This is a genomic window from Mesorhizobium sp. CA4 (assembly GCF_020165075.1).
Lineage (GTDB): Bacteria > Pseudomonadota > Alphaproteobacteria > Rhizobiales > Rhizobiaceae > Mesorhizobium.
The window spans coordinates 113358-169035 of the sequence record NZ_JAIUHK010000006.1 but is presented as its reverse complement, the minus strand read 5'-3'; the positions used below and the strand labels follow the sequence as shown (position 1 = coordinate 169035).

The window sequence follows — 55678 nt, the reverse complement described above, 5'->3', positions numbered from 1 at the left end:
TCGATCTCGCCATCCGGCGCGGCGAATTCGTCGCCATCATGGGTCCCTCGGGGTCGGGCAAATCGACGGCGATGAACATCATCGGCTGCCTCGATACGCCGACGGCCGGAACCTACTGTTTCATGGGCATCGATGCGGGCCGCCTCGACCGCAACCGCCGCGCGCTTTTGCGCAACCTCTATATCGGCTTCGTCTTCCAAGGCTATAATCTGCTGCCGCGCACCACCGCCGCGGAAAATGTCGAGCTGCCGCTGATCTATCGCGGCGTCGCCGCGCGCGAGCGCCGTGATCTCGCCATGCAAGCGCTGGCCGAGGTCGGGCTTGTCGGGCGCGAGCACCACACGCCGGCCCAGCTTTCGGGCGGCCAGCAGCAGCGCGTCGCGATCGCCCGCGCCATCGTCACCAGGCCGACGCTGCTCGTCGCCGACGAACCCACCGGCAACCTCGACACCGCGCGCACGCACGAGATCATGGAGCTGTTGACAAGGCTCAATGCCGAGCTCGGTCTCTCCATCGTCATGGTCACCCACGAGGCCGATGTCGCCGGCTATGCCGGCCGCACCATCCGCTTCCTCGACGGCCATGTCGCCTCCGATACTTTGAAAGCTGAGGAAGCGGCATGATCTGGGAAACCGTCCGCCTCTCGCTGCGCTCGATCCGCCGCAATGTGTTGCGCTCCTTCCTGACATTGCTTGGCATCGTCATCGGCGTCGCCGCCGTCATCGCCATGCTCACCATCGGCTCCGGCACGACGGAGAAGGTCAAGGCCGATATTTCCAAGCTCGGCAGCAACTTGCTCGTCGTCCGCGCCGGCCGGCCGGCGGGACCCGGCGGACCGGGAGGGCTCGACCAGGCGGTGCGGCCGCTGGCCGAAAAGGATGTCACGGCACTCGTCGCGCATCTGAGCGGCGCCCGCGCGATTTCGCCTGCCTCGCAAAAACAGGTCCGCGTTATCTTCGGCACCGAAAGCCTGACCTCTGGCGTCACCGGCACCGACAGCGCCTATCTCGACGCCCGCGACTGGAAGCTGGTGTCAGGCCGCCCGTTCAGCGATTCCGAAACGCGCGCCGGCGCGGGTGTGTGCCTGATCGGCGAAACGGTGCGCCAGCAATTCTTCGGCGCCGGCGATCCGGAAGGCGAGATCATCCGTGTCAACCGCACTTCCTGCAAGATCATCGGCCTGCTCGAGCCCAAGGGCTATACCGGCTTCGGCCAGGACCAGGACAATGTCGTGCTGATGCCGCTGCACGCCTATCAGCGGCGCATCGCCGGCAACCTCGACATCGAGAACATCTATATCGCCGCCGACGACCGCACCCCGACCAGCGAGCTGCAGCCGCGCGTGGAGGACATTTTGCGCGACACGCGCCGCATCACGCCCGACCGCGATCCCGATTTCGCCATCCGCGACATGACCCAGATCGCCGACGCGATGACCAGCGCCACCACCACCATGACCGGCATGCTGGGCGCCGTTGCCGGCGTCAGCCTGCTGGTCGGCGGCATCGGCATCATGAACATCATGCTGGTCTCGGTCACCGAGCGCACGCGCGAGATCGGCATCAGGCTGGCGATCGGCGCACATGAAAAACACATCCTCATCCAGTTCCTGGTCGAGGCGACGGTGCTGTCGCTCTTTGGCGGCATCATCGGCATCCTGATCGGTCTTTCGCTGGCCGGCATGGCCTCGATGGCGCTGACGATACCGTTCGCGCCAAGCCCTGCCGTCGTCCTGCTCGCCGTCGGCTTTTCGGCGCTGATCGGCATGGTGTTCGGCTTCTTCCCGGCGCTGCGCGGCGCAAGGCTCGATCCGATCGACGCGCTGCGGCACGAATAGTCAGAGACTGGGTTCTGCGGCTGTGCCCGATCTTGCGGTGATGCAGCGCTGAAAGAGCGGATGGGCGCTGCTAACGATCGCCGCCGAAATGCCACTCGATCAGCGGCTTCATGTGCGGCATCAGGCCGGCGGGCAGATCGCCGGCGTGGCGGATGATCACCGGCCCTTCGATCTCCGGCTCGGCTTCGGCCGCGACGAAGGCGGTGATGCGCCGCGCGAGCTCGTCGGCCGTTTCGGCCACCCGGTAGCGGCGGAAGATGACCGTACCGTTTGCCGTCGATAGCGCGTGATAGCGCCGTCCGCGTTCAGCCGTCGAAAGGTCCAGCCCGGTCTCCTCCCTCACCTCGCGGATCATGTTGAAGTCGACATCGACCAGCCCGTCGCGGAAATCGATCGGCTCGAAGGAGCCGGCAGCGAAATAGACGCGGCCGGCATTGACCGTATGCGGCCCCATGCGGATCGCTACCAGCGCATTGTCGCCGGCGACCAGCACGGCATGCGCGTAGGCGTGCTCGGCGCCCGAATTCTCGCGCCGCTTGCGCCACAGCATGAAGGTCGAATAGTTCACCGCATGGCAGCGGCCGACGAGGCGGCCGTCGCGGTAGGCAAGCTCGGAAAGCAGCACCACGGCGCCGTCGAACAATGCCGGATTGGCCGCGATCTCCTGCCGCCAATTCTCGGCGATGGCTGCCGCATTGCTGCGCGCAAAGGGATGCGGGCCAGGATCGAGGCGGACGTCGACCGCATCGAGCGGCAGGATGACGTTGCGTGGCAGATCGAAACTCAAGAGGGTCACGCCACGCCCAGGGTGATCGCAACCGGGCAATGGTCCGACGCTTTCGGCCTGTCCCAACCGACGCGCGGGAAACGCTCGACCTCTTGTCCGGGCGGGAAGATGGTGCGCCAGGGCTGGCCGTTGCGGATGATGTCGGGAACGGCGGTGGCATTCTTCGCGGCCAGCGCCTTCGACAGCAGAATATAATCGAGCTGGCAAAGATGCCGCTCCTCCGGGCCGCGCGTGTGGTAGAAGCTCCAGCGATCCATCTCCGGCCGCCGCTCGACGACATTCTCGCAAAAGCCGCCGGCGGTAAGCACATCGATCGAGGACCGGGTTTCGTCGACAACCTTGAAACGGTAGCCGTCGATGGCGTCGCCTCCGATCTTCACGCGCTGCCGGTAGTCGTTGAGGTCGCCGCAGATCGCCCAGCGCTTGTCGGCGGCGTGGTCCTTGCCGAAACGCTCCTCGATGATGCGGCGCACCGCCTGCGCCTCGGCGACGCGCAGCGGCATCGACGCCTCGCGGCCATCCAGCCCGTTGCGCGGCGGGCCCATGGATTTGAAATGCACGAGATAGAGCGTCAGCGGCGCGCCGCCGACCCTCAGGTCGATCTCCAGGCAATCGCGGCGAAAGATGCGTTCATTGGCAAGATAGCCGAACGTGGCGAGCTCCGGCGTGAACAGCCCGAACTCCTCGAAGGTGACATAGGCGTGGCTGGTCATGCGCACGAACTCGATCGGCTGCCCTTGCGCGGTCTCGTTGCGCATCATCACGGCGACATCGATGCCGCGCGTGTCGTTGCCGGCGGTGGTGTATTTCTGCCGGTAGCCCTGCCCGACCATCTTGAACAGATAGCCATATTCGAAGGCCTTCAGCGCCTCGATGTTGTCGACCTCCTGCATGCAGATGATGTCGGCGCGGGTGGCCGCGATGGCGAGTGCCGTCAGCTGGCGGGTGTCGTCGGATTGGGCGATCGTGCGGGCCTGTTCGAGGATGCGGTATTCGGCCTCGCTCTGGATGTCGAACAGGGCCAGCGTGCGGTCTTCATTGAGCTGGTTGCGATAGCCCGAGAAATCGAACCTGCTCATCAGGTTCTCGACATTGAAGGTGGCGAGGCGCAGCGACATGGCCGAGACCTTTGCCCGCAAGCAATGGCGAACACAAGAGCAGACGCATGCCCGTTATGGTTGACGGAACCTTTCTGTTCATCTTCCGTTCAGATGGAAAGTCCCATCAATAGGCCTATTCCCAAGTGTTTGGGCGTGGGGTCGTACTCGTGGAGAGTGAAATGAAACCGCTCTTGTCTTCCCTCGGATCCGGGCTTGTGGCCTTGGGTCTCTTTGCTGGGCTGACGGTGCCGTCGACTGCCGGCCCGGTCCTGCAGCCCGATATGTCGACCGTGACCAGCACGGCCGCATCCAAGATCATCCCTGTTCGCGACAGCTGGGCCGGCGGCAACAACCGGCAGCAGATGTTTGATTGGCGCTGGCGGCGCGGTGGCGACTGGCGGGGCCGGGATTTCAGATGGCGGGGCGACGACTTCCGCGCCCGTCATTTCTCCCGCAACTGGGATGGCGGCGATTGGCGCTGGCGGCATCATCGTCATCATCATCGGGGTTTCGATAGTGGCGACGCCGCCCTTCTGGGGCTGGGGCTAGGCCTGGGCCTGGGTAGCCTCGCCTACAACAATTACTACGATCCATACTATTACGACCCTTACCCGCGCTATGTTCAGCCCCGGCGCATCTACCGGACCCAGCGGCTTTCCAGGGCCCATGTCCAATGGTGCTACGACCGCTACCGGTCCTATCGGGCCTGGGACAACACGTTCCAGCCCAACTACGGCCCGCGCCGGCAGTGCATCTCGCCCTATATCTGAGCCCGTCGGCAGGACGGATGAGACGGCGCCCATCGCGGGCGCCGTTTTATTTGCCGCAACCTGTGCCCGCCATCGGCCGATAACCCTAAATTCATTGGCGGCGGCTATTCATCGACGCCGATGCCCCTCAATATGAAGATTCGCGCGAACGGGGTGCGAGACGTGCTCGCCATGGCCGAAAACGAACACAGAAACCAACACAGGCAACGCGTGCTGAAGGGCGCGGCGATCCTGACTGGCATCAACAATTCCGAGGTCAGATGCACGGTGCGCAACATGCATGCGAACGGCGCAGAGCTGAAAGTGCCGATCGATGCGCGCGTGCCCGACGAATTCCTGCTCTATGTGCCGGTCGACGGCATCGGCTACAAGGCGGTGGTGCGCTGGCGCCGCGAGGATCGCATCGGCGTCGAGTTCACCGGCACCGAGCCCAAGCCGCATTGGCACTACGGTTGAGCAGCGGCAACGCTGCGCACCCCGCAACGAAAAAGCCGGCGGATCGATCCGCCGGCTTTGATATTTGACACGAAACTTCGCCTTAGTTCTTAGCCTTGTCGACCAGCTTGTTCTTGGCGATCACCCGCGCGACCGCAGGGCGAAGCCCGAGGACGCGCAAGGCAAAAGATGTGGATCGCCTTAGTTTTTCGCCTTGTCGACCAGCTTGTTCTTGGCGATCCACGGCATCATCGCGCGGAGCTTAGAGCCCACCTCTTCGATCCGGTGGCTGTCGTTGTTGCGGCGGATGCCCTTGAAGCGCGACAGGCCGGCCCGATATTCCTGCATCCATTCCGAGGTGAACTTGCCGGTCTGGATGTCCTTCAGGATGCGCTTCATCTCGGCCTTGGTTTCCGCGGTGATGATGCGCGGACCCGAGACATATTCGCCCCATTCGGCGGTGTTCGAGATCGAGTAGTTCATGTTGGCGATGCCGCCTTCATAGATCAGGTCGACGATCAGCTTGACCTCGTGCAGGCACTCGAAATAGGCCATCTCCGGCGCATAGCCGGCTTCCACCAGCGTCTCGAAGCCGGCACGGATCAGTTCGACCAGGCCGCCGCACAGCACAACCTGCTCGCCGAACAGGTCGGTCTCGCACTCCTCGCGGAAGTTGGTCTCGATGATGCCCGAACGGCCGCCGCCGACACCGCAGGCGTAGGAGAGCGCGAGGTCGAGCGCATTGCCCGAAGCGTCCTGGTTGACCGCGACCAGGCACGGCACGCCGCCGCCCTTCTGGTATTCGCCGCGCACTGTGTGGCCCGGGCCCTTCGGCGCGATCATGACGACGTCGACCGAGGCCTTCGGCTCGATCAGGCCGAAATGCACGTTGAGGCCGTGCGCGAAGGCGATCGCCGCACCGTCGCGGATGTTCGGCGCGATCTCGTTTTTGTAGATGTCGGCCTGCAATTCGTCGGGCGTCGCCATCATCATCAGGTCGGCCCATTTGGCGGCGTCCGCCACGCTCATCACCTTTAGCCCGTCGGCCTCGACCTTCTTGGCGGTCGCCGAGCCGGCCTTGAGGCCGATGGCGATCTCCTTGACGCCGGAATCCTTCAGGTTGAGCGCATGGGCCCGGCCCTGACTGCCATAGCCGATGATGGCGACCTTCTTGCCCTTGATCAGATTGAGATCGGCGTCACGATCGTAATAGACACGCATTTTTCGTCTTCCTTCCCTTTTGAAGATCAGAGGCTTTGCAGCCGGTTGTTTGCTCCGAAGAGAGCGAGAAACTGGTGCGTTGCGCGGCGGGCATCGCCGCCGATCGTCGCCTCAGTCAATTCCACGCGGTCACCCAGCAGCAGACGGATCTGCACGTCGCGTCCGACCAGGCCGAAAAAGGTCCGGAACGCCGTCTCGGCGTCCTCGAAATCGAGCAGTCCTGCCTGCCGGCCGGCTTCCAGCACCGGCTTCAGCCGCCTGGCAAGCGCGAAGCGGCCATTCTGCAGCACGATCGCGCCGAGGTCATCTTTCCCGGAGCCGGCATGGCCGACCGCCACACGGTTGAGCGCGATCGACGTATCGCTGGAGATCACCTTGAGCCAGTCGGAGGCGAAGCGTTCGAGGCTTGCCGTCAGCGACGCCAGATCGAGGCCCTTGCGATCGACCGGGGTCACACGCACCTTGGAGGCCTGCCACTGCACCGTCGCCGTCAGCAGCCCGTCGCGGTCGCCGAACCATTTGTAGAGCGTTTCCTTGGAACAGCTGGCCCGCCGCGCCACTGCGGTCATGGTGAGGTTGTCGCCCTCCTCGACCAGCAGGCGAAGCGCCGCATCCAGAACCGCCTGCTGGCGCTCCGTCAGCGTCTCGCTGTTGTCGATATCGGCGCCTGCCTGCAGCACGTTCTGTCCTGTTCTTCCGGTCGCGCACGCCCGTACCGTACGTTACGGTTCGGCTTATTGCGCATTCCGGTTTCCGACGCAAGGGACATGGTGCGAAAAATGAACGGCGGAAACAGCGAAAGGCTCGCCAGCTACTCGCTGGCCGGCGGATCGCGCAGCCGTCCGAGCAGGCTGGCCAATGTCTTCAGGTCCTGGGCTGAAAGCCGGTCGCCCATTTGGTCGGCAATGGAAGCGCCATAGACTGCCCAGATGCGGCGGCGCATCTCCCGGCCGCTTGCCGTGATGCGGACGGTCTGCCCGCGGCCGTCATCCGAGACGGGCAGTTTCTCGATCAGGCCGTCCATTTCCAACCGGGCCAGCAGCCGGGAGACGCTATACTGCGCCAGCAAGACGCGATCGATCAGCTCGAACGGCCTGAGTCCTCCCCCGCCCGCCTCTGCAAGCTCATGCAGCACGTCATACCAGGCGAGCGGTGGCAGGCCGCTGGCTTTCAGCGCGTCCTCGGTCCTTTCAACCAGTTGGCGCGAGACGCGCACGAGGCGCGCCCAGGCGGCAATGGCTTCGGGTGATGGCGATTTCTTCGTCATCGGCGCAGCCTAGAGGATAGATGCAACTGCATCAAGCTTGACGATCAATGCAAATGCATTTATATAGATGCAGTTGCATCGATAAGGAGTTCTCCGATGAAACATGAAATCTGCAAGATCGCCGATATCCCACAGACCGGCAGCCTGATCGCGCCCTTCTTCGGCCGCGAGGTCCATGTCTGGCGCAGCGGCGAGCGCATCCGCGCCGCGGCCAATATCTGCCTGCATTTCGGCGGACCGCTGGACTGCAAGGACGGCTCACTTGTCTGCCAATGCATGGCGCGAAGTTCGACATGGATAGCGGCGAGCGTCTCGAAGGGCCGGCGCCGAAGGGTTCCCGCCTGATGTTCCTGTCGACCCGTGTCGAAGATGGCGCGCTCAACTATGTCTGGGGCGAGTGAGATGACCGTCAGACTTACCCTCGTCAGCCATCATTTGTGCCCGTACGTCCAGCGCGCGGCCATCTCGCTCGCCGAAAAAGGCGTGCGGTTCGAGCGGGTCGATGTCGATCTTTCCGACAAGCCGGATTGGTTCAGGGCCATTTCGCCGCTGGGCAAGGTGCCGCTGCTCCGCGTCCGGCACGACCATTCGGAGGAAGTGATTTTCGAATCCGCCGTCATCCTCGAATTCCTCGAGGAGACCGAGGCCAATCCCTTGCACCCGGTCGACCCGCTGGCGCGAGCCAGGCATCGCGCCTGGATCGAATTCGGCTCGGCCATCCTCAATGCCATCGGCCGCTTCTATTCCGCTGCCGACCAAGCCGCTTTCCTCCATGAAAGCAGCGGCTTGTCCGAGATGTTCGCACGTGTGGAGGCGGAACTCGCGGTAAGGCAAAGCGGCCCGTGGTTCGCCGGCGAGCGCTTCTCGCTGGTCGACGCCGTCTACGGACCGATCTTCCGCTACTTCGACACGTTCGACCGCATCGGCGACTTCGGCATTCTCGACGGCAAGCCGCTCGTCCAGGCCTGGCGCGAGGCCTTGAACAAACGGAAATCGGTGAAGCAAGCCGTCGGCGCGGATTACCCGCAGCGGCTGCATGCCTTCCTGCGGGCAAAGGGATCTTACCTGTCCGAGATCATCCGGCTGCAGGCCCTTGCAACTCCGCAAGCCCGATCCGCCTGAACGGATCGATTACCGTACCAGCGACCATGGCGGCAAGGAATTGCGGTCCCGGCGGGATTCTCGCCAGTGCCACCATCATGCGGTCGCGGACAAAGGGCAAGGCTGCGGAGTCCGATTGGTAGAACGGCGTCAGCGACAACGACAGCGCCTGGAAGACGCGCACATGCCAACGGCGCGCGCTTGCATAGGCCGCCAGCGCTTCGTCTATGCCGTCCGCCTGCGCCAACGCATGGCTGAGCGCGGCGGCGTCGAGCAGCGCCATATTCGCGCCTTTGCCCGAGTTGCGGGCTGGTCGAATGCGCGGCGTCGCCGATGATTGCGAGCCGCCGGCCGGCCGGCAGCCTCATCGTGTGTTGGCCGTAGCGGGCGAGCGAGAGCTGCTCGAAACTGTCGATCTGGCCGGTGAAGGCCTCGCACTCCGGCCAGACCGAAACCACGCTCGCCTTCCATGCTTCGAGCCCCTTGGCCTTTACCTGTTCGGCATCGGCCGGCTTGAGGCTCCAGAAGAAAGCCGCCATGTCTTGCGCGCCAGGCTCGGGCCGGCCGAGGGGGAGCACGCCGACCATTATGCTTGCCTTGTCGTAGCGCTGCAGCAGCGCGCTTCTATCAAAGCCGTCCCGCCAGCCGAGCGACGCCCAGAATGCACCGTAGGCGAGCGGTCGCGGCATGGCGTTATCGCCGAGATATGACCGCAGTTTCGAGCGCGCGCCGCTGGCATCGACAATGAGGTCGAACGGCCCGAGCCGTCTGCCGTTGCCGCAGACCAGCGTCGCGCGCTCGGCCGTCTCCGGGGTCTCCACCTCGACATTGGTTTCGATGGCGACCGCTTCGCGCAAGGCAGCGCGGAAGAGCACGCCGAACAGCGCCGCCCGGTGGATCGCGAGGCCGAAGCGGCGGCCGCGCCGCGCGTCGTAGCGGACCTCAAGCACGGTGCGCCCGCTCCTGGCGTCGGTGCCGTGCAGCCGTTCGATGCGGCTGCCAAGCGAAAGGATCTCGTCGAGCAGGCCGAGATCGGCGAGCACGGTCAGCCCGGTCGGCTGCAGGATGAGGCCGGAGCCGACCGGCTTCGGCGCGTCGAAGCGCTCGAAAATAGTGACCTTGTGCCCGGCTCGCTTGAGGTAAAGCGCTGCCGCCAGCCCGGCCGGCCCCGCCCCGGCAATCGCGATCTCGTAAGACTTGCCCATCGGCCCCCCAACCCGACCCCTGCGGGGACAATCCCGCTTGGAACGCACCGGATCAATCGGGCGCTTTGACGCTTGTATCGAGAGATCAGCCTTGGGCGGCGTCGAAGGCGGCGCGCGCACCGCGCACCGCGTCATGATTGAGTTCGGCCCATTGAACGAGCTGTTGCAGAGGCAGGAACATCGAGCGCCCAAGATCGGTCAAGCTGTATTCGACGCTTGGCGGCTTGGTCGGGAACACTTCGCGATGCACATAGCCGTCGCGCTGCAGGTCATAGAGCGTCTGCGTCAGCATGCGCTGGGAGATGTCGGGAACCAGCCGCCGCAACTCGCCGAATCGGTAGGGTTTTTCTGCCAGTGCCATGACCAGCAACGAACTCCATTTACCGCTGATGCCCTGGATGACGTCACGGACCGGGCAGTCTGCGAAATTGCCGCCGTTCGTCATGGCCTTATAGAGCTCGAGCTTGGCTTTCAGGTTGAAGATCTTGCTTTCCATGGCGACATCCGCTGATCGAATTCGGCCGGCCAGAGTGGTTCCCTGGCTGTGCCTACCTCCCGAAAAACTGCCTTCTTTACGGCTTGAGGTCAATTCCTATTTTAGTGCTGGTCTCTTTTTGAGACTACCAATCGATCCGCCCTCCGACGCAATTTTCAGGAACCTCCCATGACCGAAACCCTTCTCGTCACCGGCGCCTCCGGCCAGCTTGGCCACGCCGTCATCAATCACTTGCTCGAAGCGCAGAAAATTGCGCCAGCCAACATCATCGCCACCACGCGTAACCCCGAAAACCTCGCCGATCTGGCTGCGCGGGGCATCGCTGTTAGAGCCGCCGACTTCGACGATATGGCTTCACTGGAAGAAGCGTTCAGGGGCGCCGACCGGGTGCTTATCATCTCGACCGGCGAGCTTGACCTGAAAAGCGACCGGCGTTTGAAACAACATCAGGCAGCGGTGGCGGCGGCCAAGACAGCAGGCGTCTCGCACCTGCTGTACACCTCGATGCCAAATCCCGAGCCGGGCTCGCCGGTGCTGTTTGCCGGCGACCACTACGGCACCGAGCAGGCGATCAAGGCAAGCGGCATCCCCTACACCATCTTCCGCAACGGCTGGTATCAGGAGAACCTGTTCATGTCGCTGCCGCATGCCATTTCCTCGGGCAAGTGGTACACGTCGGCCGCCGACGGGCGCGTCGCCCACGGCGCGCGCGACGATATGGCGGCCGCCATCGCCGCCGGCCTCGCATCCGGCTCCAAGGAAAGCCACATCTACACGCTGACCGGCCCGCAGGCCTACACCACCAACGAAATTGCAGCGCTGGTAAGCGAGGTGACCGGCAAGCCGCTGGAGGTCATCCAACTGCCGGACGAGGCGCTGACCGAAGGCGTCAAGGCGGCAGGCATTCCCGAGGATTTCGCCCGCATCATCGTCTCCTTCGACGTCAACACCCGCGCCGGCCGCATAGGCGAGGTGACCGATGCCGTCGAAAGACTCTCGGGCCGCAAGCCGCGGACGCTGAAGCAGTTCCTCGAAGCGAACAAGACTGCCCTGCTCGGCTGAAGTCTGGCGCGCCTGGGAGGTCGCCCCCCGGCGCGCTTCACTTCGATTTCTTGAGCATTCATCGGTCGCGACAAGCGCGTCTTCCCGCGATCGCCGCGCCAGCCGCGGCCGGTGCGGCCCAGTCTCTCAGATCGCGACCTGGGTGCCAATCTCTACCACGCGTCCGGTGGGGATCTGGAAATATTCCGTCGCGTCCGCCGCGGTTCGCGCCAGGCCGATGAACAGCCGGTCCTGCCAGACCGGCATGCCGGAATTGGGCGAGGCCTTCAATGAGCGCCGCGACAGGAAGAAGGACGTCGTCATGATGTCGAACTTCCATCCCTGCTTGCGACAGATGGCCAAGGCGCGCGGAATGTTGGGCTGCTCCATATAGCCGAAAGTCAGCGTCACGCGCATGAACAGCTCGTTGACCGTCTCCAGCTTCACGCGCTCGCTGTCGGGCACAACCGGCTGCGGCGCCGTCACCACCGACAGGATGACGTTCTTTTCATGCAACACCTTGTAATGCTTCAGGCTGTGCATCAGCGCCGTCGGCGCACTCAGCGGATCGCTGGTCAGGAACACGGCGGTGCCCGAGACGAGCTGCGGCTTCTTCTTCAAGAGGTTCGCCGCCAGGAAATCGAGCGGGATCTCGTTGCGGCGGGTCTTGTCGAACAAATAGCGGCTGCCGCGCACCCAGGTCCACATGCCGAGGATGATGGCGAAGGCGACCGCGAGCGAGGCCCAACCGCCCTCGAACACCTTGACGATGTTGGAGGCGAAGAAGCCGATGTCGATGAAAGCAAACAGCACGGTCAGCACCACGGCTCGCCACAGCGGCCATTTCCAGATGCGGGCCATGACCACGAAAAGCAGCACGGTCGTCACCAGCATGTTGCCGGTGACCGAAATGCCATAGGCTGAGGCGAGCTTGCTGGACTCGCCGAAGCCAACCACCAGCAGCATCACCACTAGCGCCAGCAGCATGTTGACACGCGGCATATAAACCTGGCCGGACTGCTTTTCCGACGTATGCAGGATTTCGAGCCGCGGCAGCATGTTGAGCTGCACCGCCTGCCGCGTCAGCGAATAGGCGCCGGAGATGACCGCCTGGCTGGCGATGACGGTCGCCGCCGTCGCCAGCACCACCATCGGGACGAGCGCCCAGCCCTCGTTCATTTCGAAGAACGGATGGCCGACCATGCCGCCCTTGGCGAGCACATAGGCGCCCTGCCCGGCATAGTTCAGGAGCAGGCAGGGAAAGACGATCGCCAGCCACGCCAGCACGATCGGCTTGCGGCCGAAATGGCCAAGGTCGGCATAAAGCGCCTCGGCCCCGGTGACCGCTAGGAAGATCGCGCCGATGGTGACGAAGGCGACGTCGGGCGAGTGGATCAGGAAGGCAACAATGTAATGCGGGCTGATCGCCCACAGTATCTCCGGATCGGCAATGATGTGGTTCAGCCCGGAAAGACCTATTGCCAGGAACCAGACGGCCGTGATCGGACCGAAGATCATGGCGACGCCGCCCGTGCCGAACCGTTGCACGGCAAACAGGATGGCAAGGATAAGCAGGGTCAGTGGAACGACATAGGGCTGGAAGGCCGGCGTGACGACATTCATGCCTTCGACCGCCGACAGCACCGAGATGGCCGGCGTGATGACGGCGTCGCCGAAAAACAGCGACGCTCCGGCAATGCCGACCGCAAGGATGATTGCCGAGCGGCTCGAAAAACTGCTGCGCGCAAGCGCCATCAGCGACAGCACGCCGCCCTCGCCGCGGTTGTCGGCACGCAGGACGAACATGATGTATTTGATCGTGACGATGATCGTCAGCGACCAGATGATCAAGGACAGCACGCCCAGAATGTCGCCGCGGTCGGCGGCCGCACCGCGTGAGGACGCCACCAACGCTTCGCGAAACGCGTAGATCGGGCTGGTACCGATATCGCCATAGACGATGCCCAGTGCGCCAAGCATGAGAACCTTGGTGCTGTGCTGCTCGATTTCCGCGTGGCTCGATTGGTCGACGGGCTCTGCGTCTGCACTACCATTGGCAAGGGCCATGGACGACACTCCGATAAAACGCGCGGTGCTCTACGCTTGCTGCAGTGCAATATCAAGTGCCCTGACGTAAGGGCTCCCATGCCGCCGACGCACGGCTTCAAGTTTTACGGAACGGCCGGACCTCTTCGTCCGGCGAAAATCGGTCTCGTCAGATTGCGACCTGAGTACCGATTTCGACCACGCGTCCGGTAGGGATCTGGAAATATTCCGTCGCGTCCGCCGCGGTTCGCGCCAGGCCGATGAACAGCCGGTCCTGCCAGACCGGCATGCCGGAATTGGGCGAGGCCTTCAATGAGCGCCGCGACAGGAAGAACGATGTCGTCATGATGTCGAACTTCCAACCCTGCTTGCGGCAGATGGCCAAGGCGCGCGGAATGTTGGGCTGCTCCATATAGCCGAAAGTCAGCGTCACGCGCATGAACAGTTCGTTGACGGTTTCCAGCTTGACGCGCTCGCTGTCGGGCACAACCGGCTGCGGCGCCGTCACCACCGACAGGATGACGTTCTTTTCATGCAGCACCTTGTAATGCTTCAGGCTGTGCATCAGCGCCGTCGGCGCGCTCAGCGGATCGCTGGTCAGGAACACAGCGGTGCCCGAGACCAGCTGCGGCTTCTTCTTCAACAGGTTCGCCGCCAGGAAATCGAGCGGGATTTCGTTGCGGCGGGTCTTGTCGAACAAATAGCGGCTGCCGCGGATCCAGGTCCACATGATCAGCCCCATGATCGAGGCAACCGTGATCGACACCCAGCCGCCCTCGACGATCTTGACCACATTGGCCGAGAAGAAGCCGAGATCGATGACGCCGAACAGCAATGCCAACGCCAGTGCGGCCGCAACCTGCCATTTCCAGAGCCAGCGCATCACCACGAACAGCAGGATCGTCGTCATCAGCATCTCTCCGGTCACCGAAATGCCGTAAGCGGAGGCAAGCGCGCTCGAGCTGCCGAAGCCCACGACCAGAAGCATCACGCCGAGCGCGACCAGAAGGTTGACCCTCGGCATGTAGATCTGGCCGCTCTGCATCTCGGAGGTGTGCTGCACCTCGATACGGGGCAGAAGGTTGAGCTGCACCGCCTGCCTTGTCAGCGAGAAGGCGCCGGAAATGACAGCCTGGCTGGCGATGACCGTGGCCGCCGTCGCCAGCCCGACCATCGGCATCAGCGCCCATCCGGGCAGCATCTGGAAGAACGGGTTGGTGGGCTTGCCGCCATGCGAGAGCACGAAGGCGCCCTGCCCGAAATAATTCAAGAGCAGGCAAGGAAAGACGATTGCGAACCAGGCCATCACGATGGGCTTGCGGCCGAAATGACCAAGGTCGACATAGAGCGCCTCGGCGCCGGTGACCGCCAGGAACACGGCGCCCACGGTGACGAACGCGCCTGTCGGCGTGGTGGCCAGGTAGTAGATCGCGTAATAGGGATTGATCGCCAGGAAAACGGACGGGTCGTCGACGATATGATAGACGCCGGCCGCGCCGATCGCCACGAACCACGTCGCAGTCACGGGCCCGAACACCGCCGCCACCTTGCCGGTGCCGAAGCGCTGCACCGCGAAAAGCACGGCCAGGATGACCAGGGTGATCGGCACCACATAGGCATCCAACGCCGGCGTGACGACTTCCAGGCCTTCTACCGCCGACAGCACCGAGATCGCCGGCGTGATGATCGAATCACCGAAGAACAGCGCTGCCCCGCAAAGGCCGATCACCAGGATAAGGCGTGAACCAGGCGGGTAGGCGCTGCGCGCCAGCGACATCAGCGACAGCGTGCCGCCCTCGCCCTTGTTGTCGGCCCTTAGCACGAAGGCGACATATTTGATCGTGACGATGATGGTGAGTGCCCAGACGATCAGCGACAGCACGCCGAGCACATCGTGGCGGGCGACCGAGCTCGACGAGGCATGCAGCGCCTCGCGGAAGGCGTAGATCGGGCTCGTGCCGATGTCGCCATAGACGACGCCCAGCGCGCCAAGCATGAGCACCTTGGTGCTGTGCTGCCGTTCGGTTTCGGCATGGCCCGAGCGTTCGAGAGATTCCGTTTCGCCGGCGTTGGCTAGCACTATGAACCCCACTTCACCGGATTCGTCACGCTCCGAGCTCGCCGCAACGCGCGGGACGCACCAAGACTGCCGAAACTACGCAAGCCCTACCATCCGCAGGCCTTCAAGAACCGCCCGACCGTGCCGGCCATGCCATACTCGAGCGCATCCGCTGTCAACCCATGTCCGATCGATACTTCGGCCAATGCCGGGATGCGTTTGGCTAATGCCGGCAGGTTTTTCACGGTCAGATCGTGGCCGGCATTGACGCCGAGCCCGGCCTTGAATGCGGCATCGGCGGTTTTTCCCAGTCTTTCGAGTTCTTTCGCCGCCTTTTCGGAATCGGAATGGAAACCTCCATATGGCCCGGTATAGAGCTCGATGCGGTCGGCGCCGGTGTCGCGAGCCGCGTTGACCCCGCCCGGATCCGCGTCGGAGAACAGCGACACGCGGAAGCCGCCTTTCTTCAACCGCTTGACGATTGGAGTGAGGAACGCCGCCTGGGCGACGAAGTTCCAGCCATGGTCAGAAGTCGCCTGCGCCGGGTCGTCCGGCACCAGCGTCACTTGCTCGGGCTGGTTCTTTTCGACAAGCGCCAGGAAATCCTCGGTCGGGTAGCCCTCGATGTTGAACTCCGCGCCCGGAAACTCGTCGTCGATCAGAGCCCTGATCTCCGGCAGGTCGGAATGCCTGGTGTGCCGCTCGTCGGGCCTCGGATGCACCGTCAGCCCATGCGCGCCGGCGGCAAGCGCAATGCGGCCAAGCCCGGTGACGCTCGGCCATGGCAGGTCACGACGATTGCGCAGCATGGCGACAGCGTTGAGATTGACCGAAAGCTTGGCAGGCATGAGTTGGGGTCCAGTGGATCGGCGGGCATCTATACCGCCTTTAACGGGAACAGATAGAGGTTTCGCGTGTTCCAGGGGATAGTTGGAGGCTAAACCTCTCTGTTTCAACGCAATTCCGGACGGAAAACCGCGTCGTACTTTTCCTGGAATTGCTCGAGCGCAAGGATTTGCCCGTGAATTTCCTCGAAGCCGTGCCGGCGATCCGCCGCATCGAGACCAACCGCGACGCGCTTTTCGCCATCGACGTCGTCGGCGATGTCTCGCCGGCCGATGCGGAAAACCTGTTCGGCCTGCTGGAGGCCGCCTATGCGCTGCATCCGAGGATCGACGTGCTGGTGCGGCTGACCGACGAGGAAAGCGTCGACTGGGCCAATATCAAGCAAGACACGCTCCGGCAGGGCGTTGCCGACGCGATGCAACATGTCGTGCGCTGCGCCGTGATCGGCGAGCCGAGTTGGGCCTCCCTCGTCGCCGGCGTCTTCCCGAAGACGCTGCCTTTCGAATTCAGACGCTTCGACGTCGACGACGAGGAGGCCGCCTGGCAGTGGCTTGGCGCAAGGCCGATATGACATTCGCAAGCGTCAGCGCACCACTGTCAGCCGCTCGGCGGCACGGGTAATTGCCGTATAGAGCCAGCGCTGGCGGGTTTCCTTGAACGCCCAGCTCTCGTCGAACAGCACGACCTCGTTCCACTGCGAGCCCTGCGCTTTGTGCACGGTCAAAGCGTAGCCATAATCGAAATCGTCGAAGCGCTTCTTCTGCTGCCAGGGGATTTCGGCATCCGGGTCCTCGAACGCCGCCTTGAGCAGCTTGATCTTGGCGACGCCGCGGTCGGGGTCGTCCTCTTCCGGCGAGACCAGAAGGTTGATGCCGGGCTTCACCGTCTCGCGCGAGGAGGTCATCACCTTCCACAGCGAACCGTTGAGCAGCCCTTTGGCCGGATCGTTGCGCAGGCAGACCAGCTTGTCGCCGGCTTGCGGGAAATCGGCGTTGAACCCCTTCAGCTCGCGCAGCCTTTGATTGTAGCGCCGGCGCGTGCGGTTGGTGCCTACCAGCACCTGGTCGGCCTTGAGCACCAGTTCCTGGTTGACTGCTTCCCTGCCGATCACCTGCGCCGTACCGTAGTCGCCATGCATGAATTCGCGGCCCTCGCGCACGTCGAGCGCCAGCCGGATGATCGGATTGTCGCGCGCCTGGCGGTGGATTTCCGTCAACAGCACATCGGGTTCGTGCTCGGTGAAGAAGCCGCCGCCCGAAATCGGTGGCAGCTGCGCCGGATCGCCGAGCACCAGGATCGGCGTGCCGAAACTCTGCAGGTCGCGACCGAGCTGCTCGTCGACCATCGAGCATTCGTCGATGACGACGAGCTTGGCGCGCGAAATCGGGCTTTGCCGGTTGAGCGAGAAGGTCGGCGACATCGATGTCTTGCCGGTCACCTCGTCCTCGACCGACTCCTCACCTTTCGGCCTGTAGATCAGCGAATGGATGGTGCGGGCGTTGGTCGCCCCCTTCGAGCGCAGCACCTGCGCCGCCTTGCCGGTGAAGGCGGCGAACTGCACCTGGCCGTCGACATGCTCGGCGAAATAGCGCGCCAGCGTCGTCTTGCCGGTGCCGGCATAGCCGAACAGCCGAAACACCTGCGGCCGGCCCTCTTTGAGCCAACGCCCGACCGCCTTCAGAGCCTCATCCTGCTGGGGAGAAAATTCCATCAGTGCGACAGACCGGATTCGCTGACGAAAGACAAGATTGGCCGCCATATCGGCCGTTGCCGGCTGCGAGCGCCAGCCTCGACAACTCAGGCTATCAGCCACAAACCGGAACGTAAAGAGAACAAAGACGATCTATCGCCCTGCGCCCGGATCGTTCTCCAGCAGGATCGGCTTGCCATGCGGTGTGGCGTGCGCGGCGCGTTCCCAGGCGGCGGCCAGTTCATCCACCTCGCCCTTGCGGGCGATACCCTTCCTGGACAAAAGCTCCTCCAGCGCCGCCAGCCAATGCTCGTAGTAGTCGTGCCCGTCGCTTGCCGCGCCTGGCTGCTTCACCTCGGCCGAAAGCGCCTCCGCCCATTCGCTCCAGGAAAACAGGCCTTTGCCGTGCAGCGCAACCGTCAGGGCGAAGGCTTCGGCCTGCCACGGCTCGGCAAAGACCGGCTCATCGAAACCGGCCGGCAACGCGCCTTCATGCCGGCTCAAGATAGCTCTCCCAGGCATCGATCGAGACGCTGAGCGTCGGATCGGCGCCCTCGCCCCAGATCTCGCTCCCGTCGAACACCACGGTATAGACCCATTGCGGGTTCTCGCCTTTGCCATGCGCGTTGCTGTCGGGGAAGACAAAGCCGTCGCGCACCGCCTCGATCCTCCCGTTCTTGCCCCGGGCATAGCGCGGCAGGCGCGTATGGCCGGTCGGGTGAGAATTCTTCGTGCGCACCCGATCGCCCGCCCGAAAACGCGCCGGCTTGGCGACCGGCCGGTCGCACGGCCCGCCCTTGGCGAGCACCGCCGGTACATCCGCCGCCTTCAGCACTCTCTTCGGCGTCGCGGCGGGATCGACGGCCTTGCCGGCGGCAAGGTCGCGCTCGGTAACGAAGCCGTGGCGTTTCAGGAGCACTTCCAGCGCCTTGATCCATATTTGGTAGTAGCTCGAGGAATAATAGTAGGCGGGGTGCAGCGATTCCCGCGCATGCCGGCTCTCGTCGATGTTCCAGGCGCCCATGGACCCGGCGGTGAGTGTCACGCCGAGCGCCCGTCTTTCCCATGCGGCGTGGAAATAAGGCTCGTCCTTTTCCGGCGCGATCGGCCCAAAACCCATCTGCCCGCCGAGGTCCTGCGGCCCGTTCATGCCGGTTCCCCTTCCGGCTCTCTGGCAAGCGCGGTGCCGATCATCGCGTCGCGGCTGACCAGTTCGGCGAGCTGCTCTTCGCTCCAGCCCTCGGTCCCCTTGGGACGCATCGGCACCACCAGGTAGCGAAGCTCGGCCGTCGAATCCCAGACGCGGATTTTCTTTTCCGCCGGCAGTGTCAGCCCGAACTCCTCCAGCACGCCGCGCGGATCGATCACCGCCCGCGAGCGGTAAGGCGGCGCCTTGTACCAGACCGGCGGCAGGCCGAGCACCGACCACGGATAACAGGAGCAGAGCGTGCAGACGACGAGGTTGTGCGTCTCCTCGGTGTTGAACACGGCCTGCATGTGCTCGCCCTGGCGGCCGGTGTAGCCCAGCGAGGCGATCGCGGCCGTCGCGTCGCGCTTGAGCCATTCGGCATAGTCAGGATCGTTCCAGGCCTTCGCCACCACCCGCGCGCCGTTGCGCGGGCCGATCTTCGTCTCATAGGTGTCGACGATGACGTCGATCGCCGCAGGGTCGATCAGGCCCTTTTGGGTCAGGATCGTCTCCAGCGCGCGCACGCGCGCCGCGAACGGATCGAACTCGTTGTCGTGGTCATGATCATGGGACATGGCCATAGACTAGGATCGGCTACGGCCGACCGCAAGCGCCACGGCTTGGGCCAGCCGGAGCGATCTACTCGGCCGCCGTCTTCTGCGGCTCGGGTTCGCGATCGAACAGCGAGCGTTGCTCGCCGCTTTCCACCACATGCAGCGCCGGCCGGCTCCTCTTCGACGAGAAGCTGAGCAGCCAGCCGGAGAAGTTCTCGAAATAGACGTAGATCACCGGCGTCACGAACAGCGTCAGCGCCTGTGAAGCGAGCAAGCCGCCAACCACCGCGACACCGAGCGGCTGGCGCAATTCGGCGCTGGCGCCAGTGCCGAGCGCGATTGGGAACGTGCCCATCAATGCGGCCAGCGTCGTCATCATGATCGGCCGGAAGCGCATCAGGCAGGCTTTGTGAATGGAGTCCGTCGCCGACATGCCTTGTCGCCTGAGCTCCAGCGCGACATCGACCATCATGATGCCGTTCTTCTTGACGATGCCGATCAGCATCAGGATGCCGATCACCGCGATCACCGAGAGATCCATGCCGGCGAAGCGTAGCGCCACCACCGCGCCAAGCACCGCCGACGGCAGGCCGGTGAGAATGGTGAGCGGGTGGATGAAGCTCTCATAGAGCATGCCGAGCACGATATAGATCGTCAGGATCGCGCCGCCGATCAGCAGGCCCTGGTTGGCCAGCGAATCCTGGAAGGTCTTGGCCGTGCCGGCAAAGCTCGTCGAGATCTCTTTCGGCATGCCGATCTGGTCTTTGAGCTGGTCGATGCGGGTCACCGTGTCGCCGAGCGACACGCCCTGCGGCAGGTTGTAGGAGATCGTCACCGCCGGAAGCTGGCCGAGCTGATTGACCGTCAGCGCGCCGGCCGTGCGATCGACATGCGCGAAGGCGCCAAGAGGCACGAGGCTGCCGCTCGCCGTCCGCATCTGGATGGCGAGCATCCGCTCGGGCGACCATTCGATCTTGGGATCGAGCTCGGTGATGACCTCATAGCTGTCGGCCGAACCGAAGATCGTCGAAACCTGGTCGGTGCCGAAGCCGCCATAGAGGGCGGAACGCAGCGTGTCGGTGTCGATGCCGAGCTGGGCGGCCTTGTCGCGGTCGATCACCAGCGAGGCCTGCAATGCGTTGTCCTGCAAGTCGCTGGTGACATCGGTGAATCTCGTGTGGTCCGCGGCCATCGCGTCGTTCAGCTTCTGCGCCCAGATGTCGGTCTGGCGGGTATCCAGGCCCTGCACCACGAGCTGATAGGCGCTGGCCGACGACCGCGAGCCGAGCCGCAGGTTCTGCACCGGCTGCATATAGGTCTCGATGCCCGCCACGCCGGCCAGCTGGCGTCTGAGATCCGAAAGCACCTTCTCGATATTAGGCCGCTGATCCTTGCCCTTGAGCTGGACGAAGAGCTGGCCCTGGTTGAGCGCGTTGTTGCCGCTGCCCGCCGACCAGGCCACATGGTCGACATAGGGCGACTTCGAAAACACGCTTGCCACCTGCCCTTGCAGCTTCGCCATGGCATCGAACGAGATGTCCTGGCGCGCGATCGTGGTCACCGATATCTGGCCGATATCCTCCTGGGGAAAGAAGCCCTTCGGCGAGACCTGGATCACCCACACCGACGCCGCGGCGGTCGCGATGAAGACGAGGAACACCAGGAAAGTGTTTCGCAGGCAGAAGCCCAGGATCCGGTCGTAGCCGCGCGTGATGAGGTCCGGCTTATGACCGGGGGCGTGCTTTTCGCGATCGGCCTTGGTCACCGACAACAGGCGCGAGCAGAGCATCGGCGTCAGAGTCAGCGACACGAACATCGAGGCCAGGATGGCGACGGTCACCACGACCGCGAATTCGTTGAAGATGCGGCCGATGACGCCGCCCATCAGAAGCACCGGTATGAACACCGCCACCAGCGAGATCGAGATCGAGATGATGGTGAAGCCGATTTCGCGCGCGCCCTTCAGCGCCGCGTCGAAAGCCGGCAGCCCATCTTCTTCCATATGACGGAAGATGTTTTCCAGCATGACGATGGCGTCGTCGACGACAAGGCCGACGGCCAAAGTCAATCCCATCAGCGAGATGTTGTCGATCGAAAAGCCGAACAGGAACATCGCGCCAAGCGTGGCGATCAGCGAGATCGGCACCGCCACCGCCGGGATGATCGTCGCCGTCACCCGGCGCAGGAACACGAAGATCACCAGCACCACCAGCGCGATGGTCAAGAGCAGCGTGAACTGAACGTCGTCGACCGCCTGGCGGATCGATGTCGAGCGGTCGTTGAGCAGCTTGATCTGGGCGGCGGCCGGCATCTGCTCCTGGAAGGACGGCAGCATCGCCTTGACCTTGTCGACGACGTCGACGGTATTGGCGTCGGGCTGGCGCTGCACGGCCATGATGATCGCGCGCGTGCCGTCATACCAGCTCGCCGTCGTCGTGGTCTGCACGGAATCGACGACGCGCGTCACGTCGCCCAGCCGCACCGGACGGCCGTTCTTGGTGGCGATGATGAGGTTGGAGAAGCCGGCGGCGTCGGTGAGCTGCGTGTTGGCGGTAATCGTCAGCTGCTGCTTGTTGTTCTGCAGCACGCCGAGCGGGGTGTTGCTGTTGGCCGAGGTGATCGCAGCCTGCAGCTGATCGATCGAGATGCCGCGCGCGGCGAGCGCGGTCGGATCGATCTGGATGCGCACGGCATATTTCTGCTGCCCGAAGATCGAGACCTGCGCAACGCCGTCGATGGTCGACAGCGAAGGCGAGATGACGTTTTCCGCGAAGGCGTCGAGATCCGTCAGTGGGACCGTGTCGCTCACCAACGACATCAGGAGGATCGGCGCATCGGCGGGATTGACCTTGCGATAGCTTGGCGGCGAGGTCATTTCCGGGGGCAGCGATTTTTGCGTTCGCGCGATCGCTGCCTGCACGTCCGCGGCGGCGGCATCGATGTCGCGGTTGAGCACGAACTGGATGGCGATCGAGGTCTGGCCGAGCGAATTGGTGGTCGAGATCGAATCGATGCCGGCGATGGTCGCGAATTGCTTGATCAGCGGCGTCGCCACCGACGTCGCCATCGTCTCGGGCGAAGCGCCGGGCAGGCTGGCCGAAACGTTGACCACCGGAAATTCGGCGCTGGGCAGCGCCGCAACCGGCAAGAACTTGTAGGCAAAAATACCGCCCAGAATGAGGGCGAATGACATCAGAAGGGTGGCGACAGGCTTGCGGATGCAGAATTCGGAGATCATTGGCTCGCCCCGCTGGCCTTGTCGGCCTCCGCGACCTTGGGTGATGCCTGACCGCCGGATCCGGCCGCGGCTTTGCCTTCATGCACCGCCGCGCCGTTTTTCAACCGCGTCTGGCCTTCGATGACGACCTTCTCGCCGCTCTTGAGGCCATCGCTGATGGCGCTGTTTTGGCCCTCCGTCAGCGCCACCTGCACCGGCCGCATCTCGACGGTGTTGTCGGGCTTGACCACATAAACGAAGGGTCCTTTCTGGCTGGGCTGCACCGCGACCGTCGGAACCGAGGTCATCTGCGGCATCATGCCGGCCTCGAGCACCACGTTCACATATTGCCCGGGCCACAGCGAAAGATCCGGATTCGGTATGCTCGCCCGCGTGGCGATGGTGCCGGAGGCCGTGTCGACGCTGGAATCGACGAAATCGAGCGTGCCCTTGCCGATCGGCGTGGGATCGCCGTTCTTGGTCAGCGTCACGTCGCCTTGCTGTGGGTCGGCGAGCGCCTTGTGCAACAAGGCAAGGTTGCTCTCGGGCAGCGTGAAGTTCACCTGCAGCGGATCCATCTGCGTGATGGTGACCAGCGGCGTCGAGCTGCTCGAGTTGCCGTTGCTGGTGGTGACGAGATCGCCGACCGAGACGTTGATGGCGCCGAGCCGGCCCGAGATCGGCGCCGTAATCGTTGCATAGCTCAATTGCACGGTGTCGGCATCGATGGTCGCCTTGTCGGCATCGATCGTGGCGGCCGCGGCCTTCTGCGCCGCCAGCGCCTGATCGTAGGTCTGCTGCGTGCCGGCCTGCTTGGCGACGAGATCCTTGGCGCGCTGCAGATCGGCCTGGGCGCTCACCAGCATCGCCTGGTCTTTGGTGAGCTGCGCCTGATCCTTGGCGAGCTGCGCCTTCAGCGCACGGTCATCGAGCGAAATGAGCAGATCGCCGGCCTTGACCATCTGCCCGTCCTTGACCGCGATCGACACGATCTGGCTGGAGACACGGGCATTGATATTGACCACCTCCGGTGACGAGACGAAGCCGATGGCATAGCGGCGGATCGGAAAATCGGCGGTCGTCGCGGTGGCGGAGACGATCGAGGCCGAACGCGGACCTTTCGCATTGTCCGGGGCACCGGCCGCTTTGTCGCCGCTCGACGTCTTGTCCGAGGTGGCCACGCTGGCCTGCTTGCCCGAAATCAGCTGCTGGACCTTGGCCAACGTCGTGGGCGAAAGATAGAGCCCGGCGCCCGCCAGGCAGGCGACCGCAACAACTGCAAAGGCGATTTTTCCGCGCATCGACAAATAACCTTCTACCCGACACGCCGATACCGGTGGTCCATTGTAGCTCGCTTCACGACCTCGTGCCGCGATTTTCGTGGAGTAGATAGGACAAGGCTTTGGCGGAAAAGGGCCAAAACGGGGCATTACGAAGATTTAATGTGCACTGCACAATGGCCAGGCAGCCGGCTAAGGAGGCCCGCGACGCCTCTGCGACCGATCCAAAAGACTATCAGATGTGTTGATATTCAGGTCAGGCCGCGCCGAAAATGGTGGATTCCGAGAACCGGAGCGGAGCGTACTTTTCGTACGTGAGCACCGGAAGCGCAGGAAGCCGCCATTTGCAGGCCGGCCTCACCTGAATATCGGCATATCTAACGGAGCATCGGCCACAGCGTCGCGGCCAGCAGCACGCCCATGGCGATGTTGAACCATTTCAGCCGCACCGGATCCGACAGGAAGCCACGCAGCGCCGTGCCGAAGCCGGCCCACACCGAAACGCTGGGCAGGTTAACGATGGTGAAGGCGATCGAGATGAGCGCCACCGAGACGAATGGGTGATCAGCATTGGTGTAAACGGCCATCGCGGTGATTGCCATCACCCATGCCTTGGGGTTGACCCACTGGAATGCGGCGGCGTCGATGAAGCGCATCGGCCGCCCCTCCGCCCCTTTTCCGTCGCTCATCGAGCGCGACATGGCGATCTTCCAGGCGAGGTAGAGCAGGTAGGCGGCGCCGGCGATCTTCAGCGCCGTATGCAGCGCAGGGAAAGCCGTCAGCACCGCGCCGAGCCCGAAGCCGACGGCCAGCAACAGGACCAGGAAGCCGATGCTGATGCCCAGCATATGCGGAACCGTCCTGGCGATGCCGAAATTGACGCCTGAAGCGAGAAGCATGAGGTTGTTCGGCCCCGGCGTGATCGAAGTCACGAAGGCATAGACCAACAGGGCAAGGAATGTGTCGAGCGACATGTTATCCTCCCGGATATGTCAGCCTTGCTGTCCTTTTAGCAAATGCGCAAAGCCAGAAACGGGCAACCGCCGGGCCAAGCTTGAAACAGGACGATCGTCCTGTTCACATTCCCTGCGGACCGCGGTTCATCGCGGCGACGCCGGTGCGACAGATCTCGACCAGGCCGAGCGGCTTCATGATGGCGATGAACTGGTCCAGCTTCGAGCCCTTGCCGGTGATCTCGAAGATGAAATGCTCGGTGTTGGCGTCGATGACCGAGGCGCGGAAAGCATCCGCGAGACGAAGCGCCTCGACCCGGGCGTCGCCGGTGCCGGCGACCTTGACCAGAGCGAGTTCGCGTTCCAGCGGCCGCTCCTGCCCAAGCTGATGCGAGCGCACTGTCAGGTCCACCACCCGGTGCACCGGCACGATGCGCTCGAGCTGATGCTTGATCTGCTCCATCACATGCGGCGTGCCGCGCGTCACGATGGTGATGCGCGACAGATGCTTCTCATGCTCGGTTTCCGAAACGGTAAGGCTCTCGATGTTGTAGCCGCGACCCGAAAACAGGCCGATGACGCGGGCAAGCACACCCGGCTCGTTGTCGACCAACACTGAAAGCGTATGCGTTTCCGGCTTCTCGGTCTCCTTGGCGATGAAATAGGCGGAGCCGGTCGGTTGAAGGTGCTGTGCGTTCATAAGGTGAATCTCGATTTCAGACGTTTGAGCTAATTCTCTGTTTGCGCACGGCTTTCTCTCGATAGCCCCGCCTTGATGGCTGGTGTTATGGGGGAGCATGATGTTGCCCGAAAACCGCTTCTCACTTTTCGGCATCATGCTCTACACCAGTTCCCTGCCCTTGGCGTCGATGGCGTTGGCCACCGCCTCGTCGGTCGCCTCGTCCGGCAGGAGCATCTCGTTATGCGCCTTGCCCGACGGGATCATCGGGAAGCAGTTGGCCAAGGTCGCCACGCGGCAGTCGAACAGCACCGGCTTCTTGACCGAGATCATCTCCTTGATCGCGTCGTCGAGCTCGTCCGGCTTGTCGCAGCGTATGCCGTGGCCGCCATAGGCTTCCGCCAGCTTGACGAAGTCGGGCATCGCTTCGGTGTAGGAATGCGACAGCCGGTTGCCGTGCAGCAGCTGCTGCCATTGCCGCACCATGCCCATATACTGGTTGTTGAGGATGAAGATCTTGATCGGCGCCTCATACTGCACCGCCGAGCTCATCTCCTGCATGGTCATCTGCACGGAGGCGTCGCCGGCGATGTCGATGACCAGCGCATCCGGGTGCGCGATCTGCACGCCGAGCGCCGCCGGCAGGCCGTAGCCCATCGTGCCCAACCCGCCCGATGTCATCCAGCGGTTCGGCTTGTCGAAATGATAGTGCTGCGCCGCCCACATCTGGTGCTGGCCGACCTCGGTGGTGATGTAGGTGTCCTTATCTTTGGTCAGTTCGTAGAGCCGCTGGATCGCGTATTGCGGCATGATCACGTCGTTGTTCATCTTGTAGGCGAGCGAGTCCCGCGCGCGCCATTTCGCGATCTGCTCCCACCACGGATAGAGCGCCTTCTTGTCGACCTTGGCGGTCGCTCGCCACAGCCGCACCAGATCCTCCAGCACGCGGCCGACATCACCGAGGATCCCGACATCGGCATGGACGTTCTTGTTGATCGAGGACGGATCGATGTCGATGTGGATCTTCTTCGAGTTCGGCGAGAACGCACTGAGCCGGCCGGTGATGCGGTCGTCGAAGCGCGCGCCGATGCAGATCATCACGTCGCAATCATGCATCGCCATATTGGCTTCGTAGGTACCGTGCATGCCAAGCATGCCGACCCAGTTCTTGCCCGAGGCCGGATAGGCGCCGAGCCCCATCAGCGTCGAGGTGATCGGGAAACCGGTGAGGTCGACCAGCTCGCGCAGCAGATGGCTGGCTTCCGGGCCGGAATTGATGACGCCGCCGCCCGAATAGATGATCGGCCTCTTCGCGCCGGCCATCAGCTCCACGGCAGCCTTCACCTTCTCCAGGTCGCCCTGGACCTTCGGCTGGTAGCTGGTGCGCGGCGCCGTCTGCGGCGGCACGTAGATGCCCTTGGCGAACTGCACGTCCTTCGGGATGTCGACCACGACCGGGCCGGGACGCCCCGTCGTCGCGACATGGAAGGCCTCATGGATGGTGGCGGCGAGCTGGTTGACGTCCTTCACCAGCCAGTTGTGCTTGGTGCAGGGCCGCGTGATGCCCACCGTGTCGCATTCCTGGAAGGCGTCGGAGCCGATCAGCGAGGTCGGCACCTGGCCGGTCAGGCAGACCAGCGGGATGGAATCCATCAACGCGTCCTGCAGCGGCGTCACCGCATTGGTGGCGCCGGGGCCGGACGTCACCAAAAGCACGCCGGCCTTGCCGGTCGAGCGCGCATAGCCTTCGGCCGCGTGGCCGGCGCCCTGTTCGTGCCGGACCAGAATGTGCTCGACCTCGTCCTGCTGGAAAATCTCGTCATAGATCGGAAGCACCGCGCCGCCCGGATAGCCGAAGACATGCTTGACGCCGTTGTCCTTCAGCGCCTGCACCACCATCTCCGCGCCTGTCATCTCGCGCCGCTCGTTCTGTCCGTTGCTCATCGGTCTGGTCCCGTACTGTCCGCCGTCTGGCGATTTGCTGCTCGTTAAGTTGGTTGAAGGCAATAAAAAAGGCCCCCGAGGGAGCCTGTGGGATGCGCATGGGAGGTTTTCGCCCGGCGGTTACACCGCCTTGCCCACGCGCCAGCCTACGAGAATGAGTGCCGTTTTCATGGGCGCGGACAATAAGGGCCAAAACGCGGGCTCGTCAATGGGGTCCCGTGCGAATTCACCCGTCTGTGAGAACGGCGCCGACGCACTCCCATCGTACAGCTACCATAGTACAGTTGAGCGTGCCTCTCCGACACACCACTATGCGCGGGCAAAAGACGTGCGAGGAGGACGCATGGCTGGCGAGCGGGAGCATATACGCGAGATCGAAGAGGTGCTGTCCGGCGTGCGATCGTCTCGCGACGATATCGTGGTCCAATCCTGGCTGCGCTGCATCGACACTCATCGGCTCGACCCGGCACGGCCGACCGAAGCCTATATCGTCTTAACAGGTTGATTTCATTGTAACCCTTTATGAGCGTCACGATTGGCACGCCGCTACTGCTCATGCCGGACTCTAGCAAAGTGGAGGAGAACAAATGCTCGAGAGGACACCCACCACCAAGGCGCAGGCGCTGCTCGACAAGTTCGGCAAGGCGCTGGAAGCCGGCGACATCGACAGCGCCGTCAACTGCTTCCAGGCCGATTGCTACTGGCGCGACCTCGTCACCTTCACCTGGAACCTGAAGACGATGGAGGGCCAGGACCAGATCCGCGACATGCTGCAGGCGACGCTGGCCAGCACCAAGCCGACGGGCTGGGCGGTGGCCAAGGGCGAGGAAGCGAGCGAGGACGGCGGGGTCACCACCGCCTGGATCACCTTCGAGACGAGTGTGGCGCGCGGCTTTGCCTCGTGCGGTTCAAGGGCGACCTGATCTGGACCCTGCTCACCACCATGGCGGAGCTGAAGGGCCATGAGGAGAAAGCGGGCTTCACCCGCCCGCTCGGCGCCAAGCATGGCCACGGCAAGGGCCGCAAGACGTGGCGTGAGGAGCGCGACGACGAGATCGCCGAGCTCGGCCACACCAGGCAACCCTATGTCGTCATCATCGGCGGCGGCCAGGGCGGAATCGCGCTCGGCGCCCGGCTGAAGCAGCTCGGCGTGCCGGCCATCATCGTAGAGAAGAACGAGCGTCCGGGCGACTCCTGGCGCAAGCGCTACAAGTCGCTCTGCCTGCACGACCCGGTCTGGTACGATCACCTGCCCTATATCGACTTTCCGAAGAACTGGCCGGTCTTCGCGCCGAAGGACAAGATCGGCGACTGGCTGGAAATGTACACCAAGGTGATGGAGCTGAACTATTGGAGCTCCACATCAGCGAAATCCGCCAAATACGACGAGAAGGCCAAGGAATGGACGGTCGTCGTCGAGCGCGACGGCAAGGAGATCGTGCTGAAGCCGAAACAGCTGGTGCTGGCGACCGGCATGTCGGGCGAGGCGAACTGGCCGAAATACAAAGGCCAGGACATCTTCAAGGGCGAGCAGCAGCACTCCTCAACCCATCCCGGCCCGGACATACCGCGGCAAGAAGGTGGTGGTCATCGGCTCCAACAACTCGGCGCATGACATCTGCGCGGCGCTGTGGGAAGGCGGCGCCGACGTGACCATGGTGCAGCGCTCGTCGACCCACATCGTCAAGTCGGACACGCTGATGGATATCGGGCTTGGTGCGCTCTACTCCGAGCAGGCGGTGGAGAACGGGATGACGACCGGCAAAGCCGACATGATCTTCGCTTCGCTCCCCTACCGCATCCTGCACGAGTTCCAGATTCCGCTCTACCGGCAGATGAAGGAGCGCGACGCGAAATTCTATGACGACCTGGAAAGGGCCGGCTTCATGCTCGACTGGGGGACGACGGCTCTGGTCTTTTCATGAAATACCTGCGCCGCGGCTCCGGCTATTACATCGATGTCGGCGCCTGCGAACTCGTCATCGACGGCTCGATCAAGCTGAAGAGCGGACCGGGCGCGGCGGTGCAGGAACTCACCGAAACCGGCGTGAAATTCGTCGACGGCACCGAATTGCCGGCTGACCTGGTGATCTATGCCACCGGCTACGGCTCGATGAATGGCTGGGCCGCCGACCTCATCTCGCAGGAGGTGGCGGACAAGGTCGGCAAGGTCTGGGCCCTCGGCTCCGCCACCACCAAGGATCCCGGTCCCTGGGAGGGCGAGCGGCGCAACATGTGGAAACCGACGCAGCAGGAAGCGCTGTGGTTCCATGGCGGCAACCTGCACCAGTCGCGCCACTATTCGCAGTATCTGTCGCTGCAGCTGAAGGCCAGGCAGGTCGGCTTGCCGACGCCTGTTTATGGACTGCAGGAGGTCTACCACAAGAGCTGACGCACGGCGCTCTCGCGGATAGCAGAAGCCCGGCCAACCGGGCTTCTGTCATCTAGCCGCGTTTTCAGCAGCGAACTTTTTCACCACCCGATCGAGCAAGGGCACGTAGTCGCGGAAGGCACGCGTCTTCATGTCGGCGACCTTGCCACCCTCGTCCCAGATGCGCACGCGCACCGCTTCGTCGTGGAAGGGATTGCCGCGGAACTCAGCCACCTCCTCCGCGCTCATCGGCCCGCCCTGCAGCGACAGCGTATGCACCGAGGCAGGCGACAGCTTGCTGAAATAGGTCGGATCGGTGGCGCAGAGATAGCGCTTGGCCGCGACATGCAGCCTGACGCATTCGACGATAACCGGCGGGAAGAACGGCGCCAGCACCTCGCCGCCCGCCTCGTCATGGTGCTTGTCCTCGACGTCGTCGGGCGAATAGGTGCCGAACTCGCTGGTGTAGTGGCCGATGTCGTGCAGCAGCGCCGCCGCCACAAGCTCCTCCGGTGCGCCGTCCTGCTCGGCCAGCCATGCGCCCTGCAGCATATGCTCCGACATGGTGACCGCCTCGCCGAGATAGTATTCGGCGCCGCGACGCTCGAAAATATCGGCGATGAACTCGACGATGTTGCCTGCGTTCAATTCGTTCATTCCGCCGCCTCCCTGAAACCATGCTCGATCGCCGCAAGCGTCGACAGCAGGCCATCCTTGTCGGCGTAGCAGCCCTGCAGCCAGCGCTTGCCGCTGCCGGAAAACGCCTTGCGCGCGTGCATGACGCGGGTGTTGTCGACGATGAAGGATTGCCCCGCCTCGAGCTTGAACGTCACCTCGAAGGCCGGATCCTCGATCAGCTCGGCGAACCGGCGATAGGCCGCGTAATATTTGTCCATCTCGGCGAAGGGCACATCGACGGCCGGCGCCAGAGAGCGGTTGTTGAAGCGGATGCAGATCAACTCGCCATCGGGCCCGAGCTCGATCATCGGCCGCTTGGACTGCAGCCGCACGCCCGACGAGCCGGCATATTCGAAACGCGCCGGATAGGAAGAAAGCAGCCGGAAGCCGTCCGGGTTTTCCGACTGAAGGGCGGCAGCCACCGCGAACCCGTCGATGACGCTGGATTCGCCGCCTTCCACCGTGTTCTCGATACAGGCGAGGATCTGCAGCGTCGGCACCGGATCGCGATAGGGATTGTCGGTATGCGCCTGCAGGCCGAGATTGGTGTAGGCGAGATTGTTCGGGTTGACCTCGGCCCGCACCTCGAACCAGCGCCCGTAATTGGTCTCTCTTATATAGCCGAAAAGCTCCGCCACCTTGCACAGCGCGCCGGATTCGGCGGGCAGGCCGTCCATGACGGCGAAGCCGAAGCTGCGGACCGCGGCCAGCCATTGCCGCAAGACGTTGCTGTCGCTGCTGGCATCTGCATAGGCGGCGCGCGGCACGGAATTCTGCATCGTGGCTTTCGTCCAGCGCTCTATGTCGCTTCCCGTCCAGCCAGGCTCGCGAGCCTCCTTGCGATCGTAGGCATGAGCGCGGAGCCAGCTTGCGGAAAAGCTGGCGGTCTTGCCTTCAGGAGCGAATGTGACCTCCAGCGCTCCGCCCTTGATCTCAGCCGCGCCGATCCGCGTTTCCGCCGGAATATCGAGGATGGTAATCAGCCGCTGTCCGTTGCCGTCACTGCGCGTCTTGTCGTCCAGCGCATTGTCGCGCAGCCATATGGCATGGAAGCGGCTCACCGTTCCGTCCTTCCAGCCAAGCGCGATCACTCGTCCGCCATCGCCCAGCGTTGCCGTCGCCAACATATCCCGAAAGCTCCCATCCTCTACCCGCCACTAGGGGCACGGATTGCATGCTGGCTTCGCCAGAGGCATAATTCAAATTATCGTTTTGCGGGTATTGGCGCTAAATTCCTGATGGCTGGAATAGCTTTCGATACGATGCCTCCTCTCGACTGGCTGCGCAGTTTCGAGGCTGCCGCCCGCCTGTCGAACTTCACCGCCGCGGCCGCGGAGCTCGGGCTCACGCAAGCCGCCGTCAGCCAGCACATCCGTTTTCTGGAAGAGCGGCTCAGGACTCGATTGTTCGCTCGCCTGGCGCGCGGCGTGGCATTGTCGCCGGAGGGCGCGGCCTATCTCCCGCATATCCAGTCGGCATTCGCGACCATCGGCAACAGCACCAATGAGCTGTTCGAGCCGCGCGCCGTGCAGACCGTCTCGATCCGGGTTCCGATCTCGTTTGCCCTTCTGGTGCTGGTCCCGGCCTTGCCCGAGCTGGCAAAAGCGCTGCCGCAGATCCGGCTCGATCTGGTGACCATCCATCGGCCGACCGACTACGACCAGCCCGGCTCGGCGCTCGACATACGATTCGGCAACGGGTCCTTTCCCGGGCGCGAGGCCGACCGGCTGACGGTCGAGCGGCTTGTCCCGGTCGCGGCTCCGCCGTTCGCCCGAGAAGCCGATTGGACGTCGTTGCCGCTGCTCCTGGTGGCGGGCGCGCGCGAGATGTGGGCGGAATGGTTTGCCGCCGCGGGGCTTGCAGGCCATTCCCGTCGCTCGCATCGCTTCGACAGTTTCGTCACCGCCATGGAAGCGGCGAAGGCCGGCGCCGGAGCACTGCTCGGCTCGCGGCCGCTGATCGACGCGGCCCTCAAGGACAAGGTTCTCGTCAGGCTTTCGGATTTCGAGCTTTCGAGCCCATCGGGCCATTTCCTGACGAGACCGTCATCATCGCGACTGTCCGGCGCCGAGCAGGATTTCCGCGGCTGGCTCCTGTCGCACATTGCCGGAAGTTCAGGATAGCGTGTCGGCCGCTGCTCCGATCCGTTTCCAGTAGATAAGAGTGCCGGTGAGCCCGCCGTGGGGCTTGAGCGCGAAATCGGGGATCTCACCGGCCAAGGTGAAACCGAGTTTCTCATAAAGCCCGGCCGCGCCCTCTTCGCTGGCGGTGTCCAGCACCAGCAGCGTGCGGCCTTTCTCGACGGCCAGTTTCTCCGCTGCCCGCATCAGGCCCGTCGCCACGCCTTTGCCGCGATGGTTTCGGCCGGCCATCAGCTTGGCGATCTCGGCGCGGTGCGGTTGATTGGGCGGGAAGTCGAGAAGCAGCGTGACGGTGCCGGCAAGCGCATCGCTCCGCCATGCGCCCAGCACCGCCCTTTCCCCGCGCGCGGCCGCGGCAAGCGACTTGCGCCAGAAATCCCGCGCCGCCTCCGCCGACAACGGATGCATGAAGCTCACCGACCCGCCGGCGGCGACCGTCTCGATCAACAGATCGGTGAGCATCGCGATGGTCGCCGCATCGTCACTCAACGCCCGGATTTCAAGGGAATTCATGCTGGTGCTCTCCAGGTGACGAAAAAACATCGGGAACAGGTCATTCGAAATGGCTGATGCGTTTCCGTCGTCGTGCCCGCCGGATTTCGGCGATGCGGTCGGCGTCGTCCTCGCTGAGATGGCGGCCACGCTCCAAGATCTCGAGCGTATATTCCTCATAGGTCAGGCCGAGCCGTTCGGCCCTCTCCAGCCGCATCAGCATGACGGCGTGGCTTGGCGCCTTCCAGGCCTTGTCGTGGGCGGCGCGCCAGGCGATGAAGGTATAGGCATCGCCCTTGCCCCAGGGCGGGCCATCGTAGTCATCGAGCGGCGGCCCGCCATTGTGCGAGCGTTTTGGCCGGCGAGACATCGGGGTCAGTCCCTGACCAGCGCCACGAGATACTCCGCAGCATCCGGTCCGGGAGCATGAAAGACGCAATCCGAGGGCGCGCCCAGCGCCAGGCAGTCACCGGGCTCGAGCCTGTGCACCACATCGCCCTCGGTGAAATCCAGCCTTCCGTCGATCAGCCATATCTGCTGCTTGATGAAGGCGTATGATGCCGCCGGGAGACTAACCTTGGCACCTGCCGGAAGGCTGACCCTGACCAGTTCCAGCGGCATCTGCGATGCCGGCGATAGATGCCGTCTGATGTACCCGGTTGCCGGATCCCGCCAGACCGGCTGCTCGTCGCTGCGCGAAACACCGCCGCCTTGCATCTCGGCCCGTGCGATCAGCGTCGACAACGTCATGCCGAAGGCCGCCGCGATCCGCACCAGGAGCGCCGCGGTCGGGCTGGTCGTACCGCGTTCGATGGCGCTCAGCATCGCCTTCGAGACGTCCGAACGCTCCGCCAATTCGGCCAGCGACCAGTTCCTCACCGTCCTTTCGGAGTGTATCCGCCTGCCGATCGTGGCTGTGATGTTGTTCGATATATCGATCATTCGTCCAATATAGCGGAATTCCGAAAACCGGGAAGAGCCTATTCGATCGAGTTGTCGCGGCTGGTTTAACGCTGCCTACACCATCCGACCTCACCTGACTTTAACCCCGATGGGATAGGGTTGCTGCTCCAGGGGAATGGGACCAGCGCACTATGTTTGTTGAACGCGAAGCCTCCGTCGGGGAACCGACCTCGCAGGAACGCCGCAACATCCAACAGAACGACAAGCGCATTCTGGGCAATGTCGTGCAATGCGACGGCGCGCGCGCCACCATCAGCGCCCATGCGGAAGACGCAGAGGGCACAGTCACCGGCCTCTGGACCGTCGGCAGGATGATCTCAATCAACCTCGGCTCAACGAGAACGGTCGGCCTTGTCTATGCCATCGGCAAGTCGGACCGTGCCTGGAACCCCGACGGGCAGAATCTCATCGAGGTCAGCGTCGAACTGGTCGGCGAAGTGCGCGACGGCGTCGAGCCCGGCGCCAAGCCGGTGTTCGACCGCGGCATCACCACCTATCCGCATATCGGCGCCATTGCTCACCGCATCCGAACCCGCGACCTGCAGGCGGTCTACGACCTGGCCGGGCGCCATTCGGTGACCATCGGCACGCTGTCGCAGGATGAGTCGATCGATGCCAACATCGCCATCGACGACACGCTTGCGCGCCATTTCGCCATCGTCGGCACCACTGGCGTCGGCAAATCGACGGCGGTCTCGCTGCTCTTGCGCAAGACGATCGCGTCGCGTCCGGACCTGCGCGTGCTCATCCTCGACCCGCATAACGAGTTTGCCGCCTCGCTGCCGGAATACTGCGTCAAGGTCGATTCCAAGACGCTCGACCTGCCGTTCTGGATGTTCAGGCTCGAGGAGTTCGCCGAAGTGCTGTTTCGCGGCCGCGAAACGGTGCCTGAGGAAGTAGATGTCCTGCGCGACCTGATCCCGGCCGCCAAGAACCTCTACCGCAACCCGAGCTCCGGAACTTACATCAGGCGCGGCAGCGACGCGCTGACCGCGGACACGCCGGTGCCTTATCGCATTGCCGATCTCATCAAGCAGATCGACGAGCGCATGGGCATGCTTGAGGCCAAGAACGACCGCCCGACCTTGAAGTCGCTGAAGACGCGCATCGAATCGGCCGCTGCCGACCCGCGCTACCGCTTCATGTTCAATTCGCGCCTGATCGAGGACACGATCCACGAAACGATCGGCAATATTTTCCGCGTCCCCAATCATGGCCGCCCGGTGACCTGCTTCGAGATGGCGGGCATGCCTTCGGAAGTCGTCAACTCGGTCTGCTCGGTGCTGGCCCGCCTGGCCTTCGACCTGGCCTTGTGGAGCGAGGGCCGGCTGAAGCTGCTGCTGCTTTGCGAGGAAGCCCACCGCTACATGCCGGCCGACCCGCGCCTCGGCTTCGCGCCGACCAGGCACGCGCTGTCGCGTATCGCCAAGGAAGGTCGTAAATATGGCTGCTATCTGGGCGTCGTCACCCAGCGCCCGGGCGAGCTCGACCCGACCATCCTGTCGCAGTGCTCGACCTTCTTTGCCATGCGGCTCGCCAACGAGCAGGACCAGGCGATCATCCGCTCGGCGATCGCCGACTCGTCGGCCTCGACCCTGGCGTTCCTCTCCTCGATGGGGCAGCGCGAAGCCATCGCCTTCGGCGAAGGCGTGGCGACGACCATGCGGCTGAAGTTCGAGAAGCTGCCGCAGGAGTTCATCCCAGGCACCGCAAAGGGCGAGCAGATCGAGCCCTCCGTGGACGGCAACGACGTCGATCTGGCCATGATCGTCGAGCGGCTGCGCAACGTGCCGAAGCCGCAGCAGTCCATGGCTTTCGCCGAGACCGTGGACTCGAGCCGCCAGGCCGGCGACCCGGACTACAAGAAGCCGGCCAACTCCCCGCGCGTGCAGCCCGACGACGACTTCGACACGCGCTACGGCCTGAAGCCCTCGACCTTCGGCATGCGCCAGCTCAACGATTGAACGACCAGCTTCGCAAGCACAGCCAAATTCCGAACAGGAATTCATCAGGCCGGATCGAATGACGTGGCTTCGAGAAGCCGGAGCGGAGCGGATATACAGTCCGTGAGCACCGGAAGTCGAGAAAGGCGCGTCAGTTGACCGGCCTCATGAATTCATGTCGGAATTTTAGGCGCAGACGCGGTTGCGGCCCTGCTTCTTCGCCTCATAGAGCTGGCGGTCGGCGCGGCGGTAGAAATCCTCCGCGCTCTCCTTATGGTCCCAGACGGCAAGGCCGACGCTGGTGGTGACCTTCAGCCGCACATTGCCCGACATGATCGACAGGTTGGCGACCGCCTTGCGGATGCGCTCAGCGAAGCGGGCGAGCAGTTCGACATCCATATTGGGGGTGACGACGGCAAATTCCTCGCCGCCCAACCGCGCCACCACATCGTGATAGCGCGTCATGCCTCTGAGGCAAGCGGCAACGGCTCTCAGCACCTCATCGCCGACATCGTGACCATGCGTGTCGTTGACCTGTTTGAAATGGTCGAGATCGAGGATCATCAGCCCGACCGGCCTGTCGATGCGGCGAAACTCCTGCAGATATTCGCGCAGCGCATCGTCGAAATAGCGGCGGTTCTGCATGCCGGTCAGACTGTCGGTGAGCGCCGCTTGTTCAAGCGTCTGCGAACGGGCGCTGAGCGACACAGTCATGGCCCTGAGCTTGCCCTCTTCCCGCACCTGGCCGCGGATCAGCGGGTAGATGAAGAAGCTGCCGAAGAACAGCGCGGTCGCCAGCAAAGCGCCTGTAACGAACAGCAATTTGTTGAGATACACGATTTTGTCGACGCGCGATGCGGCATCGAGATCGGCGGCGATGTCCTGCAATTGGCCATAGGCATGGAAGGTCACCAAGCCCGCGGCCAGGATCACAAAAATAAAGACGAAAAATGCGGATTCCGCCTTATGGAAACGCATCAACTCCCCGCGGCACTGTAGCCCAAAGGTTATGGCATGGCCGACCTTACGGACCGTTAATCCGAACAACTTTAGCGAGAATTGGAACCGGCGATTTTAAGGCGCTGATTGAAAAGCTTTGGTCAGTCCAGGAGTGCCAACTCGTCGCCCGGCCGTAGCCTGCGCCATTCCGCGCCCAGCTGGTGCCTGAACCATGTCGACTGGCGCTTGGCATATTGCCGGGTCGCGATCTTGGCGCGTTCGATGGCTTCGGGAAAACTTGACTGGCCGGCCATCGCCGCCCGCAGCTCGCGCACGCCGATCGCCTTCATCGCCGGCAGGTCGGGATCGAGGTCGAGCGCGATGAGCTGACGCACTTCGTCGAGCGCGCCCTTGTCGAGCATCTGGTCGAAACGCGCCTCGATGCGTAGCACCAGTTGCTGCCGATCCGGCTCGATGACCAGGAAGCGCGCGCTGTCGCGATCAATCAGCGGGCGGCCGCGCGCCGCCTGCCATTCGAGAATCGAGCGCCCCGAGGCGTCGAGCACTTCGAGCGCCCGCACGATACGCTGGCCATCCGTCGGCCTGAGCTGCATGGCCATAGCCGAGTCCTCGTGCATCAGCAGGCGATGCAGCCTTTCGGCCCCTTGTTCCTTGAGCTCGTAGCGCCAACGCTCGCGGACAGCCGCCGGAATGTCCGGCATATCCGAGATGCCTTCCGCCAGCGCGCGGAAATAAAGCCCGGTGCCGCCGACGAAAACGACCGGACGGCCCGACAGGACGCCTTTGTCGATCAGCTTCGTCACGTCGCGCAGCCACGCCCCGGTGGAATAGGCCGTCGAGGGATGCACATGGCCGTAAAGAAAATGCGGCGCGCGCGCCATTTCAGCGGCGCTCGGCCGCGCCGTCAGGACGTCGAGCACCGAATAGCCCTGCATGGAATCGGTGTTGACGATGACCCCGCCATTGCGTTCGGCAAGATCGAGCGCCAGCGCCGACTTGCCGCTGGCTGTCGGCCCGGCTATCAGGATCGCGTTTTTGATGCGGCCTTCGCCCGCCTGCCTGCCGGAATGTTCGATGCCGCTGATCGCCACTGTAGTGTCCCGTCCAGAAGCCCGCGCCGTGCCGGCCTCGCTTGCGAATATGGCCTTGCGGGCCGCCGGCGCAAGCGCCGTTCAGTGGCTGGCTAAGGACGTCGCCTGCGATCTCGTTTTGCCGCAGACGCCGGGTATCGGCGAAATGACCGCCAATCTGCGCGCTGCATTGGCTTCCGAACCGGTCGATGTCATCGTCCAGCCCGCCGAAGGCAGGCGCAAGAAGATCCTGCTCGCCGATATGGATTCGACCATGATCGATCAGGAATGCATCGACGAACTCGCCGACGAGATCGGCGTCAAGGATCATGTCGCGGCGATCACCGCGCGCTCGATGAATGGCGAAATCGCCTTCGAACCTGCCTTGCGCGAGCGCGTCGCCCTGCTGAGGGGCCTCGAGACCGCCGTGGTCGACCGCATCATCGCCAATCGCCTGACGCTCGCCGCCGGCGGCCGCGCCTTGGTGCAAACGATGCGCGCCAACGATGCCTGGACGGCGCTGGTCTCCGGCGGCTTCGACGTCTTCACCAGCCGCATCGCCGCCATGCTGGGATTTCAGGAAAACCGGGCCAACCGCCTGATCGAGAAGGACGGCACATTCACCGGCATGGTGGCCGAGCCGATCCTCGGCCGCGCCGCCAAGGCCGAAGCATTGCTCGACATCGCGGCACGGCTCGGGCTGACGACCGAGGACGCCATCGCGGTCGGCGACGGCGCCAACGATCTCGATATGATCCGTCTTGCCGGCACCGGCGTCGCGCTTCACGCCAAGCCGGCGGTGGCGGAGCAGGCCCGCATCCGCATCGACCACGGCGACCTGACCGCGCTGCTCTATCTCCAGGGCTATCGCCGGGACGAGTTCGTCTTGTGAGGTCTCCGATGACGCCGATCCGCACCGAGCGCCTGATCCTGCGCAACTGGGAGGATCGCGACCGCGCGCTCTTCCACCGCATCAACTTCGACGAGCGCGTGATGGAGTTCTTCCCGTTCCGCCGCGACCGCGCGACCGCCGACGCCATGATGGACGAATTCCGCGGCTGGATCGAGGAGGATGGCTACGGCTTCGCCGCCGCCGAAATCGCGGCCACCGGCGAATGCATCGGCTTCGTCGGTCTCCTGGATACGGATGATGTGCCATCGCTATCGGACGGCACGATCGAGGTCGGCTGGCGGTTGGCGCCGGAATTCTGGGGCAAGGGCTATGTCACCGAGGCAGCGGAAGCCTGGCTCGCCTTCGGCTTCGAAACGCTGAGGCTGGAGGAGATCGTCTCCTTCGCCGTCGCCGAAAACCATCGCTCCATCGCCGTCATGAAGCGGCTCGGCATGCGAGCCGATCCAGGCGGCGATTTCGACCATCCGAGCGTTCCCGACAGCCACCCGCACCTCAAGCGGCATGTCATGTACAGGCTGTCGCGCCAGGATTGGCAGGCACGAAAAAGGGCGGCTCGCTAGCCGCCCTATCATTGGAAACATCAATCGGTTACGGACGTTCCGGACTCAATCCATCCGGATCGTCACGAAGCGCAATTCGCCGGTCTTCGAGGCCAGCATCAGCAGCGCGTTCTTGCGGCCCTGCTCCTTCAGCGCGCCGATCCGGTCCATCACGTCCTTCGGCGTGCCGACCGATTCCTGCGCGATTTCTGTGATTACCTCGCCGGGCTGGATACCGCGCTCGGCCGCCGCCGAATTCTTGGCGACGTCGGTGATGACCACGCCGGACACATCGGCCGCGATGCCGAACTTCTGCCGCGTCTGGTCGTTGAGCTCGCCGACCGTCATGCCGAGCACCGAGGCTGTCGATACCGGAGGCGTCGCCTTATCGCCCTTGTCCTGGTCGGTCTTCCCGTTCTCGCCGCTGGCCAGCTTCTCGCCGTCCTCCAGCCGTCCGAGCGTCACCTTGACGGTCTGCTCGACGCCCTTGCGCACGATGACCACATCGACCGCCTTGCCGACCGGGCTCTCGGCGACGACGCGCGGCAGGTCGCGCATTTCATGGATATCCTTGCCGTCGAACTTGATGATGACGTCGCCGGCCTGCACGGACCCGTTGTCGACCGGTCCGCCCTTGATGACGCCAGCCACCAGCGCGCCCTTTGCGGTCGCCATGCCGAGGCTTTCAGCGATGTCCTCCGTCACCGGCTGGATGCGTACGCCAAGCCAGCCGCGCCGCGTCTCGCCATATTGGCGGAGCTGGTCGACGACTCCCGCGGCAAGCTGCGAGGGGATGGAGAAACCGATGCCGATCGAGCCGCCCGACGGCGAGATGATGGCCGTGTTGATGCCGATGACCTCGCCGGCGGCGTTGAACAGCGGGCCGCCGGAATTGCCGCGGTTGATGGCCGCGTCGGTCTGGATGAAGTCGTCATAAGGGCCGGAATTGATGTCGCGGTTGCGCGCCGAGACGATGCCAACCGTCACCGTGCCGCCGAGGCCGAACGGATTGCCGATCGCCATCACCCAGTCGCCGACGCGCATCTTGGTGGAATCGCCGAATTTCACCGCCGTCAGCTTGTGGCCCTTGGGGTCGACCTTCAGCACCGCGACATCCGTCTTGGTGTCGGTGCCGACAAGCGTCGCCTTCAGCGTGACGCCGTCGGAGAAATTCACCTCGATATCGTCGGCGTCGGCGATGACATGGTTGTTGGTCACCACGATGCCCTGCTCGGCATCGATGACGAAGCCGGAGCCGAGCGACTGCACTTTCTGCCCGCCACCGCCCTTTTCGCCGCCACGGTTCTTGAAGAAATCGTCGAAGAAGTCCTGGAACGGGGAGCCCTCGGGCAGTTGCGGCATCGGCACCGCGCCAGGTCCTTCCGTGCCTTTCACCGTCTGCGAGGTCGAGATGTTGACCACCGCGCCGAGCAGGCGCTCGGCGAGATCGGCGACCGAAGGCGGTCCGTCGGAGGCGATCGTCGGCGTGACGAAGGACGGGACGGCAACGATGCCGACCGCGAATGCCGTGGCGCCGGCGAAGACCATGCGCCGCGCCGCGCGCAACAGGGTGTCGGATATCATCATGGCCTCCGGTGGTTTTGAAAAGGAAAAGCGCATCCGCAAAGGCGCCTGTCCGGCTCATCTTGGCAAGAAATAAGGCACGTTTGCGGCTATAGCTACCGGCGGAAGATAAATCGTCAATCGCCTCGGCACCAAGGAATTTTCATTCGAGCAATTCCAGGAAAAGTGCGCAGCGGTTGGGCTCGGCGCCTTCGCCGTAGCCTTCCGTCGGGAAATGCGTAAAAACTAGCCGCGGACCAGCCAGACGATGCCGACACCTATGGCGATCGCCGCCAGCCCGCCGATCCGCAGCATATTTTCCGGCATCGACAGCACCTCGGCGGCGAGTTTCCGGGCCAAAGCCGGAAACCCTCCATAGACGAGTCCTTCGATCACCAGGACCAGGCCGATTGCCGCCAGAAAATCCTGCACTGCCCGCTACTGGGCAGGGCCGGGTTGCGTCGCAGGCGCGGCAGGTGCCGCCGCAGGCGCGGCCGGTGCCGCCGCAGGCGCGGCAGGTGGCGCCGAAGGTGCCGGCCCGGGCTTGCTGTCCGGATCCCGGAAGTAGCGGAAGAACTCGGACTGGGGCGAGAGCACCATCGTCGTTCCGGTGCTGTCCAGCGCCGTGCCGTAGGCGTTCATCGAGCGATAGAAATCGAAGAAGGCCGGATCGCGCTTATAGGCGTCCGCAAACGTCGCGCTACGCTGCGCCTCGCCCTCGCCGCGCAGGATTTCCGATTCCTTCTGCGCCTCGGCGACGATCTCGACGACCTCGCGGTCGGCGCGCGCCCTGATGCGCTGCGCCGCCTCGTTGCCGCGCGCTCTCAGCCGCTCGGCCTCAGCCAAGCGCTCGGCTTTCATGCGGTCATAGGTTTGTTGCGACACCTCCGCCGTTAGATCGGTCCGGCGGATGCGCACATCCTCGATGTCGAGGCCGAGCGAAGTTGCGTCGGGACGAAGCTGGTCGCGCACCTCGCGCATCATGTTGCCGCGTTCTTCCGAAAGAGCAGCCTCGAAGTCACGCAGGCCGTAGACACGGCGCAGCGCTGCGTCGAGACGCGTCTTCAGACGGGCCTCAGCCAATTCCACCTGGCCGGACACCGCTGCGCGGAACGTGCGCGGATCCGAGATGCGATAGGCGATGAAGGCATCGACCTCGTAGAACTTGCCGCCCGAGACCTGGACGCGGATGTTGTCGAGGTCGAAGCGCATCACCCGCTTCTCGACCATCTGCACGCTGTCGGCATCGAAGAAGGCGAACGGCGCCTTGAAGTAGACCCCGGGCTCGCTCTTGACGTCGATGATCTCGCCAAATCTCAGAACGATCGCCTGCTGGCCCGCATTGACCACGAAGATCGACGAGTAGAGCAGGAACAACAGGACAGCCGCAACGACCGCGATGATGGGAAGACGGTTTGCCATCACTGGTTACCTCCCGTCGTGACGCCGAGGGGCGCCGGCGGCGTCTTTGGCTGTAACGCCGGCAGCGGCAGGTAAGGCAGCACGCCCTGGCCATTGCCCTGCTCGACGACGACCTTGTTCGAGTCCTTCAGGATCTTCTCCATTGTTTCAAGATAAAGCCGCCTGCGCGTGACGTCCGGCGCCTTGGCGTATTCGTTGTAGACGGAGATGAAGCGCTGCGCCTCGCCCTCCGCCTCCTGCACGACGCGGTTCTTGTAGGCTGCCGCGTCCTCGCGGATCTGCGCCGCCTGGCCGCGCGCCTGGCCGAGCTTCTGGTTGGAATACTGGTTGGCCTGCTCGACGAACTTGTCCTCGTCCTGCTCGGCGCGCTGCACCTCGTCGAACGCGTCGGCCACCTCGCGCGGGGGCGCTGCGTCCTCGATCGAGACCGCGTTGACCTGGAGGCCGGTCTTGTAGCCGTCAAGCGTGCCCTGGATGATCTCGCGCACCCCCGTTGCGATGCCCTGGCGGTCGTCGCGGAAGATGTCCTGCGCCGGGCGCCGGCCGACGACTTCGCGCATCGCGCTCTCGGCCACCTGGGTCAGCATGCCGTCGGGATCGGAAACGTCGAACAGATAGGCCTTGGGATCGGAGACCTGGTAGGCGACCGAGAACTGCACGTTGACGATGTTCTGGTCGCCGGACAGCATTAGCCCGGAGCCGCTGCTCGAGCCACCGCCGATGCTGACGAGCTGCTCGGAGATCTTGGCGGTCTCGACCGTTTCGATCGGCCACCAGTGGAAATGCAGGCCCGGCTGCGAAAGCTCGGTCTTTGGCTGGCCGAAGCGCAGTTCAACGGCAACCTCGTCGGGCTGCACGGTGTAGACCGCCTTGAAGGCCCATAGCACGATGAGGGCCAGCGCGATCAGCCCGAGCACGGCCGGGCTGGCGCCACCGCCGCCCGGAAGCGCGCGCCGCAGCCTGTCCTGGCCGCGGCGGATGATATCCTCGAGATCGGGGGGCGAACCCTGCGGGCCGCTTGGCCCTTTCGGTCCCTGCCCCCAGGGCCCCTGATTGCCGCCGCCGCCCCATGGGCCGCCGCCACCGCTCTTGTCGTTCCAGGGCATGAATGTCCTTTCGCTTCGGTTCCCTCAGGCCTTGCGGCGCAATCCTAGCGCATGACCACGAAAACCCATATCGGTTTTCGAAAAGGAATCATGCCCCAAAATCAAAGTATTACAGCGGCCTCTTGCGCGTCCGGTTGGACGCGCGCCGCTGCAACACCGTTCTTCTATAGGGACGCCTTGGCCCGCTTTCAACGCGATGTGCCATCGCGACCGTCCGATTTGGGCCGGTAGCGACCGTTTGTCGTCGTCAATGCCCGTCGCGACGGCGTTGGTAGACGGTGTAGCGCGTCGCGTGGCTGTCCTTCTCGCCGGCGGGAAAATCCTCGGCGCTGACGACTTGCCAGATGCCTGGGTCGATCGGCGGGAAATGCGCATCGCCATCGACGCTGGCCAGCACATGGGTCACATGCAGCCGGTCGGCAAGCGGCAAGGCCTGGGCATATATCTCGCCGCCACCGACCACGCAGATCTCTTCCGCTCCCACCATGCAACGGCCGCGCACCTTGGCCAGAGCGATCGCGTCATCCAGCGAATGGGCCACCTCGATGCCGTCGGCGCGCCAGGCTTTGTCGCGCGTCACCACGATGTTGAGCCGGCCGGGCAGCGGCCGGCCGATGCCTTCATAGGTCTTGCGCCCCATGATGATCGGCTTGCCCATCGTGTCCGCCTTGAAGCGCTTGAGATCGGTGGAAAGCCGCCACGGTAGGCCGCCTTCGCGGCCGATCACGCCGTTTTCGGCAATGGCGACATAGATCGCGATGTCCATCAGCCGCCATTCCCGCCATTGTCCGACGGCTCCAGCAGCAGGATGTCGATATCGTGCTCGGGATAAAAATCCTTCGCGGTGATCTGGAACGTCGTCGGCCCGACCTTTTTGACATTGTCGCCGCAGAAGGAGACGAGGTTTTTGGGGCTGCCCTTGTCGATGGTGAGCTTGAAATTGCCGATGGTGCCGGAGGCCCAGTTGCCCCCCGTGGTCAGGATGTAGGCGATCCGGCTCTCGTAATATTTCGGGTACCCGTCGGGATTTTCCTTCGCGGCCCTGCGCACCGCGTTCTCGAATGCGCCGTCCATGCAATAGCGGTTCTTGTAGGCCGCATACTGGCCCTGGAACTGGCCGTCATAGAAGAAACTGACCGAGGAAGTGCCGCCGACGCTGGGCTTGTAGCGGTGCGAGACATGGACCTCCTTGTTGGCCGGGAAGGTCGAGCGCCACCAGTAGGTCGAGCGCAGTTGCCAGAAGGGCACATAGGCAGTCTGCATGCCCGAACCGTCATCGGCGGTATCTTCGATGATGATGCCGCGGTCTTCCCAGTCCTTGGTGACATCCTTGGGCAGCTTCGCCAGCGCCGCCTTGGCGGCGTCGCCGAACGGATAGAGCGGCACGTTCTGGGCCTTGAGGTCGGCGGTGATGTCGATGGCCAGCGCAAACGCCCTTTGCTCGAGCTGGGGCTTCGCATCGACGCCGTCGATGGTCACCTCGAAGCCGAGGAAATTATCGCTCTGCGCCTCCGGGATCGCCGGTATCTCGTTGGGATCGCCCTCGATGTCGGGCATCGGAAACGCGACGATGGAGCTGACATCCTTGTCGGTGTTATTGCGGAACACGTAGTCGACCGTCACCTTCTCCGGCGAGATGAAAAGATCCTCGCTCTGCATGGCGACGGCATCGCTTCGAGACAGGATCAGCCCGCCGGTGCCGAGTTCGGCGACGGAATCATTGGCGAAGGCAGGAGCGGCCATGATTGCCAGCGCTGCGGTCAGTACGGTGCGTAGCATTGGACCCTCCTCTATGCAGCGATACCGGGACCAGCCGGATGCGTTCTTCCATCTACCCGTTTCAAGATAGCGTTTCAAAGCCCTTCGTCGCGCGATACGGGTACTTCTGGACACCGCGCCGCCGATCGGGCAGGAGATCGCCATGCGCAAGCTTCTCGTCATCGGCATCGGCGCCGGCAATCCCGACCACATGACGGTCCAGGCCATCGACGGCCTGAACCGCGCCGACGTGCTGTTCATTCCAGACAAGGGAGCGAAGAAGGACGATCTTGCCGATTTGCGCCGGCGGATCTGCGACCGATTCGTCACCAATCCAAAATCGCGCCGGGTCGAGTTCGATGTGCCGGTTCGGGCCGAGCCGACATCCTCCTATCGCGTGACAGTCGACGACTGGCATGAAGCGATAGCGGAGATCTACGAAACCCTGATCCGCGACGAGCTTGCCGAAGACGGCTGCGGCGCCTTCCTGATCTGGGGCGACCCATCGCTTTATGACAGCGCGCTGCGCATCCTCGAGCGCGTGCGCCTCAGAGGCAATGTCGGTTTCGAGCTCGAAGTCATCCCCGGCATCACCGCGATCCAGGCGCTGGCCGCCGCCCACGCGACCGCTCTCAACCGCATCGGCGATTCGATCCTGGTGACGACCGGTCGCCGGCTGACCGAAGAAGGACTGCCCGCCAATGCCGGCTCCACGGTCGTCATGCTCGACGGCAAATGCGCTTTCAACACGCTTGCCGACAAGGACGTCCTCATCCAGTGGGGCGCCTATCTCGGCACGCCGGATGAGATCGTCATTTCCGGGCGCTTAGGTGATGTCGATGCCGAGATCGAGAAGGTGCGCGAAGAAGCCCGCCGCAAGAAGGGCTGGATCATGGACACCTACCTGCTGAAGAAATTAGGGGAATAAGGCAGTAGGGCAGTAGGCAAATAGGGGGACGCACATCGCATGCGCAGGGGGCCAGGACATCACATCCTACTGCCTTACTGCCTTACTGCCCTACTGCCCTACCCAGCATCGATCTCCGCCTGCAGGGCCTGCATATGGACAGCGGCGGCCGATGAAGCGGCTCGCTCTATCGCCCTGAAACGGCTGACGACGGCCAAACCCACCGATGTCAGTTGCGCGCCACCACCTTTGCGGCCGCCGGTCTGCGCCGCGACCAGCGGCTTGCCGAACACGCGGTTCATGTCCTCGACCAGGTCCCAGGCATGCTTGTAGGACATTTCCATGCCGCGCGCCGCGGCCGAGATCGAGCCGAAGGCGGCGATCTGCTCCAGCAATTCGATCTTGCCCGGGCCGATCCGGCCGTCGGGGTCGAGATTTATCCTCAGGCTCAATGATGGCATGTCCTGTCCTCCGCGATCATGCCGAGATTACCTCCTCCGCCACCGGATCGCTATTCCAAATCGACATAGCGATATTGCTCCTTCGTCAACCATCCGCCTCAACCGACAGCCCTGCCCCGGTCGTCGCGCTGTCGAAGCTCACTGTCTTGATCACCGCGAAGACCTTGTGGCCGAGCGTCAGACGAAGGGTGTGTTTGGACTGTTCGGTGATACGCGCCAGCACGATCGCACCATTGCAGTCGATGGCGATTTCCACCGTCGGTTCTATGCCGGGCCGGACCGCCGAGATCGTCCCTGCCAATATGTTGAGCGCGCTGAGGCCGGTCGGCTGCTCGGTCGCGATCATGACGTCGCGGGCCCGGATGCGCAGCCGCACCGTCGCTCCGACCGGCCGGGCCAGCCGCGGCACGCGGATCTCGCCGGCCTGCGAGCCGAGCACGGTCATGCCGAAAGCCTCGTCATGGCGCAGGACCTTGGTGTCGAGCACCGCTCCGCCCTCGCCGCGCTCCTCGGCCGGCAGCAGGTCGAGCCGCTGCATGATCGCCTCGGTCGGGCCCGAGGCCGCAACCTTGCCTTGCGCAAGCACCACGACGTCGCTTGCCAGCCGCGCCACCTCGGCGACGGAATGACTGACATAGACGATCGGGATCTTCGTCTCGTCGCGCAGCCGTTCGATATAAGGCAGGATCTCGGCCTTGCGCGCTTCGTCGAGCGAGGCGAGCGGCTCGTCCATCAGAAGCAGTTTCGGGCTGGCAAGCAGCGCGCGGCCGATCGCGGCACGCTGCTTTTCGCCGCCCGACAGTTTCGCCGGCTGCCGGTCGAGAAGGTGACCGATGCCGAGCAGGTCGACCACCGCATCCATCTTGGCGTAGCGTTCGGACGCCGGCGTGAACCAGCGGCCGTACCGCAGATTGGCGGCGACGCTCATATGCGGGAACAACCGCGCATCCTGGAACACCATGCCGATGCGCCGCTTGTGCATGGGCACGAAGATCCGCGCGGCGGTGTCGACCAGCACGTTGCCGTCGACCGAGATACGCCCCTCGTCCGGACGGATCAGGCCCGCGATCAGGTTGATCAGCGTCGACTTGCCCGAGCCCGATGGCCCGAACAGCGCCGTCAGCCGGCCGGCGCTCTCGAAATGGGCCTCCAGGGCGAATTCGCCCAGCTGATGGTGGATATCGACGGAGACCGTCATTCGATGTCCATCCGCCGGCCGACGCGCCGCGCCAGCACTTCCGAGGCGATGAGCGCGACCATCGAGATGACGATCGAGATCAGCGTCAGCCTGAGCGCGCCTTCGTCGCCGCCTGGCACCTGTGTGAAGGTGTAGATCGCCGAGGGCAGCGTCTGGGTTTCGTTGGGGATGTTGGAGACGAAGGTGATGGTGGCGCCGAATTCGCCCATCGCCTTGGCGAAGGAAAGGATCGCGCCGGCGATCAGGCCGGGCAGGATCAGCGGCAGCGTGATGGTGGCGAACACCCAGAGCGGGTTGGCGCCAAGCGTGCCGGCGGCCGCCTCGATTCTGCGGTCGACCGCCTCGATCGACAGCCGGATGGCCCGCACCATCAACGGGAAGCCCATGACCCCGCAGGCCAGTGCCGCCCCCGTCCAGCGGAAGGAAAAGACAATGCCGAAGTGCTCGGCCAGGAAAGCGCCGGCCGGCCCGCGCCGGCCGAAGGTGAGCAACAGCAAATAACCGGTCACCACCGGCGGCAGGATCAGCGGCAGATGCACCAGCCCGTTGAGCAAGGTCTTGCCCCAGAAGCGCCCCCGCGCGAGCAGGAGCGCGAGCAGGATGCCGGGCGGCAGGCTGGCGATCATCGCCACCGTCGCCACCTTGATCGACAGCCGCACCGCATTCCATTGGTCGGGAGTGAGGTCCAGCAGCCAGTTCATGATTGTGTTTGCGCGGTCTTTCTCAGTTGCTCGGTGGGAGGACCGTGAAGCCCTGCTCCTTGAACAGGTCGGCGGCCTTGGCCGACTCGACGCATTTCAGGAAGGCCGCCGCATCCTTGTCCTTCGAATCGGCGGTCTGGGCAATTGGGTAGATGATCGGCGGATGCGAATCTTCCGGGAAGGTGCCGACGACCTTGACGCCCTTTTCGGCATGCGCGTCGGTGGCATAGACGATGCCCAGCGCCGCCTCGCCCGTCGACACCAGCTTAAGTGCTACGCGCACATTCTCGGCCTGCGCGATCTTGCCCTCGACCGACGACCAGACGCCCAGCGATTCCAGCGCCGCCTTGCCGTATTTGCCGGCCGGAACGGCCTTGAAATCGCCCATGGCAAGCTTACCGTCGCCGATCAGCTTGGCGAGGTCGAAGCCCTTCTCGACCTTGGTCTCGACCGTGGAATCCTTCGGCGCCACCAGCACGATCTGGTTGCCGAGCAGCTTCACTTCAGTTTCGGGCTTGGTCAGCTTCCTGTCGGAGAGATATTTCATCCAGTCGAGGTCGGCCGAGACAAAAATGTCGGCCGGCGCGCCTCCTTCGATCTGCTTGGCAAGCGCCGAGCTCGCCGCGTAGGAAATGGTCGCGGCTTCGCCGACTTCCGGCTCGCAGGCCTTGTTGACCGCGTCGAGCGCATTCTTGAGGCTCGCCGCGGCAAACACGACCACCTTGTCGTCGGCATGAGCGGCCGGCACCGCCGCCATCAGCATTGCTGTCAGACCGCCAATGGCGATCGCCTTCAACCCGAAACCCATCATGAAGTCTCTCCCCGGTTTCGAAATCCGTACGGCCCAAAGCTTCAGGCCGATATATCCGGATGAACATAACAAGGAAAGGCTTTTCGTCTGCCGCGGCGTTGTGCGCCGGCGTGGTCTCGGCCTACGATCGATGCGAAACGGAACGGCGAGGTTCACAGGAGAGACGCGTGAAGATCAACGCCCGTAATATCCTGAAGGGTAAGGTGACCGAGATCGTCAAGGGAGCCACCACTTCGCATGTCGGGGATCGACATCGGCGGCGGCGTCATCGTCACCTCCTCGATCACCAACAAGGCGGTCGCCGACCTCGCGCTCGAAAAAGGCAAGCATGCCTATGCGGTAATCAAGGCCTCGGCTGTCATGGCCGGCATCGACTGAGCCGTGCCTTAGTCCAGTGGCTCAGGCTGCAAGCCTGTGGATCAGTGCGTCTCGACATATATTCCGTTGATGGTGTTGTGAGAAAATCGGACCTCACCAAGACCATCAACTCGCATGGCGATACCTAGGCCGGCAATAAGCCGGTCGTCTGCCGACGTGATCTTTACTTTACTGAGATCCAAAATAGACTCTTGTGGGTGCAGCTTACGCCAATCGGCAGCAATGGTCGCCGCATCCAAGGTATTTCTTTTCAAGATCCTTTCGTGGGCCGCTGTAGGCTATGATCATTCTCCAGTTCTCGACATCGCTATTGTACAACCAGAGCGCGGCGGCGACGCCAAATCCCTTTTCGTCAAGAGCACGAATTAGGTTGATGCCAGCATCAATGTCGGTCCTTACCAACGCTCCTGAAGCCATCTGAATATTCCTTGCTCTTCGTCGACCATGGCGTTTCGTATCGCCGTCGCCTCAAACACGTCTATTATATCGTAACGAGAAGCCTCATTCCAATCTGAGACCGCCGACCAATGGCCGTCGAAAACCGGCGATGCGCCCCGGCTCTCGGCGAGTTCTGCAGACAAGCCAGCTAAGGCTATAAGCCTGTTGAGAGCATGGCTATAAATATCTTGGACGAACTTCTTGTCGGGAATCATGTCAGTCTGAAAAAGCCTCGAAATACGTGATTTGATCGCAATCTCTGCGGCATAGCCAAAGAGATGGTAAGCATTCGAATAGCGTTCGTTTGGAAACAGAAGCTCCGCGTCCTGCAGCTTTGCGTTGGCTATCGCCTGGAGATCGGTCCTTTCCAGCGTCATACCGAGATCGGCGCCTTGATGTTCGCATCCGCGAAATAATTCTCAAGGCGGAAATCCTCGAAGCGGAAGGCGAAGAGGTCTTTCACCTCCGGGTTGATCCACATCGTCGGCAAAGCCTTGGGCGTGCGCCGCATCTGCTCGCGCGCCTGCTCGAAATGGTTCGAATAAAGATGCGCATCGCCCAGCGTGTGCACGAAGTCGCCAGACTTCAGCCCGGTCACCTGCGCCACCATCATGGTGAGCAAGGCATAGGAAGCGATGTTGAACGGCACGCCGAGGAAGATGTCGGCCGAGCGTTGGTAGAGCTGGCAGGAAAGCCGGCCTTCCGAAACATAGAACTGGAACAGGCAGTGGCAGGGCGGCAGCGCCATCGCCTCGACTTCGGCCGGATTCCAAGCCGAGACGATCAGCCGGCGCGAGTTGGGATTTCGGCGTATCTCCTTCAAAAGGCCCGCGATCTGGTCGATCTCGCCGCCGTGGCCGTCCGGCCATGAGCGCCACTGCTTGCCATAGACGGGTCCGAGATCGCCATTCTCGTCGGCCCATTCGTCCCAGATGCTGACGCCGTTGTCGTTGAGATATTTGACGTTGGTGTCGCCGGCCAGGAACCACAGAAGCTCGTGGATGATCGACTTCAGATGCAGCTTCTTGGTGGTCGTGACCGGAAAGCCGCGCGAAAGGTCGAAACGCATCTGGTAGCCGAACACCGAGCGCGTGCCGGTGCCGGTGCGGTCGCCGCGATCGACGCCGTTCTCCAGCACACGCTTCAAAAGGTCGAGATATTGGCGCATCGGCTCTGCCTCGATTCGTATCGTGGGATATCATAGCCGACGGATGGGCTACCGGACACACCAAAACAGGCGCGAACAGCGCTTGTGCACCCGCCACCCTGCCAAACGCCGGCGCCGCCCCTCATTGCCCTGCCGGCATTTCTCCCCGTCACCATACGGGGAGAATGGCGGCAGCCAGATGAGGGGCAGCGCCGACGCCCCGTGACGTAAATTCAAATCCGACGCGACAGCCTTGCCGCGCCAATCTTCGCAAACCGAAGCGCGGCCCGTCAAAGCGAGCCGAGTTTGCCGAGGTCCTTGGCAACCAGATAGTAGAAGGTCACGCGGCTCTTGGTGTTGTCGGCCTGCATCGCCTTGCAGGTCTTCTCTATCGAGGCGTTGGCCTTTGCGGCATCGGCAATGCCGAGCTTCTTGCCGATCCAGTTCTCCCGCACGCGATCAAGTTCCTTCGGGTCGGTGCAGGACACCAGCGAGGAATCGCGGTTCCTGAGCGCAATGCCCAGATGCTTGACGATCTTATCGACCGCGTCGGCGCTGGCGCCGGCATCGTATTTCTTCACATCCGCAAGATAATCGGCCATCGAACTTCCCCTCGTCGGCGCCACGGATCCGATCGGTGAGGCTTGTGGCGCGCCGCGCAACCGTGCGCTAGGTCAGAGACTCCTCACCGCGAGCGAGACTTGATTGAGTAGGCGCGCAAGTCAACCCCTGGCTGTGCATTGACATAACCGGATAAGCGCCGGTTTGCCCTTTCTTTTTGCGTTGTCGCTCCCTATATTCGCTTCGTCGGCTTGACCGACTATGGCGATAAACAGGCGATGAAATAAGCCGTTCGGACCCGGGGGCGGTACCCGGCGCCTCCACCAAAAACCGCTCTGGCTGACGGAGCGGCTTTTGCTGGGGGCGAAATAGGATCGACGAAGGTGTAAAGATCGTACTTTCGCCCGGCATTGTACCACCGTTATCGGGCTAAACTTATAGTTGCCAACGACAACTATGCGGAAGCTCGTCTCGCTGCTTAATGCGGCGCGAACGCTTCAAATCAAGCCCTAGGGGTTCGCACTTCTAGGCGGGGTTCGGAGGTACCTGGCAACAGAAACCTCCACTTTCCCCCCTTTGCTTCTCCCCAATCAACCGAACGGCCAAGGCTCGTCCGGCACTTGATCCGCTGCGACAGCCCGCCCGTCAACCATGGGCAAGCGATGCAAGACGATTCCGACCGATTCTTCGTGCTGACCGGCGGCCCCGGCTCGGGCAAGACCACGCTGATCGAGGCGCTGCGAACCGAGGGCTTTGCGACCGCGCCCGAAGCCGGGCGCGGCATCATCCGCGACCAGATGGCCATCGGCGGCCGTGCCCTTCCCTGGCGGGACCGCGCGGTCTTTGCCGAGCTGATGCTGTCCTGGGAGTTGCGCTCCTGGCACGCCGCGCATAGCGAAACCGGCCCGGTCTTCTTCGACCGCGGCGCGCCCGACACGATCGGCTATCTCAGGCTTTGCGGCCTGCCGGTGCCGGACCACCTCACGAGCGCGGCGCGAAAATGCCGCTACGCGCGCCGCGTCTTCGTCGCGCCGCCATGGCCGGAGATCTTCACCCAGGACGAGGAGCGCAAACAGACGCTCGACGAGGCCGAGCGCACATTCCGCTCGGTGACCGGCATCTATGCGGAGCTCGGTTATGAATTGGTGGCCTTGCCCCTTGCTCCGGTCGAAGAGCGACTGCGCCTCGTCATCGATCAAGCGGGTTTGCGATAGATATGAAAAAGGCCGGGGCTAAGCCCGGCCTTTCTTTGGGTTCTTTCGAAGCGCCTACTCTGCCGGCGCCTCGACCGTTTCGCGCGCGCGGCCGAGCGTCAGCTTGGCCAGCGTGAACGAGATCACGGCGCACAGCGCGATGCCCGCCACCATCGGCAGCGGCGTGCCGTCGAAGAAGATGCCGGCGACGCCCATCGCCAGCGCGCCGATGGCGAAATGCAGCGTGCCCATCAATGCCGAGGCCGTGCCGGCGATCTCGCCATGCTCTTCCATCGCCAGCACCGAGGTGGTCGGGATGACCAGGCCGAGGAAGCCGTAGCCGACGAAGAGCAACGCCGCCATCACGTCGAGCCGGTCGACGCCGGACGCCATGATCGCGAAAAGCGCCACCATGACCGTGGCATAGCCGGTGACCGCCACCCAGACGACGCGCTTCAACCCGAAGCGGTCGGCCAGCAACCCGGTCAGCTGCGACATGCCGATGAAGGCGACCGCGTTGATCGAGAAGAACACGCTGTAGACCGACGGCGACAGGCCGTAATGGTCGATCAGGATGAAGGACGAGCTCGACAGATAGACGAAGAAGCTCGCAATGCCGAAGCCCGCGATCGCCACCAGGCCGAGGAAGTTGCGGTCGCCCATCAGGTAGCGGTAGCCGGCAAGCGCCGTGCCGAAGGACGAGCCGGCGCGCTCTTCGACTGGCCGCGTCTCCTTGAGCGAGGTGGCAAGCAGGATCGTTGCAAGCGCCGCAGCGCCCGTCACCGTCCAGAACACGGCGCGCCAGCCGAAGCTCTCGATGATCTGGCTGCCGGTCAGCGGCGCCAGGATCGGCGACACCGAGAACACCAGCATCAGAAGCGACATCAGCTTGGCGGCCTCGTTGCCGGTGTGCAGGTCGCGCACAATGGCGCGCGGCACCGCCATGCCGGCGCTGGCGCCGAGACCTTGCAGGAAGCGGAAGGCGATCAGCCACTCGATGCTCGGCGCCATCGCCGAGCCGACGCCGCCGACCATGAACAGCGCGAGGCCGGCGTAAAGCGGCGCCTTGCGGCCGACCATGTCGGAGATCGGGCCGACGACGATCTGCCCAAAACCCATCGACAGGAAGAAGATCAAAAGGCTCATCTGCACGGCAGCGGTGCCGGCATGCAGGTCCTCGCCGATCGACGGCAGCGCAGGGAGATACATATCGATCGCAAACGGACCGATCGCGGACAACAAGCCGAGCACGACCGCGATGCGGAGGAATTTGGGACTCATGATAAGGCTCTTTTCGGATCTGGTTGCAGCCGCAAATACCGGCGTCTGAACCCAGGACGTTCCGTCCCGCGGGAAATCCTACATTCCAGAGCGAACTTATTCGCCTTCAGGGCGGACATGTTCGTCTCCAGCGGGATTCCCTTTTTTGTGTCCATAAATTTAGACAGGCTTGTCCAATTCGTCAATCACCGCTATATAGATTTTCATGAAGCCCGGCGTTTCTCCTGACACCTTCCCGCCACGCAGCCACGAGGCCAAGCGCGTGTCGGTGGTGGATGCAGCCGCTTCCGTTTTCTGCCGCGAAGGTTATGCGGGCGCCAATATCGACCTGATCGCGGCCGAGGCCGGCGTGTCGCGGCAGACCGTCTACAATCATCACGGCGACAAGGAAAAGCTTTTCGTCGCCGTCGTGCGCGACCTGACGGAGCGCTGCAATGCCGGCATCTTCGCGACCATCGCCAGCTTCCCCGACCAGCCCACGGATCTGGAAGCCGACCTGATCGCCTTCGCGGTGCGCATGAACCGCAACTGCATCTGCAACCGCGACGGCCGTTTCCTGCGCAAGCTGATCCAGGCCGAAGGCGGGCGTTATCCGGAACTGTTTGCCGAATGGCGCGAGCAAGGCCCGGGCCGCACTTGGTCGGCGCTTGCCGCGCGCTTCGCCCGGCTTGCCTTCGCCGGACATCTGTCGATCGGCGACCCCGACGTCGCGGCGCGCCAGTTCCTGGCCCTCGTCAACGCCGAGCTTCAGATCACCTTCATGCTGGGCGGCATGCCGACCGAGGAAGAGGTGTTGCGCTCCGCCACCAACGGCGTACGGACCTTTCTCAACGCTTTCGCCAGGAAGAAGTCGCCAGCCGGCATAAAGGCGGCGCTCGTTCACGCCTGAGCGATCAAATCGCCGGCACCCCTCTTGGCCTCACGCCTTTGCGCCTATATGCGGTTTACGCCGCGCTCAAGCTTGAT

At 63.5% G+C, this 55678-nt stretch carries 56 protein-coding genes, 1 other RNA gene and 3 pseudogenes (1 of these 60 running past the window's edge); 19 read left to right on the top strand and 41 right to left on the bottom strand.

Going from position 1 to position 55678, the window contains the following annotated elements; genetic code table 11:
• Both LB528_RS07535 and LB528_RS07530 read left to right on the top strand, forming a co-directional pair.
• Positions 1 to 623: the 3' portion of an ABC transporter ATP-binding protein gene (locus tag LB528_RS07535; RefSeq protein ID WP_224714386.1), read on the top strand. It extends 85 nt beyond the left edge of the window; the window shows 623 of its 708 coding nt (coding positions 86–708); its start codon lies beyond the left edge, outside the window; its stop codon occupies positions 621 to 623.
• Entirely contained in the window at positions 620 to 1837 is a 1218-nt protein-coding gene (locus LB528_RS07530) for an ABC transporter permease (RefSeq protein ID WP_224714385.1), read from the top strand. The genes LB528_RS07535 and LB528_RS07530 overlap by 4 nt, the downstream gene beginning before the upstream one ends.
• A 70-nt stretch (positions 1838 to 1907) precedes the next feature.
• Here LB528_RS07530 and LB528_RS07525 read toward each other — a convergent pair whose 3' ends face one another.
• Both LB528_RS07525 and LB528_RS07520 read right to left on the bottom strand, forming a co-directional pair.
• Positions 1908 to 2624 carry a hypothetical protein gene (locus tag LB528_RS07525; RefSeq protein WP_224714384.1) on the bottom strand — a complete coding sequence of 239 codons (717 nt, stop codon included), beginning with the start codon at positions 2622 to 2624 and terminating at the stop codon, positions 1908 to 1910.
• 5 nt (positions 2625 to 2629) lie between these two features.
• The gene (locus LB528_RS07520) at positions 2630 to 3742 is read right to left on the bottom strand and encodes an endonuclease/exonuclease/phosphatase family protein (protein WP_224714383.1); all 1113 of its coding nucleotides are present in this window, start codon (positions 3740 to 3742) and stop codon (positions 2630 to 2632) included.
• 161 nt (positions 3743 to 3903) lie between these two features.
• Here LB528_RS07520 and LB528_RS07515 point away from each other — a divergent pair, with 161 nt between their 5' ends.
• Together LB528_RS07515 and LB528_RS07510 are read left to right on the top strand one after the other, a co-directional pair.
• Positions 3904 to 4494 carry a BA14K family protein gene (locus LB528_RS07515; protein ID WP_224714382.1) on the top strand — a complete coding sequence of 197 codons (591 nt, stop codon included), beginning with the start codon at positions 3904 to 3906 and terminating at the stop codon, positions 4492 to 4494.
• A 171-nt stretch (positions 4495 to 4665) separates the two neighbouring features.
• Entirely contained in the window at positions 4666 to 4950 is a 285-nt protein-coding gene (locus LB528_RS07510) for a PilZ domain-containing protein (protein ID WP_224516372.1), read from the top strand.
• 180 nt (positions 4951 to 5130) lie between these two features.
• Here LB528_RS07510 and ilvC read toward each other — a convergent pair whose 3' ends face one another.
• From ilvC to LB528_RS07495, 3 genes are all read right to left on the bottom strand, one after another.
• Entirely contained in the window at positions 5131 to 6150 is a 1020-nt protein-coding gene (gene ilvC, locus LB528_RS07505; protein WP_224714381.1) for a ketol-acid reductoisomerase, read from the bottom strand.
• A gap of 26 nt (positions 6151 to 6176) precedes the next feature.
• Positions 6177 to 6827, bottom strand: a complete 651-nt coding sequence (locus LB528_RS07500) for a TetR/AcrR family transcriptional regulator (RefSeq protein ID WP_263487069.1) — start codon at positions 6825 to 6827, stop codon at positions 6177 to 6179.
• 134 nt (positions 6828 to 6961) lie between these two features.
• Entirely contained in the window at positions 6962 to 7417 is a 456-nt protein-coding gene (locus LB528_RS07495) for a MarR family winged helix-turn-helix transcriptional regulator (RefSeq protein ID WP_224714379.1), read from the bottom strand.
• A gap of 96 nt (positions 7418 to 7513) precedes the next feature.
• Between LB528_RS07495 and LB528_RS07490 the strand changes: the two genes are divergently transcribed.
• Both LB528_RS07490 and LB528_RS07485 read left to right on the top strand, forming a co-directional pair.
• On the top strand, positions 7514 to 7762 hold the full coding sequence (locus LB528_RS07490; protein ID WP_224714378.1) for a Rieske (2Fe-2S) protein: 249 nt from the start codon (positions 7514 to 7516) through the stop codon (positions 7760 to 7762).
• 57 nt (positions 7763 to 7819) lie between these two features.
• On the top strand, positions 7820 to 8539 hold the full coding sequence (locus LB528_RS07485) for a glutathione S-transferase family protein (RefSeq protein ID WP_224714377.1): 720 nt from the start codon (positions 7820 to 7822) through the stop codon (positions 8537 to 8539).
• Here the strand turns inward: LB528_RS07485 and LB528_RS07480 are convergent.
• Positions 8493 to 9723, bottom strand: a pseudogene (locus LB528_RS07480) (FAD-dependent oxidoreductase). The gene LB528_RS07485 and the pseudogene LB528_RS07480 sit on opposite strands and share 47 nt — an antisense overlap.
• An 85-nt stretch (positions 9724 to 9808) precedes the next feature.
• The gene (locus LB528_RS07475; protein WP_224714376.1) at positions 9809 to 10219 is read right to left on the bottom strand and encodes a winged helix-turn-helix transcriptional regulator; all 411 of its coding nucleotides are present in this window, start codon (positions 10217 to 10219) and stop codon (positions 9809 to 9811) included.
• A 168-nt stretch (positions 10220 to 10387) separates the two neighbouring features.
• Here LB528_RS07475 and LB528_RS07470 point away from each other — a divergent pair, with 168 nt between their 5' ends.
• The gene (locus LB528_RS07470) at positions 10388 to 11281 is read left to right on the top strand and encodes an SDR family oxidoreductase (protein WP_224714375.1); all 894 of its coding nucleotides are present in this window, start codon (positions 10388 to 10390) and stop codon (positions 11279 to 11281) included.
• A gap of 126 nt (positions 11282 to 11407) precedes the next feature.
• Here the strand turns inward: LB528_RS07470 and LB528_RS07465 are convergent, their stop codons facing one another.
• The 3 genes from LB528_RS07465 to LB528_RS07455 all read right to left on the bottom strand — a co-directional run bounded on the left by LB528_RS07465 (position 11408) and on the right by LB528_RS07455 (position 16213).
• Entirely contained in the window at positions 11408 to 13327 is a 1920-nt protein-coding gene (locus LB528_RS07465) for a potassium transporter Kup (protein WP_224516321.1), read from the bottom strand.
• Between the two features lie 148 nt (positions 13328 to 13475).
• Positions 13476 to 15302: a potassium transporter Kup gene (locus LB528_RS07460; protein ID WP_224516373.1), complete on the bottom strand. Its 1827-nt coding sequence runs from the start codon at positions 15300 to 15302 to the stop codon at positions 13476 to 13478.
• Positions 15303 to 15472: 170 nt separating this feature from the next.
• Positions 15473 to 16213: a pyridoxine 5'-phosphate synthase gene (locus tag LB528_RS07455; protein ID WP_224714374.1), complete on the bottom strand. Its 741-nt coding sequence runs from the start codon at positions 16211 to 16213 to the stop codon at positions 15473 to 15475.
• Positions 16214 to 16386: 173 nt separating this feature from the next.
• Between LB528_RS07455 and LB528_RS07450 the strand changes: the two genes are divergently transcribed.
• On the top strand, positions 16387 to 16782 hold the full coding sequence (locus tag LB528_RS07450; RefSeq protein ID WP_224714373.1) for an STAS/SEC14 domain-containing protein: 396 nt from the start codon (positions 16387 to 16389) through the stop codon (positions 16780 to 16782).
• A gap of 12 nt (positions 16783 to 16794) precedes the next feature.
• Here the strand turns inward: LB528_RS07450 and LB528_RS07445 are convergent, their stop codons facing one another.
• From LB528_RS07445 to LB528_RS07405, 9 genes are all read right to left on the bottom strand, one after another.
• Positions 16795 to 17922, bottom strand: coding sequence for an ATP-dependent RecD-like DNA helicase (locus LB528_RS07445; protein ID WP_224714372.1), 1128 nt, complete (start codon positions 17920 to 17922; stop codon positions 16795 to 16797).
• Positions 17923 to 18054: 132 nt separating this feature from the next.
• Positions 18055 to 18405: a nitrile hydratase accessory protein gene (locus LB528_RS07440; protein ID WP_224714371.1), complete on the bottom strand. Its 351-nt coding sequence runs from the start codon at positions 18403 to 18405 to the stop codon at positions 18055 to 18057.
• On the bottom strand, positions 18392 to 19051 hold the full coding sequence (nthB, locus tag LB528_RS07435; RefSeq protein ID WP_224714370.1) for a nitrile hydratase subunit beta: 660 nt from the start codon (positions 19049 to 19051) through the stop codon (positions 18392 to 18394). Before nthB ends, LB528_RS07440 begins: the two co-directional genes overlap by 14 nt.
• Positions 19048 to 19665, bottom strand: coding sequence for a nitrile hydratase subunit alpha (nthA, locus tag LB528_RS07430; protein ID WP_224714421.1), 618 nt, complete (start codon positions 19663 to 19665; stop codon positions 19048 to 19050). Before nthA ends, nthB begins: the two co-directional genes overlap by 4 nt.
• Positions 19666 to 19729: 64 nt before the next feature.
• Positions 19730 to 22882 carry an efflux RND transporter permease subunit gene (locus tag LB528_RS07425; protein WP_224714369.1) on the bottom strand — a complete coding sequence of 1051 codons (3153 nt, stop codon included), beginning with the start codon at positions 22880 to 22882 and terminating at the stop codon, positions 19730 to 19732.
• Positions 22879 to 24162: an efflux RND transporter periplasmic adaptor subunit gene (locus LB528_RS07420; RefSeq protein ID WP_224714368.1), complete on the bottom strand. Its 1284-nt coding sequence runs from the start codon at positions 24160 to 24162 to the stop codon at positions 22879 to 22881. Before LB528_RS07420 ends, LB528_RS07425 begins: the two co-directional genes overlap by 4 nt.
• Before the next feature lie 356 nt (positions 24163 to 24518).
• Positions 24519 to 25115 (bottom strand): LysE family translocator, encoded by a 597-nt coding sequence (locus tag LB528_RS07415; RefSeq protein ID WP_224714367.1) that lies wholly within the window; start codon positions 25113 to 25115, stop codon positions 24519 to 24521.
• Between the two features lie 103 nt (positions 25116 to 25218).
• Positions 25219 to 25794: an acetolactate synthase small subunit gene (ilvN, locus tag LB528_RS07410; protein WP_224600848.1), complete on the bottom strand. Its 576-nt coding sequence runs from the start codon at positions 25792 to 25794 to the stop codon at positions 25219 to 25221.
• Between the two features lie 141 nt (positions 25795 to 25935).
• On the bottom strand, positions 25936 to 27717 hold the full coding sequence (locus LB528_RS07405; RefSeq protein WP_224516333.1) for an acetolactate synthase 3 large subunit: 1782 nt from the start codon (positions 27715 to 27717) through the stop codon (positions 25936 to 25938).
• 343 nt (positions 27718 to 28060) lie between these two features.
• Between LB528_RS07405 and LB528_RS07400 the strand changes: the two genes are divergently transcribed.
• Both LB528_RS07400 and LB528_RS07395 read left to right on the top strand, forming a co-directional pair.
• The gene (locus LB528_RS07400) at positions 28061 to 28222 is read left to right on the top strand and encodes a hypothetical protein (protein WP_224714423.1); all 162 of its coding nucleotides are present in this window, start codon (positions 28061 to 28063) and stop codon (positions 28220 to 28222) included.
• 82 nt (positions 28223 to 28304) lie between these two features.
• A pseudogene (locus tag LB528_RS07395) lies at positions 28305 to 30109 on the top strand (NAD(P)/FAD-dependent oxidoreductase).
• 48 nt (positions 30110 to 30157) lie between these two features.
• Here LB528_RS07395 and LB528_RS07390 read toward each other — a convergent pair.
• Positions 30158 to 30745, bottom strand: coding sequence for an HD domain-containing protein (locus tag LB528_RS07390; RefSeq protein ID WP_224714366.1), 588 nt, complete (start codon positions 30743 to 30745; stop codon positions 30158 to 30160).
• Positions 30742 to 31893: a gamma-butyrobetaine dioxygenase gene (locus tag LB528_RS07385; protein WP_224714365.1), complete on the bottom strand. Its 1152-nt coding sequence runs from the start codon at positions 31891 to 31893 to the stop codon at positions 30742 to 30744. Before LB528_RS07385 ends, LB528_RS07390 begins: the two co-directional genes overlap by 4 nt.
• 111 nt (positions 31894 to 32004) lie before the next feature.
• Between LB528_RS07385 and LB528_RS07380 the strand changes: the two genes are divergently transcribed.
• Complete coding sequence (locus LB528_RS07380) at positions 32005 to 32889, top strand: LysR family transcriptional regulator (RefSeq protein WP_224516337.1); 885 nt, start codon at positions 32005 to 32007, stop codon at positions 32887 to 32889.
• Here the strand turns inward: LB528_RS07380 and LB528_RS07375 are convergent.
• Genes LB528_RS07375 through LB528_RS07365 form a run of 3 tightly spaced genes read right to left on the bottom strand, consistent with a single transcriptional unit; the run spans position 32881 to position 34341 of the window.
• The gene (locus LB528_RS07375; protein WP_224714364.1) at positions 32881 to 33420 is read right to left on the bottom strand and encodes a GNAT family N-acetyltransferase; all 540 of its coding nucleotides are present in this window, start codon (positions 33418 to 33420) and stop codon (positions 32881 to 32883) included. The genes LB528_RS07380 and LB528_RS07375 overlap by 9 nt on opposite strands.
• 40 nt (positions 33421 to 33460) lie before the next feature.
• On the bottom strand, positions 33461 to 33769 hold the full coding sequence (locus LB528_RS07370) for a hypothetical protein (protein WP_224516338.1): 309 nt from the start codon (positions 33767 to 33769) through the stop codon (positions 33461 to 33463).
• A 5-nt stretch (positions 33770 to 33774) separates the two neighbouring features.
• A complete protein-coding gene (locus tag LB528_RS07365; RefSeq protein WP_224714363.1) occupies positions 33775 to 34341 on the bottom strand; it encodes a helix-turn-helix domain-containing protein in 567 nt (188 codons plus the stop codon).
• A gap of 152 nt (positions 34342 to 34493) precedes the next feature.
• Here LB528_RS07365 and LB528_RS07360 point away from each other — a divergent pair, with 152 nt between their 5' ends.
• A complete protein-coding gene (locus LB528_RS07360; protein ID WP_224714362.1) occupies positions 34494 to 36326 on the top strand; it encodes an ATP-binding protein in 1833 nt (610 codons plus the stop codon).
• A 165-nt stretch (positions 36327 to 36491) separates the two neighbouring features.
• Here the strand turns inward: LB528_RS07360 and LB528_RS07355 are convergent, their stop codons facing one another.
• Both LB528_RS07355 and miaA read right to left on the bottom strand, forming a co-directional pair.
• Positions 36492 to 37283 (bottom strand): GGDEF domain-containing protein, encoded by a 792-nt coding sequence (locus LB528_RS07355; RefSeq protein ID WP_224516341.1) that lies wholly within the window; start codon positions 37281 to 37283, stop codon positions 36492 to 36494.
• A 122-nt stretch (positions 37284 to 37405) separates the two neighbouring features.
• Positions 37406 to 38350, bottom strand: a complete 945-nt coding sequence (miaA, locus tag LB528_RS07350) for a tRNA (adenosine(37)-N6)-dimethylallyltransferase MiaA (protein ID WP_224714420.1) — start codon at positions 38348 to 38350, stop codon at positions 37406 to 37408.
• Here miaA and serB point away from each other — a divergent pair.
• Positions 38340 to 39227, top strand: coding sequence for a phosphoserine phosphatase SerB (gene serB, locus LB528_RS07345; protein WP_224714361.1), 888 nt, complete (start codon positions 38340 to 38342; stop codon positions 39225 to 39227). The two genes, miaA and serB, sit on opposite strands and share 11 nt — an antisense overlap.
• Positions 39228 to 39235: 8 nt before the next feature.
• Positions 39236 to 39808, top strand: a complete 573-nt coding sequence (locus tag LB528_RS07340) for a GNAT family N-acetyltransferase (protein WP_224714360.1) — start codon at positions 39236 to 39238, stop codon at positions 39806 to 39808.
• 45 nt (positions 39809 to 39853) lie between these two features.
• On the opposite strand, the gene LB528_RS07335 is transcribed toward LB528_RS07340, so the two are convergent.
• From LB528_RS07335 to LB528_RS07310, 6 genes are all read right to left on the bottom strand, one after another.
• Positions 39854 to 41371, bottom strand: a complete 1518-nt coding sequence (locus tag LB528_RS07335) for a DegQ family serine endoprotease (RefSeq protein WP_224714359.1) — start codon at positions 41369 to 41371, stop codon at positions 39854 to 39856.
• 225 nt (positions 41372 to 41596) lie between these two features.
• Complete coding sequence (locus LB528_RS07330; protein ID WP_041011943.1) at positions 41597 to 41782, bottom strand: DUF2065 domain-containing protein; 186 nt, start codon at positions 41780 to 41782, stop codon at positions 41597 to 41599.
• 6 nt (positions 41783 to 41788) lie between these two features.
• Positions 41789 to 42772, bottom strand: a complete 984-nt coding sequence (gene hflC, locus LB528_RS07325) for a protease modulator HflC (RefSeq protein WP_224516345.1) — start codon at positions 42770 to 42772, stop codon at positions 41789 to 41791.
• The gene (gene hflK / locus LB528_RS07320) at positions 42772 to 43878 is read right to left on the bottom strand and encodes an FtsH protease activity modulator HflK (protein WP_224516346.1); all 1107 of its coding nucleotides are present in this window, start codon (positions 43876 to 43878) and stop codon (positions 42772 to 42774) included. Before hflK ends, hflC begins: the two co-directional genes overlap by 1 nt.
• Positions 43879 to 44125: 247 nt before the next feature.
• Positions 44126 to 44644 carry a dihydrofolate reductase gene (locus tag LB528_RS07315; protein ID WP_224516347.1) on the bottom strand — a complete coding sequence of 173 codons (519 nt, stop codon included), beginning with the start codon at positions 44642 to 44644 and terminating at the stop codon, positions 44126 to 44128.
• Positions 44644 to 45657, bottom strand: a complete 1014-nt coding sequence (locus LB528_RS07310; RefSeq protein WP_224714358.1) for a DUF4424 domain-containing protein — start codon at positions 45655 to 45657, stop codon at positions 44644 to 44646. The genes LB528_RS07315 and LB528_RS07310 overlap by 1 nt, the downstream gene beginning before the upstream one ends.
• Positions 45658 to 45799: 142 nt before the next feature.
• Between LB528_RS07310 and cobF the strand changes: the two genes are divergently transcribed.
• Complete coding sequence (cobF, locus tag LB528_RS07305) at positions 45800 to 46564, top strand: precorrin-6A synthase (deacetylating) (protein ID WP_224516349.1); 765 nt, start codon at positions 45800 to 45802, stop codon at positions 46562 to 46564.
• 98 nt (positions 46565 to 46662) lie between these two features.
• Here the strand turns inward: cobF and LB528_RS07300 are convergent, their stop codons facing one another.
• The 4 genes from LB528_RS07300 to modA all read right to left on the bottom strand — a co-directional run bounded on the left by LB528_RS07300 (position 46663) and on the right by modA (position 49714).
• A complete protein-coding gene (locus LB528_RS07300) occupies positions 46663 to 47004 on the bottom strand; it encodes a winged helix-turn-helix domain-containing protein (protein ID WP_040982165.1) in 342 nt (113 codons plus the stop codon).
• A gap of 85 nt (positions 47005 to 47089) precedes the next feature.
• Positions 47090 to 48202, bottom strand: coding sequence for a molybdenum ABC transporter ATP-binding protein (gene modC, locus LB528_RS07295; RefSeq protein ID WP_224714357.1), 1113 nt, complete (start codon positions 48200 to 48202; stop codon positions 47090 to 47092).
• Positions 48199 to 48903, bottom strand: a complete 705-nt coding sequence (gene modB / locus LB528_RS07290; RefSeq protein ID WP_224714356.1) for a molybdate ABC transporter permease subunit — start codon at positions 48901 to 48903, stop codon at positions 48199 to 48201. The genes modC and modB overlap by 4 nt, the downstream gene beginning before the upstream one ends.
• A 22-nt stretch (positions 48904 to 48925) precedes the next feature.
• On the bottom strand, positions 48926 to 49714 hold the full coding sequence (gene modA, locus LB528_RS07285; protein WP_224714355.1) for a molybdate ABC transporter substrate-binding protein: 789 nt from the start codon (positions 49712 to 49714) through the stop codon (positions 48926 to 48928).
• 167 nt (positions 49715 to 49881) lie between these two features.
• Between modA and LB528_RS07280 the strand changes: the two are divergent.
• Positions 49882 to 50092, top strand: a pseudogene (locus tag LB528_RS07280) (TOBE domain-containing protein).
• Between the two features lie 41 nt (positions 50093 to 50133).
• On the opposite strand, the gene LB528_RS07275 reads toward LB528_RS07280, so the two are convergent.
• The 4 genes from LB528_RS07275 to LB528_RS07260 all read right to left on the bottom strand — a co-directional run bounded on the left by LB528_RS07275 (position 50134) and on the right by LB528_RS07260 (position 52279).
• Positions 50134 to 50346, bottom strand: a complete 213-nt coding sequence (locus LB528_RS07275; protein ID WP_224714354.1) for a hypothetical protein — start codon at positions 50344 to 50346, stop codon at positions 50134 to 50136.
• Positions 50347 to 50487: 141 nt separating this feature from the next.
• Positions 50488 to 50907 carry a hypothetical protein gene (locus tag LB528_RS07270; RefSeq protein WP_224714353.1) on the bottom strand — a complete coding sequence of 140 codons (420 nt, stop codon included), beginning with the start codon at positions 50905 to 50907 and terminating at the stop codon, positions 50488 to 50490.
• On the bottom strand, positions 50904 to 51698 hold the full coding sequence (locus LB528_RS07265) for a thymidylate synthase (protein ID WP_224714352.1): 795 nt from the start codon (positions 51696 to 51698) through the stop codon (positions 50904 to 50906). The genes LB528_RS07270 and LB528_RS07265 overlap by 4 nt, the downstream gene beginning before the upstream one ends.
• Positions 51699 to 51967: 269 nt before the next feature.
• Complete coding sequence (locus LB528_RS07260; protein ID WP_042644091.1) at positions 51968 to 52279, bottom strand: DUF2853 family protein; 312 nt, start codon at positions 52277 to 52279, stop codon at positions 51968 to 51970.
• 165 nt (positions 52280 to 52444) lie between these two features.
• Between LB528_RS07260 and ssrA the strand changes: the two genes are divergently transcribed.
• Both ssrA and LB528_RS07250 read left to right on the top strand, forming a co-directional pair.
• Positions 52445 to 52805: a transfer-messenger RNA gene (gene ssrA, locus LB528_RS07255) on the top strand.
• A 95-nt stretch (positions 52806 to 52900) separates the two neighbouring features.
• Positions 52901 to 53452: an AAA family ATPase gene (locus LB528_RS07250; protein ID WP_224714351.1), complete on the top strand. Its 552-nt coding sequence runs from the start codon at positions 52901 to 52903 to the stop codon at positions 53450 to 53452.
• 54 nt (positions 53453 to 53506) lie between these two features.
• Here LB528_RS07250 and LB528_RS07245 read toward each other — a convergent pair whose 3' ends face one another.
• Positions 53507 to 54712 (bottom strand): multidrug effflux MFS transporter, encoded by a 1206-nt coding sequence (locus LB528_RS07245; protein ID WP_224516355.1) that lies wholly within the window; start codon positions 54710 to 54712, stop codon positions 53507 to 53509.
• A gap of 205 nt (positions 54713 to 54917) precedes the next feature.
• Between LB528_RS07245 and LB528_RS07240 the strand changes: the two genes are divergently transcribed.
• Positions 54918 to 55601 carry a TetR/AcrR family transcriptional regulator gene (locus LB528_RS07240; protein ID WP_224714350.1) on the top strand — a complete coding sequence of 228 codons (684 nt, stop codon included), beginning with the start codon at positions 54918 to 54920 and terminating at the stop codon, positions 55599 to 55601.
• The last annotated feature ends 77 nt before the right edge of the window (positions 55602 to 55678 follow it).

Coding starts and splice junctions, on each gene's coding strand:
- ilvC (WP_224714381.1), bottom strand. CDS start 6,150: ATGCGTGTCTATTACGATCGTGACGCCGATCTCAATCTGATCAAGGGC.
- nthB (WP_224714370.1), bottom strand. CDS start 19,051: ATGAACGGGCCGCAGGACCTCGGCGGGCAGATGGGTTTTGGGCCGATC.
- LB528_RS07425 (WP_224714369.1), bottom strand. CDS start 22,882: ATGATCTCCGAATTCTGCATCCGCAAGCCTGTCGCCACCCTTCTGATG.
- LB528_RS07300 (WP_040982165.1), bottom strand. CDS start 47,004: ATGCCATCATTGAGCCTGAGGATAAATCTCGACCCCGACGGCCGGATC.
- LB528_RS07510 (WP_224516372.1), top strand. CDS start 4,666: ATGGCCGAAAACGAACACAGAAACCAACACAGGCAACGCGTGCTGAAG.
- LB528_RS07360 (WP_224714362.1), top strand. CDS start 34,494: ATGTTTGTTGAACGCGAAGCCTCCGTCGGGGAACCGACCTCGCAGGAA.
- LB528_RS07265 (WP_224714352.1), bottom strand. CDS start 51,698: ATGCGCCAATATCTCGACCTTTTGAAGCGTGTGCTGGAGAACGGCGTC.
- modC (WP_224714357.1), bottom strand. CDS start 48,202: ATGACGGTCTCCGTCGATATCCACCATCAGCTGGGCGAATTCGCCCTG.
- LB528_RS07485 (WP_224714377.1), top strand. CDS start 7,820: ATGACCGTCAGACTTACCCTCGTCAGCCATCATTTGTGCCCGTACGTC.
- serB (WP_224714361.1), top strand. CDS start 38,340: ATGCCGCTGATCGCCACTGTAGTGTCCCGTCCAGAAGCCCGCGCCGTG.
- LB528_RS07310 (WP_224714358.1), bottom strand. CDS start 45,657: ATGCTACGCACCGTACTGACCGCAGCGCTGGCAATCATGGCCGCTCCT.
- LB528_RS07335 (WP_224714359.1), bottom strand. CDS start 41,371: ATGATATCCGACACCCTGTTGCGCGCGGCGCGGCGCATGGTCTTCGCC.
- LB528_RS07340 (WP_224714360.1), top strand. CDS start 39,236: ATGACGCCGATCCGCACCGAGCGCCTGATCCTGCGCAACTGGGAGGAT.
- LB528_RS07475 (WP_224714376.1), bottom strand. CDS start 10,219: ATGGAAAGCAAGATCTTCAACCTGAAAGCCAAGCTCGAGCTCTATAAG.
- LB528_RS07445 (WP_224714372.1), bottom strand. CDS start 17,922: ATGGAATTTTCTCCCCAGCAGGATGAGGCTCTGAAGGCGGTCGGGCGT.
- LB528_RS07380 (WP_224516337.1), top strand. CDS start 32,005: ATGGCTGGAATAGCTTTCGATACGATGCCTCCTCTCGACTGGCTGCGC.
- modA (WP_224714355.1), bottom strand. CDS start 49,714: ATGATGGGTTTCGGGTTGAAGGCGATCGCCATTGGCGGTCTGACAGCA.
- LB528_RS07415 (WP_224714367.1), bottom strand. CDS start 25,115: ATGTCGCTCGACACATTCCTTGCCCTGTTGGTCTATGCCTTCGTGACT.
- LB528_RS07315 (WP_224516347.1), bottom strand. CDS start 44,644: ATGGACATCGCGATCTATGTCGCCATTGCCGAAAACGGCGTGATCGGC.
- LB528_RS07365 (WP_224714363.1), bottom strand. CDS start 34,341: ATGATCGATATATCGAACAACATCACAGCCACGATCGGCAGGCGGATA.
- LB528_RS07495 (WP_224714379.1), bottom strand. CDS start 7,417: ATGACGAAGAAATCGCCATCACCCGAAGCCATTGCCGCCTGGGCGCGC.
- LB528_RS07460 (WP_224516373.1), bottom strand. CDS start 15,302: ATGCTTGGCGCGCTGGGCGTCGTCTATGGCGACATCGGCACGAGCCCG.
- LB528_RS07530 (WP_224714385.1), top strand. CDS start 620: ATGATCTGGGAAACCGTCCGCCTCTCGCTGCGCTCGATCCGCCGCAAT.
- LB528_RS07370 (WP_224516338.1), bottom strand. CDS start 33,769: ATGTCTCGCCGGCCAAAACGCTCGCACAATGGCGGGCCGCCGCTCGAT.
- LB528_RS07355 (WP_224516341.1), bottom strand. CDS start 37,283: ATGCGTTTCCATAAGGCGGAATCCGCATTTTTCGTCTTTATTTTTGTG.
- LB528_RS07520 (WP_224714383.1), bottom strand. CDS start 3,742: ATGTCGCTGCGCCTCGCCACCTTCAATGTCGAGAACCTGATGAGCAGG.
- ilvN (WP_224600848.1), bottom strand. CDS start 25,794: ATGAACGCACAGCACCTTCAACCGACCGGCTCCGCCTATTTCATCGCC.
- LB528_RS07270 (WP_224714353.1), bottom strand. CDS start 50,907: ATGACGCTGGAAAGGACCGATCTCCAGGCGATAGCCAACGCAAAGCTG.
- LB528_RS07470 (WP_224714375.1), top strand. CDS start 10,388: ATGACCGAAACCCTTCTCGTCACCGGCGCCTCCGGCCAGCTTGGCCAC.
- cobF (WP_224516349.1), top strand. CDS start 45,800: ATGCGCAAGCTTCTCGTCATCGGCATCGGCGCCGGCAATCCCGACCAC.
- LB528_RS07245 (WP_224516355.1), bottom strand. CDS start 54,712: ATGAGTCCCAAATTCCTCCGCATCGCGGTCGTGCTCGGCTTGTTGTCC.
- LB528_RS07375 (WP_224714364.1), bottom strand. CDS start 33,420: ATGAATTCCCTTGAAATCCGGGCGTTGAGTGACGATGCGGCGACCATC.
- hflK (WP_224516346.1), bottom strand. CDS start 43,878: ATGCCCTGGAACGACAAGAGCGGTGGCGGCGGCCCATGGGGCGGCGGC.
- LB528_RS07240 (WP_224714350.1), top strand. CDS start 54,918: ATGAAGCCCGGCGTTTCTCCTGACACCTTCCCGCCACGCAGCCACGAG.
- LB528_RS07390 (WP_224714366.1), bottom strand. CDS start 30,745: ATGAACGAATTGAACGCAGGCAACATCGTCGAGTTCATCGCCGATATT.
- LB528_RS07250 (WP_224714351.1), top strand. CDS start 52,901: ATGCAAGACGATTCCGACCGATTCTTCGTGCTGACCGGCGGCCCCGGC.
- LB528_RS07420 (WP_224714368.1), bottom strand. CDS start 24,162: ATGCGCGGAAAAATCGCCTTTGCAGTTGTTGCGGTCGCCTGCCTGGCG.
- modB (WP_224714356.1), bottom strand. CDS start 48,903: ATGAACTGGCTGCTGGACCTCACTCCCGACCAATGGAATGCGGTGCGG.
- nthA (WP_224714421.1), bottom strand. CDS start 19,665: ATGTCCCATGATCATGACCACGACAACGAGTTCGATCCGTTCGCGGCG.
- LB528_RS07405 (WP_224516333.1), bottom strand. CDS start 27,717: ATGAGCAACGGACAGAACGAGCGGCGCGAGATGACAGGCGCGGAGATG.
- LB528_RS07515 (WP_224714382.1), top strand. CDS start 3,904: ATGAAACCGCTCTTGTCTTCCCTCGGATCCGGGCTTGTGGCCTTGGGT.
- LB528_RS07490 (WP_224714378.1), top strand. CDS start 7,514: ATGAAACATGAAATCTGCAAGATCGCCGATATCCCACAGACCGGCAGC.
- LB528_RS07455 (WP_224714374.1), bottom strand. CDS start 16,213: ATGCCTGCCAAGCTTTCGGTCAATCTCAACGCTGTCGCCATGCTGCGC.
- hflC (WP_224516345.1), bottom strand. CDS start 42,772: ATGGCAAACCGTCTTCCCATCATCGCGGTCGTTGCGGCTGTCCTGTTG.
- LB528_RS07465 (WP_224516321.1), bottom strand. CDS start 13,327: ATGGCCCTTGCCAATGGTAGTGCAGACGCAGAGCCCGTCGACCAATCG.
- LB528_RS07260 (WP_042644091.1), bottom strand. CDS start 52,279: ATGGCCGATTATCTTGCGGATGTGAAGAAATACGATGCCGGCGCCAGC.
- LB528_RS07385 (WP_224714365.1), bottom strand. CDS start 31,893: ATGTTGGCGACGGCAACGCTGGGCGATGGCGGACGAGTGATCGCGCTT.
- LB528_RS07400 (WP_224714423.1), top strand. CDS start 28,061: ATGGCTGGCGAGCGGGAGCATATACGCGAGATCGAAGAGGTGCTGTCC.